Source organism: Streptomyces sp. NPDC055189, from assembly GCF_053606765.1.
Map to the genome: position 1 here is coordinate 1 of NZ_JBSGSG010000054.1, position 54,877 is coordinate 54,877.

Annotated in this window: 50 protein-coding genes and 1 tRNA gene (1 of these 51 cut by a window edge); 21 read left to right on the forward strand and 30 right to left on the reverse strand. The window is 70.9% G+C overall.

Going from position 1 to position 54,877, the window contains the following annotated elements:
- Nucleotides 1-131: 131 nt before the first annotated feature.
- The 4 genes from mshC to ACWFR3_RS30175 all read right to left on the reverse strand — a co-directional run bounded on the left by mshC (nucleotide 132) and on the right by ACWFR3_RS30175 (nucleotide 3,767).
- Nucleotides 132-1,361, reverse strand: a complete 1,230-nt coding sequence (gene mshC, locus ACWFR3_RS30160) for a cysteine--1-D-myo-inosityl 2-amino-2-deoxy-alpha-D-glucopyranoside ligase (protein ID WP_453737813.1) — start codon at nucleotides 1,359-1,361, stop codon at nucleotides 132-134.
- A 217-nt stretch (nucleotides 1,362-1,578) separates the two neighbouring features.
- Nucleotides 1,579-2,445, reverse strand: coding sequence for an SCO1664 family protein (locus ACWFR3_RS30165; protein ID WP_453737814.1), 867 nt, complete (start codon nucleotides 2,443-2,445; stop codon nucleotides 1,579-1,581).
- Complete coding sequence (locus tag ACWFR3_RS30170; protein WP_453737815.1) at nucleotides 2,409-2,999, reverse strand: DUF3090 domain-containing protein; 591 nt, start codon at nucleotides 2,997-2,999, stop codon at nucleotides 2,409-2,411. Before ACWFR3_RS30170 ends, ACWFR3_RS30165 begins: the two co-directional genes overlap by 37 nt.
- A gap of 81 nt (nucleotides 3,000-3,080) precedes the next feature.
- Nucleotides 3,081-3,767 carry a histidine phosphatase family protein gene (locus tag ACWFR3_RS30175; protein WP_453737816.1) on the reverse strand — a complete coding sequence of 229 codons (687 nt, stop codon included), beginning with the start codon at nucleotides 3,765-3,767 and terminating at the stop codon, nucleotides 3,081-3,083.
- A gap of 62 nt (nucleotides 3,768-3,829) precedes the next feature.
- On the opposite strand from ACWFR3_RS30175, the gene corA reads away from it, so the two are divergent.
- Nucleotides 3,830-4,828 carry a magnesium/cobalt transporter CorA gene (gene corA / locus ACWFR3_RS30180; RefSeq protein WP_453737817.1) on the forward strand — a complete coding sequence of 333 codons (999 nt, stop codon included), beginning with the start codon at nucleotides 3,830-3,832 and terminating at the stop codon, nucleotides 4,826-4,828.
- A 20-nt stretch (nucleotides 4,829-4,848) separates the two neighbouring features.
- Here the strand turns inward: corA and ACWFR3_RS30185 are convergent, their stop codons facing one another.
- Both ACWFR3_RS30185 and ACWFR3_RS30190 read right to left on the reverse strand, forming a co-directional pair.
- Nucleotides 4,849-5,637 carry a ferritin-like domain-containing protein gene (locus ACWFR3_RS30185; protein WP_453737818.1) on the reverse strand — a complete coding sequence of 263 codons (789 nt, stop codon included), beginning with the start codon at nucleotides 5,635-5,637 and terminating at the stop codon, nucleotides 4,849-4,851.
- A gap of 234 nt (nucleotides 5,638-5,871) precedes the next feature.
- Nucleotides 5,872-6,921: an LLM class F420-dependent oxidoreductase gene (locus ACWFR3_RS30190; RefSeq protein WP_453737819.1), complete on the reverse strand. Its 1,050-nt coding sequence runs from the start codon at nucleotides 6,919-6,921 to the stop codon at nucleotides 5,872-5,874.
- 175 nt (nucleotides 6,922-7,096) lie between these two features.
- Here ACWFR3_RS30190 and ACWFR3_RS30195 point away from each other — a divergent pair, with 175 nt between their 5' ends.
- On the forward strand, nucleotides 7,097-8,077 hold the full coding sequence (locus tag ACWFR3_RS30195; protein ID WP_453737820.1) for an aldo/keto reductase: 981 nt from the start codon (nucleotides 7,097-7,099) through the stop codon (nucleotides 8,075-8,077).
- Complete coding sequence (locus ACWFR3_RS30200; protein ID WP_453737821.1) at nucleotides 8,074-10,413, forward strand: helix-hairpin-helix domain-containing protein; 2,340 nt, start codon at nucleotides 8,074-8,076, stop codon at nucleotides 10,411-10,413. Before ACWFR3_RS30195 ends, ACWFR3_RS30200 begins: the two co-directional genes overlap by 4 nt.
- Nucleotides 10,414-10,475: 62 nt before the next feature.
- On the opposite strand, the gene ACWFR3_RS30205 is transcribed toward ACWFR3_RS30200, so the two are convergent.
- The gene (locus ACWFR3_RS30205; protein ID WP_453737822.1) at nucleotides 10,476-11,261 is read right to left on the reverse strand and encodes a hypothetical protein; all 786 of its coding nucleotides are present in this window, start codon (nucleotides 11,259-11,261) and stop codon (nucleotides 10,476-10,478) included.
- Nucleotides 11,262-11,308: 47 nt separating this feature from the next.
- On the opposite strand from ACWFR3_RS30205, the gene ACWFR3_RS30210 reads away from it, so the two are divergent.
- Nucleotides 11,309-11,497: a DUF5703 family protein gene (locus ACWFR3_RS30210; protein WP_190082655.1), complete on the forward strand. Its 189-nt coding sequence runs from the start codon at nucleotides 11,309-11,311 to the stop codon at nucleotides 11,495-11,497.
- A gap of 111 nt (nucleotides 11,498-11,608) precedes the next feature.
- Here the strand turns inward: ACWFR3_RS30210 and ACWFR3_RS30215 are convergent, their stop codons facing one another.
- From ACWFR3_RS30215 to ACWFR3_RS30225, 3 genes are all read right to left on the reverse strand, one after another.
- On the reverse strand, nucleotides 11,609-12,391 hold the full coding sequence (locus tag ACWFR3_RS30215) for a chaplin family protein (RefSeq protein WP_453737823.1): 783 nt from the start codon (nucleotides 12,389-12,391) through the stop codon (nucleotides 11,609-11,611).
- Between the two features lie 140 nt (nucleotides 12,392-12,531).
- Nucleotides 12,532-12,765 carry a chaplin ChpH gene (chpH, locus tag ACWFR3_RS30220; protein WP_453737824.1) on the reverse strand — a complete coding sequence of 78 codons (234 nt, stop codon included), beginning with the start codon at nucleotides 12,763-12,765 and terminating at the stop codon, nucleotides 12,532-12,534.
- 141 nt (nucleotides 12,766-12,906) lie between these two features.
- Entirely contained in the window at nucleotides 12,907-14,259 is a 1,353-nt protein-coding gene (locus ACWFR3_RS30225; RefSeq protein WP_453737825.1) for a M20/M25/M40 family metallo-hydrolase, read from the reverse strand.
- Between the two features lie 181 nt (nucleotides 14,260-14,440).
- Between ACWFR3_RS30225 and ACWFR3_RS30230 the strand changes: the two genes are divergently transcribed.
- Nucleotides 14,441-14,525, forward strand: a tRNA-Leu gene (locus ACWFR3_RS30230).
- 75 nt (nucleotides 14,526-14,600) lie between these two features.
- Here ACWFR3_RS30230 and ACWFR3_RS30235 read toward each other — a convergent pair.
- Nucleotides 14,601-15,464 carry a YhjD/YihY/BrkB family envelope integrity protein gene (locus ACWFR3_RS30235; RefSeq protein ID WP_453737826.1) on the reverse strand — a complete coding sequence of 288 codons (864 nt, stop codon included), beginning with the start codon at nucleotides 15,462-15,464 and terminating at the stop codon, nucleotides 14,601-14,603.
- A gap of 258 nt (nucleotides 15,465-15,722) precedes the next feature.
- Between ACWFR3_RS30235 and ACWFR3_RS30240 the strand changes: the two genes are divergently transcribed.
- A complete protein-coding gene (locus ACWFR3_RS30240; protein WP_453737827.1) occupies nucleotides 15,723-16,748 on the forward strand; it encodes a 7-epi-alpha-eudesmol synthase in 1,026 nt (341 codons plus the stop codon).
- A gap of 66 nt (nucleotides 16,749-16,814) precedes the next feature.
- Here the strand turns inward: ACWFR3_RS30240 and ACWFR3_RS30245 are convergent, their stop codons facing one another.
- The 7 genes from ACWFR3_RS30245 to ACWFR3_RS30275 all read right to left on the reverse strand — a co-directional run bounded on the left by ACWFR3_RS30245 (nucleotide 16,815) and on the right by ACWFR3_RS30275 (nucleotide 25,617).
- Nucleotides 16,815-18,074 (reverse strand): cytochrome P450, encoded by a 1,260-nt coding sequence (locus tag ACWFR3_RS30245; RefSeq protein WP_453737828.1) that lies wholly within the window; start codon nucleotides 18,072-18,074, stop codon nucleotides 16,815-16,817.
- Nucleotides 18,071-18,694, reverse strand: coding sequence for a GTP-binding protein (locus tag ACWFR3_RS30250; protein WP_361200982.1), 624 nt, complete (start codon nucleotides 18,692-18,694; stop codon nucleotides 18,071-18,073). Before ACWFR3_RS30250 ends, ACWFR3_RS30245 begins: the two co-directional genes overlap by 4 nt.
- Nucleotides 18,675-19,061, reverse strand: a complete 387-nt coding sequence (locus ACWFR3_RS30255) for a DUF742 domain-containing protein (protein WP_361200980.1) — start codon at nucleotides 19,059-19,061, stop codon at nucleotides 18,675-18,677. Before ACWFR3_RS30255 ends, ACWFR3_RS30250 begins: the two co-directional genes overlap by 20 nt.
- On the reverse strand, nucleotides 19,058-19,468 hold the full coding sequence (locus tag ACWFR3_RS30260) for a roadblock/LC7 domain-containing protein (protein ID WP_361200978.1): 411 nt from the start codon (nucleotides 19,466-19,468) through the stop codon (nucleotides 19,058-19,060). The genes ACWFR3_RS30255 and ACWFR3_RS30260 overlap by 4 nt, the downstream gene beginning before the upstream one ends.
- Nucleotides 19,469-19,472: 4 nt before the next feature.
- Nucleotides 19,473-21,038, reverse strand: coding sequence for an ATP-binding protein (locus tag ACWFR3_RS30265; RefSeq protein ID WP_453737829.1), 1,566 nt, complete (start codon nucleotides 21,036-21,038; stop codon nucleotides 19,473-19,475).
- Between the two features lie 303 nt (nucleotides 21,039-21,341).
- Nucleotides 21,342-22,754 (reverse strand): hypothetical protein, encoded by a 1,413-nt coding sequence (locus ACWFR3_RS30270; protein ID WP_453737830.1) that lies wholly within the window; start codon nucleotides 22,752-22,754, stop codon nucleotides 21,342-21,344.
- Nucleotides 22,741-25,617, reverse strand: coding sequence for a peroxidase family protein (locus ACWFR3_RS30275; RefSeq protein WP_453737831.1), 2,877 nt, complete (start codon nucleotides 25,615-25,617; stop codon nucleotides 22,741-22,743). The genes ACWFR3_RS30270 and ACWFR3_RS30275 overlap by 14 nt, the downstream gene beginning before the upstream one ends.
- A 363-nt stretch (nucleotides 25,618-25,980) precedes the next feature.
- On the opposite strand from ACWFR3_RS30275, the gene ACWFR3_RS30280 reads away from it, so the two are divergent.
- Nucleotides 25,981-27,258, forward strand: coding sequence for a lipase family protein (locus ACWFR3_RS30280; RefSeq protein WP_453737832.1), 1,278 nt, complete (start codon nucleotides 25,981-25,983; stop codon nucleotides 27,256-27,258).
- Nucleotides 27,259-27,273: 15 nt separating this feature from the next.
- On the opposite strand, the gene ACWFR3_RS30285 is transcribed toward ACWFR3_RS30280, so the two are convergent.
- A complete protein-coding gene (locus ACWFR3_RS30285; RefSeq protein ID WP_453737833.1) occupies nucleotides 27,274-27,675 on the reverse strand; it encodes a YchJ family protein in 402 nt (133 codons plus the stop codon).
- A 136-nt stretch (nucleotides 27,676-27,811) separates the two neighbouring features.
- On the reverse strand, nucleotides 27,812-28,513 hold the full coding sequence (locus ACWFR3_RS30290; RefSeq protein WP_453737834.1) for a FadR/GntR family transcriptional regulator: 702 nt from the start codon (nucleotides 28,511-28,513) through the stop codon (nucleotides 27,812-27,814).
- Nucleotides 28,514-28,685: 172 nt separating this feature from the next.
- Between ACWFR3_RS30290 and ACWFR3_RS30295 the strand changes: the two genes are divergently transcribed.
- Together ACWFR3_RS30295 and ACWFR3_RS30300 are read left to right on the forward strand one after the other, a co-directional pair.
- Nucleotides 28,686-29,195, forward strand: coding sequence for a gluconokinase (locus ACWFR3_RS30295; RefSeq protein ID WP_453737835.1), 510 nt, complete (start codon nucleotides 28,686-28,688; stop codon nucleotides 29,193-29,195).
- 65 nt (nucleotides 29,196-29,260) lie between these two features.
- Complete coding sequence (locus tag ACWFR3_RS30300; RefSeq protein WP_453737836.1) at nucleotides 29,261-30,658, forward strand: GntT/GntP/DsdX family permease; 1,398 nt, start codon at nucleotides 29,261-29,263, stop codon at nucleotides 30,656-30,658.
- Here the strand turns inward: ACWFR3_RS30300 and ACWFR3_RS30305 are convergent.
- The 5 genes from ACWFR3_RS30305 to ACWFR3_RS30325 all read right to left on the reverse strand — a co-directional run bounded on the left by ACWFR3_RS30305 (nucleotide 30,655) and on the right by ACWFR3_RS30325 (nucleotide 36,644).
- On the reverse strand, nucleotides 30,655-31,380 hold the full coding sequence (locus ACWFR3_RS30305; RefSeq protein ID WP_453737837.1) for a cytochrome b/b6 domain-containing protein: 726 nt from the start codon (nucleotides 31,378-31,380) through the stop codon (nucleotides 30,655-30,657). The two genes, ACWFR3_RS30300 and ACWFR3_RS30305, sit on opposite strands and share 4 nt — an antisense overlap.
- Nucleotides 31,352-32,017 (reverse strand): molybdopterin-dependent oxidoreductase, encoded by a 666-nt coding sequence (locus ACWFR3_RS30310; protein ID WP_453737867.1) that lies wholly within the window; start codon nucleotides 32,015-32,017, stop codon nucleotides 31,352-31,354. The genes ACWFR3_RS30305 and ACWFR3_RS30310 overlap by 29 nt, the downstream gene beginning before the upstream one ends.
- Nucleotides 32,018-32,173: 156 nt before the next feature.
- On the reverse strand, nucleotides 32,174-33,748 hold the full coding sequence (locus ACWFR3_RS30315) for an APC family permease (RefSeq protein ID WP_453737838.1): 1,575 nt from the start codon (nucleotides 33,746-33,748) through the stop codon (nucleotides 32,174-32,176).
- A 41-nt stretch (nucleotides 33,749-33,789) separates the two neighbouring features.
- Nucleotides 33,790-34,758, reverse strand: coding sequence for a hypothetical protein (locus ACWFR3_RS30320; RefSeq protein WP_453737839.1), 969 nt, complete (start codon nucleotides 34,756-34,758; stop codon nucleotides 33,790-33,792).
- Nucleotides 34,759-34,988: 230 nt separating this feature from the next.
- Nucleotides 34,989-36,644 carry an FAD-binding dehydrogenase gene (locus ACWFR3_RS30325; RefSeq protein ID WP_453737840.1) on the reverse strand — a complete coding sequence of 552 codons (1,656 nt, stop codon included), beginning with the start codon at nucleotides 36,642-36,644 and terminating at the stop codon, nucleotides 34,989-34,991.
- Nucleotides 36,645-36,773: 129 nt separating this feature from the next.
- Between ACWFR3_RS30325 and ACWFR3_RS30330 the strand changes: the two genes are divergently transcribed.
- From ACWFR3_RS30330 to ACWFR3_RS30350, 5 genes are read left to right on the forward strand one after another with little or no spacing between them, the layout of a single operon-like run.
- A complete protein-coding gene (locus ACWFR3_RS30330; protein WP_453737841.1) occupies nucleotides 36,774-37,400 on the forward strand; it encodes a TetR/AcrR family transcriptional regulator in 627 nt (208 codons plus the stop codon).
- Entirely contained in the window at nucleotides 37,397-38,170 is a 774-nt protein-coding gene (locus tag ACWFR3_RS30335; protein ID WP_453737842.1) for a glucose 1-dehydrogenase, read from the forward strand. Before ACWFR3_RS30330 ends, ACWFR3_RS30335 begins: the two co-directional genes overlap by 4 nt.
- Nucleotides 38,171-38,203: 33 nt before the next feature.
- Nucleotides 38,204-38,752, forward strand: coding sequence for an NUDIX hydrolase (locus tag ACWFR3_RS30340; protein ID WP_453737843.1), 549 nt, complete (start codon nucleotides 38,204-38,206; stop codon nucleotides 38,750-38,752).
- 9 nt (nucleotides 38,753-38,761) lie between these two features.
- The gene (locus ACWFR3_RS30345; RefSeq protein ID WP_453737844.1) at nucleotides 38,762-39,154 is read left to right on the forward strand and encodes a YidH family protein; all 393 of its coding nucleotides are present in this window, start codon (nucleotides 38,762-38,764) and stop codon (nucleotides 39,152-39,154) included.
- Nucleotides 39,142-39,483: a DUF202 domain-containing protein gene (locus ACWFR3_RS30350; protein ID WP_453737845.1), complete on the forward strand. Its 342-nt coding sequence runs from the start codon at nucleotides 39,142-39,144 to the stop codon at nucleotides 39,481-39,483. The genes ACWFR3_RS30345 and ACWFR3_RS30350 overlap by 13 nt, the downstream gene beginning before the upstream one ends.
- A gap of 40 nt (nucleotides 39,484-39,523) precedes the next feature.
- Here the strand turns inward: ACWFR3_RS30350 and ACWFR3_RS30355 are convergent, their stop codons facing one another.
- Nucleotides 39,524-40,480 carry an NADP-dependent oxidoreductase gene (locus ACWFR3_RS30355; RefSeq protein ID WP_453737846.1) on the reverse strand — a complete coding sequence of 319 codons (957 nt, stop codon included), beginning with the start codon at nucleotides 40,478-40,480 and terminating at the stop codon, nucleotides 39,524-39,526.
- A gap of 202 nt (nucleotides 40,481-40,682) precedes the next feature.
- On the opposite strand from ACWFR3_RS30355, the gene ACWFR3_RS30360 reads away from it, so the two are divergent.
- The 3 genes from ACWFR3_RS30360 to ACWFR3_RS30370 all read left to right on the forward strand — a co-directional run bounded on the left by ACWFR3_RS30360 (nucleotide 40,683) and on the right by ACWFR3_RS30370 (nucleotide 43,472).
- Nucleotides 40,683-40,979, forward strand: coding sequence for a hypothetical protein (locus ACWFR3_RS30360; protein WP_453737847.1), 297 nt, complete (start codon nucleotides 40,683-40,685; stop codon nucleotides 40,977-40,979).
- 221 nt (nucleotides 40,980-41,200) lie between these two features.
- Nucleotides 41,201-42,232 carry a phosphotransferase family protein gene (locus tag ACWFR3_RS30365; protein WP_453737848.1) on the forward strand — a complete coding sequence of 344 codons (1,032 nt, stop codon included), beginning with the start codon at nucleotides 41,201-41,203 and terminating at the stop codon, nucleotides 42,230-42,232.
- A gap of 7 nt (nucleotides 42,233-42,239) precedes the next feature.
- On the forward strand, nucleotides 42,240-43,472 hold the full coding sequence (locus ACWFR3_RS30370; RefSeq protein WP_453737849.1) for an acyl-CoA dehydrogenase family protein: 1,233 nt from the start codon (nucleotides 42,240-42,242) through the stop codon (nucleotides 43,470-43,472).
- A 79-nt stretch (nucleotides 43,473-43,551) separates the two neighbouring features.
- Here ACWFR3_RS30370 and ACWFR3_RS30375 read toward each other — a convergent pair whose 3' ends face one another.
- The 3 genes from ACWFR3_RS30375 to ACWFR3_RS30385 are packed head-to-tail and all read right to left on the reverse strand — an operon-like array spanning nucleotide 43,552 to nucleotide 46,654.
- Nucleotides 43,552-44,145 carry a TetR/AcrR family transcriptional regulator gene (locus tag ACWFR3_RS30375; RefSeq protein ID WP_365859996.1) on the reverse strand — a complete coding sequence of 198 codons (594 nt, stop codon included), beginning with the start codon at nucleotides 44,143-44,145 and terminating at the stop codon, nucleotides 43,552-43,554.
- Between the two features lie 26 nt (nucleotides 44,146-44,171).
- On the reverse strand, nucleotides 44,172-45,941 hold the full coding sequence (locus ACWFR3_RS30380; protein WP_453737850.1) for a class I adenylate-forming enzyme family protein: 1,770 nt from the start codon (nucleotides 45,939-45,941) through the stop codon (nucleotides 44,172-44,174).
- Nucleotides 45,887-46,654, reverse strand: a complete 768-nt coding sequence (locus tag ACWFR3_RS30385) for an SDR family oxidoreductase (RefSeq protein ID WP_453737868.1) — start codon at nucleotides 46,652-46,654, stop codon at nucleotides 45,887-45,889. The genes ACWFR3_RS30380 and ACWFR3_RS30385 overlap by 55 nt, the downstream gene beginning before the upstream one ends.
- 155 nt (nucleotides 46,655-46,809) lie before the next feature.
- Between ACWFR3_RS30385 and ACWFR3_RS30390 the strand changes: the two genes are divergently transcribed.
- The 4 genes from ACWFR3_RS30390 to ACWFR3_RS30405 all read left to right on the forward strand — a co-directional run bounded on the left by ACWFR3_RS30390 (nucleotide 46,810) and on the right by ACWFR3_RS30405 (nucleotide 52,250).
- Nucleotides 46,810-48,078 carry an exo-beta-N-acetylmuramidase NamZ family protein gene (locus tag ACWFR3_RS30390; RefSeq protein ID WP_453737851.1) on the forward strand — a complete coding sequence of 423 codons (1,269 nt, stop codon included), beginning with the start codon at nucleotides 46,810-46,812 and terminating at the stop codon, nucleotides 48,076-48,078.
- 157 nt (nucleotides 48,079-48,235) lie between these two features.
- Nucleotides 48,236-49,558 carry an erythromycin esterase family protein gene (locus ACWFR3_RS30395; protein ID WP_453737852.1) on the forward strand — a complete coding sequence of 441 codons (1,323 nt, stop codon included), beginning with the start codon at nucleotides 48,236-48,238 and terminating at the stop codon, nucleotides 49,556-49,558.
- Nucleotides 49,559-49,671: 113 nt separating this feature from the next.
- On the forward strand, nucleotides 49,672-50,925 hold the full coding sequence (locus tag ACWFR3_RS30400) for an MFS transporter (RefSeq protein WP_453737869.1): 1,254 nt from the start codon (nucleotides 49,672-49,674) through the stop codon (nucleotides 50,923-50,925).
- A 53-nt stretch (nucleotides 50,926-50,978) separates the two neighbouring features.
- Entirely contained in the window at nucleotides 50,979-52,250 is a 1,272-nt protein-coding gene (locus tag ACWFR3_RS30405; RefSeq protein ID WP_453737853.1) for a serine-threonine protein kinase, read from the forward strand.
- Between the two features lie 31 nt (nucleotides 52,251-52,281).
- On the opposite strand, the gene ACWFR3_RS30410 is transcribed toward ACWFR3_RS30405, so the two are convergent.
- Nucleotides 52,282-54,877: the 3' portion of a penicillin acylase family protein gene (locus ACWFR3_RS30410; RefSeq protein WP_453737854.1), read on the reverse strand. 218 nt of this gene lie beyond the right edge of the window; 2,596 of the gene's 2,814 nt are visible here — the last part of the coding sequence; its start codon lies beyond the right edge, outside the window; its stop codon occupies nucleotides 52,282-52,284.

The window sequence follows — 54,877 nt, forward strand, 5'->3', positions numbered from 1 at the left end:
CCACCCGCCCGACACCAGCGGCCCGCCCCCGCGCCCGCCAGCCCCACCCCGGCGCCGCTCCCTGCCTGGCTGCCGCCTGTCGCCCGTCGGCGACCGGCCTGCGCGCAGCCGTGACTTCGGTGGTCCGGTGGCTACAGGGCCACGCCCAGCAGCGCGTCCACGGCACGCGATACGACGCCGGGGGCGCCCTCGTCCGTGCCTCCCTCGGCGTCCTGGCGGGCGGCCCAGCGGTCCACGGCGGCGAGCGCGGCCGGGGAGTCCAGGTCGTTCGCGAGGGCTTCGCGGATCTCCTCGACCAGTTCCCCGGCGTCGGGTCCGTCGGGACGCGAGACGGCGGCACGCCACCGGGCGAGCCGCTCCTCGGCCTCGGTCAGGACGGAGTCGGTCCACTCCCAGTCGGCGCGGTAGTGGTTCGCCAGGAGCGCGAGACGGATGGCGGCCGGGTCGGTCCCGTCCCGCCGCAGCTTCGACACGAAGACGAGGTTGCCCTTGGACTTGGACATCTTCGCGCCGTCCAGGCCGACCATGCCCGCGTGGACGTACGCCTTGGCGAACGGGTGCTCACCGGTGAGGGCCTGCGCGTGCGAGGCGCCCATCTCGTGGTGCGGGAACGCGAGGTCGGATCCGCCGCCCTGCACGTCGAAGCCCATCCCCAGGTGATCGAGGGCGATGGCCACACACTCGATGTGCCAGCCGGGGCGGCCACGGCCGAGCGAGGCGCCGTCCCAGCTCGGCTCGCCCTCGCGGGCGGCCATCCAGAGCATCGGGTCGAGCGGGTCCTTCTTGCCCGGGCGCTCCGGGTCACCACCGCGCTCGGCGGAGAGCAGCTTCATCGCGGCGGCGTCGAGACCGGAGACCTCACCGAAGTGGGGGTCGGACTCGACGGAGAAGTAGACGTCACCCTCCAGGTCATAGGCGGCGCCCATGTCCCGGAGGCGTTCGACGAGCGGCACGATGCCGGGTATCGCCTCGACGGCTCCGATGTAGTGCTGCGGCGGAAGCAGCCGCAGGGCGGTCATGTCCTCGCGGAACAGGGCGGTCTCACCCTCGGCGAGCTCGACCCAGTCCTTTCCGTCGCGGATGGCACGTTCAAGGAGCGGGTCGTCCACGTCGGTCACGTTCTGGACGTAATGAACCTGCCGCTTGGTGTCGAGCCACACGCGTTGCACGAGGTCGAACGCGTTGTAAGTCGCCGCGTGACCCATGTGGGTCGCGTCGTACGGAGTGATGCCGCAGACGTAGATACGGGCGACGGGACCGGGGTCAAGGGTGACGAGACCACCGGTCGCGGTGTCGTGGATCCGGAGGTCGCGGCCCTTGCCAGGCAGGGCGGGGACCTCAGAAGCGGGCCAGGCATGCATGCCATGAGCCTAACCGGACGGAGCGTCCGCATACGAGCGGGGGATCAAGGTTTATCCGGGCGTGGGCGCCTTGGACCTGCGATTACCCCGCCGCTGCGCGGCAAATTTCTCCCACCCACCCACCCGATTGCCCCGCATCGACCCGCGATGACCACGGGCCCCGCCCCCGTTGTGGGCAGGCGTTCCGCAAGGCTGAACGGCCCGGCCGGGCCACCGCCTACACCGGCGGCCACGGAATGGCGGGCCACTCCCCGCCCGGCACGGGATGCTTCCCGGACGCCAGCAAGGCTGCCACCCGCTCGCGGACGGCATCCACCTCGGCGCCGGTGATCAGGTCCCCCAGCCGCAGGCCGAGGGGCGCGTCCGCCGCGAGCCCGTCCCGCAGGGACTCGAGGACCCCCACCGCCTCGGCGGTCAGCGGCTCCCCCGCCCACCCCCACAGCAGCGTCCGCAGCTTGTCCTCGGCGTTGAACGTGACCCCGTGGTCGATCCCGTAGAGCCGACCGGCATCGGTCAGCAGATGCCCGCCCTTGCGGTCCGCGTTGTTGATCACCGCATCGAGCACGGCGAGCCGCCGCAACCGCTCGTCGTCCGCGTGCACGAGAAGCGCCGTCCGCCCCTCCCCCACGTCGGCGAAGCCGATCGCCTTCCAGCCCTCACCGGGCTCCGCGCCCTCGACCAGGGCCAGCAGCTCCCCGCCGTCCTCGGAGGACTCGGGGTCCGTGTCGGAGCCCTCGATCCACAGCTGGCACATGCCCTCGCCGTGCGGCCCGTCCCGCAGCACGGTCGGCGGGACGAGGCCCCACCCCGTCGCCTCGGAAACCTCGTACGCGGCCACCTCGCGCTGCGCGAGCGTCCCGTCGGGGAAGTCCCACAGGGGGCGCTCACCGGCGACCGGCTTGTAGACACAGGCGGCTTCCCGGCCCTCGTACGAGACGGAGCAGTAGAGCACCGCGTTCGAGGCCTCGCGGATCCGTCCGCGCACGGTCAGCTCCCCCAGGGTGAGCAGCTCCACGACACCGGCGGCCGCGTCCGCGCCGACGGAGCTCACGCGCCCCGCCGGTATCCGTTCTGCCGCGGGCATACGTGTCCTTCCGGGTCGAGCGGGAGGCTGCACAGCGGGCACGGCGGCCGCCCCGCGTTCACGACGTCGAGGGCGCGCTTGGTGAACGCGCGCGCCTGCGCCCCGGTGAGCCGGACGCGCAGCATCGGCGGCCCGTTCTCCTCGTCCTGCAGAAGCCTTTCCTCTGCTTCGGCGAGATCCTCGTCGGACTCGGCGTCCAACTCCACCAGGGCCTGTGCCTCGACGATCATGCGCTCTTCGTCGCCGTCCCAGGCGAGCGCCATCGTGCCCACCCGGAACTCCTCCTCGACGGGCGAGTCGAGGGGCGCGCTGTCAGTGACCTCGGCGGAGGCGACGGCGGGCACGGGGGCATTGCCGCCACTGCGGCGCACGACCTCGTCGAGCAGCTCTTCCATGCGTTCGGCGAGCGCGGCCACCTGGGTCTTCTCCAGGGCGACACTGGTCACCCGGACTCCGGCGGAGGCCTGGAGGAAGAAGGTACGCCGGCCGGGGAGCCCGACCGTTCCGGCCACGAAGCGTTCCGGCGGGTCGTAGAGGAACACCTGACGCGACACGTCCTGTCTCCATTGGGATCGACTGCGATTGATCACTTGCGCTTGTTCGACGCGACGACTGCACCCTACTGCGGGTGACGATCACGGTGCTCCCGCATCGCCACCCACCGCCGCGTCGCTGCCGGACGGCTCCGCGCGGGGAGCGAGCGACCCGAAGTCGCCGGTGTCCCCCAGGCGTACGAGGAAGGGCCGCAGGCGCGTGAAGCGGATGGCGGTGACGGAGCAGGGCTCCACGGAGATGCGCTGGAAGAGGTCCAGGTGCAGTCCGATGGCGTCCGCGACAAGAGACTTGATGATGTCGCCGTGCGAGCACATCAGGTACACGGCGTCGGGGCCGTGGTCGCGCTCCACGCGCGCGTTCCACTCGCGTACCGCCTCGGCCGCCCGCGTCTGCATGGCCCGCATGGACTCGCCGCCCGGGAAGGCGGCGGCCGACGGGTGCTGCTGCACGACCTCCATCAGCGGCTCGTCGGACAGCTCGGCCAGCTTGCGGCCCGACCAGTCGCCGTAGTGGCACTCCCCGATGCGGTCGTCGCTGTGCAGCCGCAGCCCGGGGCGCGCGGCGAGCAGCGGCGCGAGGGTCTCCTGGCAGCGCTGGAGCGGGCTGGAGACGACTTCGGCGAGCGGCAGGTCCGCGAGGCGTCCGGGCAGCGCCGCGGCCTGTGCGGCGCCGCGCTCGTCCAGGGCCACGCCGGGGGTCCACCCGGCGAGCAGACCCGCGGTGTTGGCGGTGGATCGTCCGTGCCGGACGAGGATCAGCGTGGGCATGCGGGCCAGCCTAAGCCGCCTTCCGGGTGTGCCCCGAGCGGAGGTCGGGAAGAATGCCGTGCGTGATCGTGGACTGCGCGATGTACCGGAACGGGCGCCGGACCGAGTGCGAGGAGGACTTCTCGGACACCGTCGACGAGGCGCGCAAGGCGGGGGACGCCTTCGTCTGGGTGGGCCTGCACGAACCGACCGAGGACGAGTTCGCCGAGGTCAGCAGGGAATTCGGGCTGCATCCGCTGGCGGTGGAGGACGCCCTGAAGGCGCACCAGCGGCCCAAGCTCGAAGTGTTCGACGGCTCCCTTTTCGTGGTCCTGAAACCGGTCGTGTACGAGCCGGACAGCGATGCCGTCTCCTCCGGCGAGGTCATGGTCTTCATCGGCGACGCCTTCGTGGTGACGGTCAGGCACGGCGAGGGCTCGCCTCTCGGTGTCGTACGCCACCGTCTGGAGGCGGAGCCGGACATTCTGCGGCACGGTCCGACGTCCGTCCTGTACGCGGTCGCCGACGCCACGGTCGACCACTACCTCGACGTCGCGGGTGAGCTGCAGACCGACCTGGAGGAGCTGGAGGCGGAGGTCTTCTCTCCTGACAACGGGGGCAGCCGCAACACGGCGTCCCGGATCTACCGGTTCAAGCGCCAGATCGTCGAGTTCCGCCGGGCCACGGGACCGTTGGCGATGCCCATGATGCGCCTCTCCGGGACGGGTCCTTTCGCGCCCGACGTGCCCTTCGTCAAGGACACGGCAAAGCCGTTCTTCCGGGACGTCAGCGACCATCTGACGCGGGTGAACGACTGGGTGGACAGCCTCGACCGCCTGGTGTCCGACATCCTCTCCGCGCATCTGGCGCAGATGAGCGTGCGGCAGAACGACGACATGCGGAAGATCTCGGCGTGGGCCGCCATGGCCGCGGTCCCCACGATGATCGCGGGTGTGTACGGCATGAACTTCGACCACATGCCCGAGCTGCACTGGGCGTGGTCCTACCCGGCCGTGATCCTGCTGATGGCGGCGCTCGAAATCCTTCTCTACCGGCTGTTCAAGCGCCGGGGCTGGCTCTAGCGGGCGGGCCGCCCGCGCGGTCAGGCGAACCCGGGTGCCGGGGTGGCGGGCCCGCCGAGTGCGTCGCGCCGCTCGGGCATCTTCAGGGACACCATCCGACGCCAGCCTCCGAGGCGTTCGTACGCGGAGATGGCGCGGACCCCCGAGGCCAGTGCCGCGGTCTTGGGCTTGGGCCAGTCCAGGATGCGTCCCATGTGGTCCATCACGGCGAGGCTCACGTCCCGGTACACGCGCGTCTCGGCGCGGGCGCACTCGTGCAGGGTGTCGAGGATCATCCGGCCGTGTCCCGCGGCGGCGAGGCGGAGCAACTCCTCGTGGCAGTAGGCCAGGTGGTTGTCCTCGTCGTGGCAGATCATCCTTATGGCCTTGCCGACCTCGGGGTGGTCGCCGAAGTACGTGACCAGCATGTCCATCTGGTCGGCGGCACGCTGTTCGGTGACGCGGCTGTGCGAGAGGTAGACGACGACGTCCCGCTCGGTCAGCGGCTCTTCACGGCGCAGCTTCTCGTGCGCGAGGCCGATGCCCTGCCGCTCCAGAAGCATCGTGTAGTCCGTCTCGGGCGGGACCGGTGCGGGCTCCAGGCCACGCTTCTTGAGAAGGGCGTTGAAGATGCGTCCGTGCTTGTCCTCGTCGGCGCCGTGCCGGGCGACCTTGGGGCCGAGAGCGCGCTGGCTGTCCGGGAGAAGCGCGGCGATTCGCCCGTTCTCCCATCCGCCCTGCGACTCCCCGCTGGCCGCGATGGAACAGAAGAGCCGGAACGATTCGTCGTTGTCGAGGATCTCCTCGAAGACACTCCTGGCCGAAAGCATCACTGGCACCTCCATGCCCTCCGCGAGAACTCCGGGCGAACTCCGCAAAGAACAAGTCAAAGGCGCGCACGCGGGTGTGGCAACAGGTGTCAGGTACAGCTCCGCCAAACGAAGGACAGCTGCCCCCGGACGGGGCCGTAACCGAGGGGCCGCACGAAGCGTTGTGCTCCGTGACGGCCGTGGCGGGGAAGACCCCCGAGCCCCCACCACGGCCGCAGAACTTTCCCCCTCCGGTTACGCCAGTCCGGCGCGCTCCAGCGCCTGCGTACCCGCGCGCAGGGCCATGATCCGCTCCTCCAGCGTGAAGCCGGCCGGCGCCAGTGTGAGCGTGGTGACCCCGGCGGCCGCGTAGGCCTGCATCCGTTCGGCGATACGGTCCACGGAGCCGAGCAGCGTGGTCGAGTCGATCAGCTCGCGCGGCACGGCGGCCGCCGCACCCTCCTTGTCGCCGGACAGGTACTTGTCCTGGATCTCGGCCGCTTCCTTCTCGTAACCCATGCGCTGGGCGAGCTGGTTGTAGAAGTTCTGCTTGCGGCTGCCCATGCCGCCCACGTAGAGGGCGGTGTACGGGCGGAACATGTCAGCGAGGGCGCTGACGTCGTCACCGACCGCGAGCGGCACCGTCGGGACGACGTCGAAGCCCTCCATCGTCTTGCCCGCCTTCTCGCGCCCCGCGCGCAGGTGGCGGATGGCGGTGTCCTCCAGGTGCTCGGCCGAGGGGAAGATCAGCAGGGCTCCGTCGGCGATCTCGCCGGTCTGCTCGAGGTTCTTGGGGCCGATCGCGGCGACGTACAGCGGGATGTGCTCGCGCTGCGGGTGGACGGTGAGCTTGATGGGCTTGCCGGGTCCGTCCGGCAGCGGGAGCGTCCAGTGCTCGCCCTCGTAGCTCAGGCGCTCGCGCGTCATCGCCTTGCGGACGATCTCGACGTACTCGCGGGTGCGGGCAAGGGGCTTGTCGAACTTGACGCCGTACCAGCCCTCGGAGACCTGCGGTCCGGAGACACCGAGGCCCAGGCGGAAGCGGCCGCCGGAGAGCGAGTCGAGCGTGGCGGCGGTCATGGCGGTCATCGCGGGCTGGCGGGCCGGGATCTGGAAGATCGCGGATCCGATGTCGATGCGTTCGGTCTGCGCGGCCACCCAGGACAGCACCGTCGCGGCGTCCGAGCCGTACGCCTCCGCGGCCCAGCAGACCGCGTAGCCGAGCTTGTCGGCCTCCTTGGCGACGGCGAGGTTGTCCGCGTCCATCCCCGCGCCCCAGTAGCCGAGGTTGATCCCGAGCTGCATGGCCGAATCCCCTTACTGAGCAGTAACGTACCTGTGCCGGGGACTGTAGCGCGTGGGTGCGCGGCCCGTCAGCGGCGGGCGTGCGGGTGGCCGGGGGGTTCCCGTGTTCTCCACAGTCACGGGTTTGTCCACAGCCCCTCACGTCACTGGAGCACGGCCAGTAATCTCAGCGCCCATGGAGCAGAGGCATCTCGGCCGTACCGGCCTTCGCGTGTCCCGGATCGGACTCGGCACCCTGACCTGGGGGCACACCCAGGAGAGCGACGCCGCCGATCTGTTGAAGGTGTTCTGGGAAGCCGGTGGCAGCCTCGTCGACACGGCCGATGTGTACGGCGACGGGGAGGCGGAGTATCTGCTCGGCCGTCTCATAGAACGGCTCGTGCCGCGCCGCGATCTGGTCATCGCGACCAAGGCGGGCAGCGTGCCCGATCCCGACCGCCGCTTCGACGGCTCCCGGGGTCACCTCCTCTCCGCACTCGACGCGTCCCTGGCCCGCCTGGGCACGGATTACGTGGACCTGTGGCAGCTGCACGCCTTCGATCCCTGCACGCCCCTGGACGAGACGCTCCAGGCCCTGGACATCGCCGTCAGCAGCGGCCGGGCGCGCTATGCGGGCATCTCGAACTTCTCCGGCTGGCAGCTCGCCAAGGCGGCGACGTGGCAGCTCGCGGCGCCGGGCGCGCGAACGCGCCTGGCCAGTACGCAGATGGAGTACTCCCTGCTGCAACGCGGCGTCGAGCGGGAGCTGCTGCCCGCGGCGATGGACCTGGGCGTGGGCCTGCTGCCCTCCTCGCCGCTCGGCCGCGGCGTGCTCACCGGGAAGTACCGCACCTCGACCCCGGCCGACTCGCGCGGCGGCTCGGAGCACTTCGCGCCGTTCGTCGCGCCCTACCTCGACGATGCCGCGAGCCGCATCGTCGACGCGGTCACCACGGCCGCGGACGGCCTGGCGGCCACACCCCTCCAGGTCGCCCTCGCCTGGGTGCGCGACCGTCCCGGAGTCATCGCGCCGATCGTCGGCGCGCGCAACGCGCAGCAGCTCACGGCCGCATTGTCAGTGGAGACCCTTAGTCTTCCTGACGAGATCTGCCAGGCGCTCGACGATGTGTCGGCGCCCGTGCACCGCTACCCCGATCAGGACTGGAGCACGCTGTGAGTACGGAGCCGGAAACCGCTGCCGCGCAGGAAGCGGAGGCCGCTGCCGCACAGGAGACCGGGGCGGGGGCGCCGGAGGCGGAGGGCGCGGCCGACACCGACGCCACCGGCTCCGACGGGGCGACGGCCGAGGCGGAGAGCTCCGTCGGCCCTGACGCCGCCGAGAACGAGGGTCTCTCGGAGACCTCTGACCCGGAGCAAGCGGAGACCGCCGCCGCGGAGGAGTCCGGAGCCACGGCCACGCCTGACGGCTCCGACGGTCCCGACGCCGCCGGCGAAAACGCCGCAGCCGAGAGCGGAGCCGCCGAAAGCAAGGAGCTCTCGGAGACCGAGGCCGAGATCGCCGCCCAGCGGGAGCTGCGGGAGCGGATCGCCGAGCGCAGGGCCGCCAAGCAGGGGCCGGTCGACGCCGGCACCAAGCTCAGCGGCAAGGCCGCCGATCTGCTGGCCGCCGTGCGCGCGGTGGAGAGCGGCGAGAAGCCGGTCGCCAGCGCCTTCAGCGAGCCCGGACCCGCGCCGCGCAAGGCCGCGCCCGAGCCCGTGCGCCGACCCCAGCCCGTCGCCCCGGCCGCTTCGGGCCCCGGCGACGAAGCCGTGGACGCGGTCCGTGCCGTGCTCGCCGAAGGCGGTGCGCCTGCCGCCCTCGCCGAGCGGACGGCGGCGGCGCTCGGCGAGGGCGCCGACGCCCTGCTGCGGGACGACCCCTGGCAGTTGCTGCGGGTCGGCGGTGTGCGCACGGAACAGGCCGACGGCTTCGCGCGGGCGCTGCTCGGCGCGGAGTGCGGGCCCGACGACGAGCGCAGGGGGCGTGCGATCACCGCCTGGCTCCTCGAGCAGGCAGCCGTCGCGGGGCACACGGCTCTGGACGCGGCGGCGCTCACCGCGGCGCTCGGACAGCGCTCCGTGCCCGACCCGGACGCGGCGGTGCAGAGCGCCATCGCGGAGGGCGACATCCTGGTCTTCCAGGACGCCATCGAGACACCGGGGGCCCCGGCTCCCGTACAGGAAGAGGGCGACGGCGACGGCGAGGAGGCCGAACAGCCGGTCCGCGTCCTGGTCGGCCTAGAGCAGTACGCACTGGCCGAGGAGAGCCTCGCCGACGGCCTCGCCCGGGTGATCAACTCTCTTCCCAAGGAAGACGGATCGGGCCCGCAGGCCGCCGACTGGGAGTCCGCCGCGGCCGAGGCGTCCGGCTCCACCGCCGAGCTGATCCGCGCGGCGGCGGGCCACGGACTCGTCCTGCACACCGGCGGCGATGCGGCACGCGCCGAGCCCGCCGCGCTGGTGGCGGCGGCGGCGCGCCTCGGCCTGCGCGTGTGGGCGGCCACGCACAGCTCCGCGGGGCGCGGGCGCGTCGCCGGGCTCACCGGCTCGGACGAGGCGGGCGCCGCGACCGTGGCGGGGCTGCTCTCCGGCGCCGAGGGTCCCGGCCGCGACAGGGACGGAGCCCTCGCCCTCGACCTCCTGGTGGTCCTGGACGCGCCGCAGCTGGACGTGGAGAGCGCCGCGATGCTGGTGGAGTCCCTGCCGGACGGCGCCCGTCTGGTGCTCAGCGGCGATCCGGGCGTGCTGTGGTCGGCGGGTCCGGGGCGGGTCTTCGCCGATCTCCTCGCGGCACGCTGCTGCCCGCAGGTCGTCTCGCGCGTCCCGGACCCCGGCCCCATCGGGGAGCTGGTCTCCGGAATCGGCATCGGCGAGCTGAACCAGGTCGAGGCGCCGGGCAAGGAAGTCGTGATCGTCCCCGTGCGCGACGCGGGCGAGGCGGTCCACCGCACGGTGCAGCTCGTGGCGGACTCGGTGCCCCGCGCGATCGGGGTGCCCCCGCAGGACACCCAGGTGATCACTCCCGGACACGGCGGCGCCGCGGGCACCCGCGCGTTGAACACCGCCCTCAAGGAGCGGCTGAACCCCGGCCCCGGCCGGTTCGGCGGCTTCGACCCCGGCGACCGCGTCGCCCACGTCCCCGCACCCGGGCGCACGACCCTGGGCAAGGTCCTGCGGGCCGACGCGGAGGGGCTGCACCTGGAGTGTGACGGCGCCCCCGTCGTCGTACCGAAGGAGCGGGTGGAGCAGACGGTGCGGCACGCCTGGGCGCTCACCGCGCACCAGGCCGTGGGCCTGAGCTGGCCCGCAGCGGTCGTGGTGCTGCCGGGCGACGCGACCGCGGCCCTGAGCAGGCCCTGGGTCTACACCGCGTTCAGCCGCGGCGAACGGCATCTGTCGGTGGTCCAGGGCGCGGAGCAGGCGCTGCCGCGCGCGGTGGCCGAGGTCCCCCCGAAGGCCCGTACGACGCGCCTGCAGACCCTCCTGCGCCCCCAGGTCCCCACCACGTCCTGACCCGGACCGACGTCCCGCGTCTCCGGGCGCCCGCCACATGAGCCGGGCGCCCGGAGGAAGCGTCAGCGATCCGCGTCCAGGGGGCTTCTGTCGTCGTCGACGTCGACCGCGTCCGCCTCGTCAACGTCGTCGATGTCGTCGACCTCGTCGAGTTCCTCGAGGACCGCCACGGCGTCGGGATCGACGCGGACGCGGCCGTCGGCGCCGACACCGTCGTCATCGTCCGGTTCGTCGTCGAAGACCGCGCTGACGTCGAAGCGGCACACGACCCGGTGCGGGTCCGCCGCGTCGAAGGGGGCGTCGAGCCACTCCCCCGGTTCCGCGGGTTCGTCCGCCGCGGTCACCCAGAGCGTGGAGTCGCCCTCCTCCAGGCCGAACTCCTTGTGCCGGGAGGCGATTTCGTCCGGTTCGAACTCCCCGAAGAGGACTCCGAGCGCGGCATGCACGCTGCTGCCCGCCGCCTCGGCCGCCGGAATGTCGCCCGCCGTGTCCGCGTCGAGGTCCGCGACCCGCTGGGCCTGCGCGAGGAGCCGCTGCGGCTCCGCCACGGCGTAGTCCCTGCGGATCAGCACGCTCAGCGCGTTCGCCTCCTCCGGGCCCTGGTACGGCGGCAGCACGTCGCTGTCCGAGCCGGGGATCTCGAAGGGGGTGACCTCGTCGTAGCGGTCGTAGAGGAGCTCGTCGTACTCCTCGGCCGCGGCGGCCAGCTCGTTGAACGCCTCATAGACGGCCGGGTCGTCCTCCCCCGACCTGCGTTCGACCGCGGCAAGGTGACGGTCGAGCGCGGTCTTGACCGCCTCGGCGGCGGCGCGTACCTCGGCAGCGGTTGGCTGCGCAGCATCAGACATAGTGCAGACGCTATCCGTAGCGGGCCCGTACTTGCACAATAGATGCGATGCCGGAATACGAATTTGTCGACGTGTATGTGCCGCGCGGGGTTACCCGCAAGGAAGCGACGCGCCTGCTGACGGACCATGCCGAGTACGGACACTGGGAGTTGGACCGTCTGAGCCTGCACGCGGACGGCAGTCGCAGGGTGCGGCTGAAGCGGCGGATCATCCGCCAGCTGCGGGCCACCTGGTGACGTGAGGCAGCGAGTGGGCAGCGAGCCGGACAGCAAGAACGGAGGGCGCCCCGGCCAAGCGGGGCACCCTCCGTTCCGGATACCGGATCAAGCGGCGTCGTGCGCCCTTGATCAGGCGGCCGACCGCGTCCTGCGGTACAGCACCGTTCCCGCGAGCAGCATGCCCGCGCCCACCGGCAGCACGACGCCCATCGGCAGGTCGCTGCCCGTCTGAGCGAGCGTCTCCGAGCCCTTCGGCTGCGCGATGGTCTGCGCCCCCGGCTGGTTCGGCGTTCCCGGCTGCTCCGGCGATCCGGGCGGCATCGCCCGGTCGTCCGAAGGCTTCTCACCCGGCGTTCCGGGCTTCCCCGGCTCCCCCGGCTGCTCGGGGTGCCCGGGCTGCTCCGGGCCGCCCGGCGGCTGCTCCGGCTTCGTGGGCGGGTTCTCGCCGCCCGGCGGCGGCGCGTCACCCGAGTCGTTGACGCAGTCGTCACCGGCGGTCGCGTTGCCGAGACCGACGATGGTGACGCTGTTGCCGCAGACGTTCACCGGCACGTCGACCGGCAGCTGAACGTCGTTGCCCGAGCCGACGCCGGGCGAGTCGCTGCTGTGGCCGTGCGCGGAGGATCCGCCCGAGGGCTTGTTATTGCCGCTGCCCCCGCCGTTGCCGTCGGAGGTATTGGCGCAATTGTTGCCCATCGCGGGGTTGAGCACCCCGACGACGTTGACGCTGTTGCCGCAGACGTTCACCGGCACGTGCACCGGGAGCTGCACCGAATTGCCGGCGAGCACACCCGGAGAATCCGATGCACCCCCGCCGGCACCCGAGTCGGCTTGTGCGTATCCACCACTGATGGCGAGTACGCCCGTAGCGGCCGCCACCGTGATCAGGCCTTTTCGAGTGACCTGTCGCATAGGTTTTCCCTGCCTTGTGACCTTCAGGAATGCGCACGCTTCTTGAGAGGCGCACGCGGAATGCCCGAAGGTCCCGGAATGCATGGGGCGCACTCCGGGACCTACGAACTCAGACCCTCGTGGGGTGAGGCACAACAGCGTCAGGCGTTGACGCAGGTGTTGCCGAAGGTGGGGTTGAGCAGCCCGATCACGGAGACCGTGTTGCCACAGGCGTTCACCGGCACGTGCACCGGCACCTGAACGACGTTGCCAGAGAGCACACCGGGTGAGTTCACGGCGGCACCCTGGGCACCGGCGTCGGCAGCAGCGATACCCGCACACGCGAGCACGAGACCACCAGTGGCAGCCGCAGCAGCGACGACCTTCTTGATCATTGTTCCTCCTCGTTGGCAATGCGATCCCAGCCGCGGACCGCACCACCTGTAACGAGGAGGAGGGAATGGGGCTACGAGCCTATGGTCCCTTTCACTCTTTTCAGTCAAGTACGTACGTGCTGACGATTATTGGAGTTTCATTCAGGACGCGTCGATGAACCGGTCGAGCACGCGCACGCCGAACTTGAGACCGTCCACCGGGACCCGCTCGTCCACACCGTGGAACATCCCCGCGAAGTCCAGCTCCGGCGGCAGCTTCAGCGGCGCGAAGCCGAAGCCGCGGATGCCGAGATCGTCGAAGGACTTGGCGTCGGTGCCCGCGGAGAGCATGTACGGCACGGCCTTGGCGATCGGGTCCTCGGCCTGCAGCGCCGTCTGCATGGCGTCGACGAGCGCGCCGTCGAAGGACGTCTCCAGGGCCTTGTCCGCGTGCACGTCCGTGCGCTTCACGTTCGGGCCGAGGAGCCGGTCCAGGTCGGCCAGGAACTCCTGCTCGTACCCCGGCAGGAAGCGGCCGTCGACGTGCGCGGTCGCCTGCCCCGGGATGACGTTGACCTTGTAGCCGGCGCCCAGCTGGGTGGGGTTGGCGGTGTTCTGCAGCGAGGCGCCGATGAGCTTGGCGATGCCGCCGAGCTTGGCCAGCGTCTCGTCCATGTTCTCGGGGTCGAGCTCGGTGCCGAGGGCGTCGCCGAGCTCGTCCAGGAAGTGGCGCAGCGTCTTGGTCACCCGTACCGGGAACTTGTGCCGTCCCAACCGGCCCACGGCCTCGGACAGTTCGGTGATGGCGTTGTCCTTGTGGATCATCGACCCGTGGCCCGCGGTGCCGTCCACGGTCAGCTTCATCCAGTGCATGCCCTTCTGGGCCGTCTCGATGAGGTAGAGCCGCAGGTCCTCGTTGACCTGGAAGGAGAAGCCGCCGACCTCGCTGATGGCCTCCGTGACGCCCTCGAAGAGCTCCGGGTGGTTGTCGACGAGGTAGCGCGCGCCGTACGTGCCGCCGGCCTCCTCGTCGGCCATGAAGGACAGCACGATGTCGCGCGGGGGCTTGCGCCCGGTGCGCATGCGCTCGCGCACGACCGCGAGGGTCATCGCGTCCATGTCCTTCATGTCGACGGCGCCGCGGCCCCACACACAGCCGTCCGCGATCTCCCCGGAGAAGGGGTGGTGCGTCCAGTCCTGGGCGTTGGCCGGTACGACGTCGGTGTGGCCGTGGATGAGCAGCGCGGGCCGGGAGCGGTCCTCGCCCTCGATGCGGGCGACCGTGGAGGCCCGGCCGGGGTGCGATTCGAAGATCTGCGGTTCGAGCCCCACCTCGGCGAGCTTCTCCGCGACGTACTCGGCGGCCTTGCGCTCGCCCGGGCCCGAGTGATCGCCGTAGTTGCTGGTGTCGATGCGGATCAGATCGCGGCAGAGATCGACGACCTCGTCCTCACCGGTGACGGGCCGCGACCGGTCCGCCTCGCCCGCCCTGTCGGCCCTGCTCGACTCGCTCACGATGGTTCCTCCCGCTATCGCTGCTGGTGGTCCCCTTCATCCTCCCGCGCCCACCCCTCGACACCCAAGGCCGGGCACCCGTCGACATACGCCGTTCACGCACCTGACCTGTGTGAACGGAGGCCCCCGAATGTTTGCTATGGTTTTCCACGTCGCCGCGGGAAACCGCGACAGACCACCGGTCCGGGTGGCGGAATGGCAGACGCGCTAGCTTGAGGTGCTAGTGCCCTTTATCGGGCGTGGGGGTTCAAGTCCCCCCTCGGACACAGAAGATTGATCAGCGATGCGCCGGTCGGGAGAGATCCCGGCCGGCGCTTTGCGTCGGGCCCCCGGTAGAGCTCTCAGCCCGGTCCGGCCGCAGGCAGTCTGCGCTGCAGCCGCCGTTCGTGGACGAGGCGGCCCACCAGTGCTCCGCCGTAGACGACGAAGCCCACCCCCACCAGCCAGGACTGCAGGATCAGTACGGTGCCGAACGGGCCGTACGTCACCGCGTTCGATGCGATCAGCGGGGAGAAGACGAACTGCGAGAAGACCCGCAGCCCGAGCATCCCCAGGGCGGTCGCGGCGGCGCCGGGGGCCAGGGCCCGCCAGCGGATGCGGCCGCAGAGGAGCCAGCGCTGCGACCACCAGAAGAAGAGGAAGACGCCGATGGTGTCGCCCACGGTGACCAGGCCCGTCCCGGCGGCGGATGACTCCTCCGGCGCGGGGGTGGTGACGAAGAGGAGCAGGAAGAAGACCAGTACCGCCAGCCAGACCACGTGCCGCCACATCGTGTGCCAGCGCGCCGGAGGCAGGTCCCACACGCGTTCGTAGCCGGTCTGCACGGCGGAGCCGAAGGTCACGCCGAACGCCGCGAGCGCGGCCAGGCCCAGTGCCGTGGTCTGCCGCAGCGCCTGCCCCGGCGCTCCGAAGAGCTGCTCGATCTCCTCCTCCGGCACCTCGGACACCCCAAGCCCCTGCACCAGCCAGCGGGCGAAGCCCTCTCCCCTGGCCAGATCGGCCGCGGCGACGACCACGAGCAGGGGCACGAGCGTGAGGAAGCTGAGCGCGGCGAAGCCCATCGCGCGGTGCATCAGTTCGATCTCGCGGCCGCGGTTCCAGGCGAGGCCCGCGACCGAGGCCAGGACGCGGCGGTGGAGGCGCGGAATCCGGCGTCCGTGCCGCGCGGGGTCACCGTGGTCCGGCGTACCGGGTGCTGGGGGCATGTCGGTTCGCCTACCCGCAATCGACGCGGAGGCAGACCCGCTTACCGCCGAACGGGCACCGACCGGATGCGGAGCGTCCACTTCCCGAAAGCGCAACCCCCGCCGCACAGAACACTGTTGGGAAGCGGAATGATCTCTATCACAGCGTAGATCATTTACGGCTGGGGCAGCCTGCTAGCGCAGTTGAGCGATCAACCGAACACACGCTCGCACGCTGGGTGCACGGGGGGCCACGTGCGTCTTTCTAGGAGAACGTGCATGCCGCAGGACGTCCGGTTCGACCTCCCCTTCACCACTCCCGTCAGCGAGCATCTCGACTACGCCCGCGAGCAGCATCTGCGCTGGGTGAAGGACATGGGTCTGGTCCGAAGTCAGGCCGGGTTCGACGAGTACGAGAGTTGGGATCTGCCGCAGGCCGCGATACGTACGTATCCGCACGCGTCGGCCGACGACATGGTCGTCCTGATGAACTGGTTCTCCCTGGCCTTCCTCTTCGACGACCAGTTCGACAGCGGGCGGCCCGACCGCGCCGACCGCATCGCGGAGGTCGCCCGTGAGCTCATCGCGACGCCGCTGCGTCCCGCCGGGAGCGAGCCCCGCGTCGTCTGCCCCATCACGGTGGCCTGGGCGCAGGTGTGGGCGCAGCTGGCCGACGGTATGTCGCTCGCCTGGCGGTCGCGGTTCGCGGCGTCCTGGGGGCGGTTCCTGGTCGCGCACTCCGAGGAGGTCGACCTGGCCGCACGCGGCACGGCCCTGGGCCTCGACGCGTACACCGAGTTCCGGCGCCGTACCGTCGGCATCCATCACAGCATCGACGCCGGTGAGCGCAGCCGGCGCTTCGAGGTGCCCGCGCAGGCTCAGGCGCATCCGGTGATGATCGGGCTGCGGGACGCCGCGGCGGACACCATCGGGTTCATGAACGACATCCACTCCTTCGAGCGCGAGAAGCGCCGCGGGGACGGCCACAACCTCATCACCGTCCTGCGCCACGAGCGCGGTTGCTCCTGGGAGGAGGCCGCCGCCGAGGCGATCAGGATGACCACGGAGCGGCTGCGGGACTACCTGGAGTACGAGGAGCAGGTGCCCGCGATGTGCGACGAGCTCGGCCTCTCGGAGAGTGAGCGCGATCTGGTGCGGATGGGCGTGGAGGCCGCGCGGCACTGGATCAACGGGAACTACGAGTGGGCCCTGGTCACCGGCCGGTACGCGGCGGTCAAGGACAGCCCGGCGGCCGCGGCCGAGGAGCAGGGGCGCGGGTCGCTCGACGATCTGCTGACCGTCTGAGGCGGGCCCACCGTCTGAAGCGGGCCTTCCGTGGGCCGGAGCGCGCGATGCGCTCCGGCCCACGGGTCAGGCGGCGGCGCTCTGCGCCGTGAACTCCACCGGCAGCCGGTCCAGGCGCGCCTCCCACGTGGACGCGGTGGACGTCAGCTCGTCGGGCGCGACCGCCAGGCGCAGCCCGGAGAGCCGGTGCAGCAGGACGCTGACGGACGTCTCGATGATGCCCTGGCCGATCCCCTGTCCGGGGCATTCGTGCGCGCCCCCGCTGAACGCGAGGTGGGCCTGGTTGCCGTGCAGGTCGGAGGAGGCGTCCGGCCTGATCTCCGGGTCCAGGTTGCCCGCGGCCAGACCGGGGACGATCAGGTCGCCCTCCTTGATCTGCCGGCCGCCGAGCTCCAGGTCGGCCGTGGCGAACCGGCCGGGCAGGACGGCCAGCGGCGGCGTGTTCCACATGACCTCCCCCACCACGGCGGAGATGTTGAGCTGCCCGCTCACCAGGCCCGCCATGTGCGAGGGGTGCGTGAGCACGGACTGCAGGACCCTGGCGAGCAGGTTGCTGGTGGTGGTGTGGGCCGTGATCAGGACCAGGCGCAGGTGGCTCAGGACCTCGTCGTCGTCCAGGCCCGCCCCGTGGCCAAGGAGCCCGGTCGTGAAGTCGGCGCCCGGCTCGGCGTGCTTGCGCTCGGAGAGAGCCTGCAGGATCTGCATGATGCGGTCGTTGTGCGCCACGGCTTCCGCGCCGCCCTTGAGGACCTGCGCACAGGACACCGCGAGCCGGCGCCCCTCCCGCTCGGGCATGCCGAAGAGACGGGTCAGGACCAGCATCGGGAGGTACTCGGCGTACTGCGCGACGAGGTCCGCGCTGCCCTCTTCGGCGAACGCGTCGATCTGCTTGTTGGCGAAGTGCGTGACGTGCCGCTTGACGCCGCGGTCCGCCAGGGCCTGCAGGCCGTCCGTGACCGCGCCGCGCAGCCGCCGGTGCGGCTCGCCGTCCTGGGAGACGCAGTCGGGGCGCCAGCCGAGCATCGGGATCAGGGGGGAGGCGTCCTCGACGCGGCCCTCCTTCCAGTCCCGCCAGATCCGCGAGTCACGGGCGAACTGGCGCGGGTTCTCCAGGACCCGCCGGTTCTCGCGGTAGCCGAGGACCAGCCAGGCGGGTACGTCCCCTTCGAGGAGTACGGGGGCCACCGTGCCGTGCTGCTTGCGCAGCCGGTCGTAGATGCCCTGCTGCTCCTCGGCCACGTCCTCCCCGTACAGCCGTGCGGCCCCGGCCGGTCCGCCGTGCCGGACGGGGCAGCCTCCGGAGGCCTGCGGGGCGTCAGTGGTCATCGGGCGGCCTCCAGGGCGGCGGTCGAGCGTTCCTTCAGGTGGCGGATCAGGGCGATGAGCACATCGCGGCTCGACTCCCGGTCCCTGGCGTCGCAGGCGACGACCGGGGTGTGCTCGGGGATGTCCAGGGCGTCGCGTATCTCCTCGACGGGGTGGTTCTGCGAGTCCGGGAAGACGTTGAGGGCGATGACGAAGGGCACGCCCTGGCGCTCCATCTCCTCGATCGCCCGGAAGCTGGACGCCAGGCGCCGGGTGTCCACCAGGACCACGGCTCCCAGGGCGCCCTTGAACAGGCCGTTCCACAGGAACCAGAAGCGCTCCTGGCCCGGTGTGCCGAACAGGTAGAGCACGAGCTGTTCGTTGAGGCCGATCCGCCCGAAGTCGAGGCTGACGGTGGTCTCGTTCTTGTCGGCGACCCCGATGAGGTGGTCGACGTCGATGCTCGCCTGGGTGAGGGTCTCCTCGGTGGTGAGCGGCTTGATGTCACTCACGGAGCGGACCATGGTGGTCTTGCCGGTGCCGAAGCCCCCGGCGATCATCACCTTGACCGAGCGGCTCTCGGCGGGCAGGGAGCCCGCTGACGTCGGCTGGTCCGGACGGTCAAAGCCTTTGTAGTCCACTGAGTACCTCCTCAAGGAGCGCGAGGTCCGCCCCATGGCCGGGTGTGGAAGCCGGGATGGGATCGCGGGCGTCCACCTGGCCTGCTTCGAGCAGGTCGGCAAGGAGCACCGCGATGATGTTGAACGGCAGTCCGAGATGGGCGCCGAGTTCGGCGACCGACAGCGGATCGCGGCACCGGCGCACGATTTCCTCGTGCTCGTGCTGCATGCCGGGAGCGGGGGCCGAGCGGGAGACGATGAGGGTCGCCACGTCGAGGCCGGCGGCCGGCCCGCCGGGACCACTGCGACCGCCGGTGAGCACGTAGTAGCGCTCAAGACCGGACGGGTCCGTGGGCCGTGGGGGGCCGGACCGGTGGGGGCCGCTCATCCAGGCTGCTCCTCCTGCCGCGCAGTGGTGCCCAGGAGCTCACCCATCCTGCGGGACAGATCTCTCATCTGGTGTCCGAGCAGCCCCTGGTCGAGCCCTTCCCTTGCGAGGACCCCGAGGTACGTCTCCACGCCGGCCCGCACCACGAACAGGTGCCCGCCGTCGACCTCGATCATCGCCAGGCGCAGCTGTCCGCCGTACTTGGGGAACTGGGCCGCGACGGGCTGGGCGAGCGCCTGCAGGCCCGCGACCACCGCGGCGAAGCGGTCCACGTCGTCCGGGTCGTCGGCTCCGTAGGAGGTGATGGCCTTGCCGTCGCTCGACGCGACGAGGGCGAAGCGGATCTCCTTGATGCTCTCGGTCAGATCGCGGAGCGCCCAGCTCACGTCGGTTTCGTGTTGCGTCATGTGGCTAGTCGCTCTCTTCGGTGCGGGGCTCGTCGGTCTCTCGTCCGGCGGTGGCGAAGGCCGCCATGCCGGTGAAGGACGCGTCCGGCGGCACGACGGGCGCCGCGTGCGTGCCCGTGGTGGCTTCCGGCTCGGTGTCGGCCCCCTTCGGGGACTCGGTGCGCTTGCTCCTGCGCCGGGGCAGGCCGCCGGGCGTGACGTCGTCGGCGGCGGGCGGGGCGGCGGCTGCCGGGGCGGCGGGCGGCTCCGTACGAGGGGCCGCTTCCACCGCGGGGGTCTCCGTCCGTGCCGCTTGGACCGGTGCCGTCACGGGGGCGGCCGGCAGCTGGCTGAAGTATTTGTGCGGTACGACGACGACCACGGAGGTGCCGAGCCAGGGCGAGTCGGCGAAGGTGACCCTGATGCCGTACTTACGGGCGAGGGTGCCGACCACGCGCAGGCCCAGGTGTGCGTCCTCCGAGAGCCCGCCGAGGCCGGGACCCGCGGCGACGCCTTCGAGGGACTGCAGCGCCTGCTGCTTCTTCTCCTCGGTCAGGCCCTTGCCCGCGTCCTGGATCTCGATGCCGACGCCGTTGGGCACCTCCTTGCCGGACACGACGACCGGCTCGGTGGGCGGCGAGTAGCGTGCCGCGTTGTCCAGGAGGTGGGCGAAGATCAGCGTGAGGTGGTCCACCAGACCGCCGTCGACGCCGAGTTCGGGCAGCTGGCGCAGCTGGATCCGGTCGAAGTCCTTGATGCGGCCGATGCCGCCGCGCACGACGCTGAGCAGGCGCTGCGGCTCCTGCCACTGGCGTCCCGGCCGGTCCGTGCCGCCGAGCACGCCGATGCTCGCGGCCAGACAGTCGGCGGGGCCGATCGCCTGGTCGAGCTCCATCAGGCCCCTGGCGACGGCCGGGGTCCTGCCGTGCTCGCCCTGCATCTCGTGCAGCCGGCCGCGGATCTTCCCGGTGAGCACGTGGATGCGGCTGCCGATGCTGATCACGGCGTGCTCGGCCGACGTGCTGCGGTTGAACTCCTCCTCGACGGCGATCAGGGCGCTGCGCAGAACCCTGCGCAGTTCGAGCCTGAACTCCGGTGTGATCTCGGTCTCCTCGTCGAGGGCGAGGGGCAGCACGTCCTCGATCGCCTCGCCGCCGCGCAGGCCCTCGAAGGCCTCGGGCAGGAACTCGTCCGCCAGGCGGGCCACCAGGGCCTGCTGCCGGTCGAGGCGCCACTGCCAGGCCTTGGCCTCGTCGATCTGGTGGGCCTCGAAGGCGGCGCGTTCGTCCTCGAACCGCCGTTCCAGGGCGGCGACGTGCTGCTGCCACTGCTGGGAGTGGTTCAGCTGTGCGGTGCGCGCCTCGTCGGCCGTGCGGCGCAGTTCCTGCCGTGCGCGCAGCAGGAGGCGGATACACGCGGCCGCTGCCGCGGTCGCCGCGAGGCCGGCGACCGCCGTGGGTATTCGGGCCGGGTCGGAGCCGACGGCCAGGGTGGCGACGCTGCCTGCGCCAAGGCCGATCGGCAGCAGCCACCAGCTGTACCAGGCCGCGGGCGCCCGGGCTGCCGCCGACGGCGGAGTGGCAAGTTCCATCTGCATCCTCAAACCAACGCGATCGAAGAGTGGACAACCCAACCAAGGGGCCGCACCCATCGCATCTCGGTACCGCCTTGGACGGCGGCACCCCCCTCGATCACCTGCGTGATCCCCCGTACGACAGCGCGACAGCGCCGTGGTGCGCGACAGACTGAAATCGCGTCAACTCGCGGCGCTGCAGCGGAGCTTATCTGGTGTGGAGGGTTGTTGATCAACCCGGCGGGTCACGGGGCGGGCACTGTAGATGATCTTCAGCCAGGAGCGCGGAAGGTGGCCGGAACCAGTGGTTCCCCTAGTCGTCTAGTCGTCCCACAAATCCGCGTGCCTGCGATGCGCAGGCGTCAGACCCCGGGCGAAGAACCGGTCGTAGTACTCGTTCTCCACGTGGTGGGCCTGGAGCCAGATCCCGGGGACGTGGATCGCGTCCGTGTGCGCGGGGAAGCGGCGGTGCGTCCGCAGGATGTAGCTGCAGATGTCGCGGGCGCACTCGACCACCCGCTCCTCGTACTCGCTCGCCTCGGCCAGGTAGCGCCGGCCGTAGTCCTCGCGGTAGATGCGGCTGAAGACGTCCTTGTCGCCGTAGACGCCGCCGGGGCCGAACTTCTCACGGATCACCGCGTCCACCGCGTCCGACATCGACGCGAACGCGGGGGGACATGTCGCCGAGATCAGCGGCTCGCCGTCCGGCGCCCGCAGGCCCACCGGGTGCGAGCGCACGTTTGCGTACTTGGGCAGCGGGATGTGCCAGCGCCACACGTCGGCCGGGCGCCAGCGCGGGGTGACGAAGGTGAAGCCGAGCATCCTGCCGTAGACACGGGAGAACTTCGGGTCGCCCAGGGCGATCTGCGGGTTGATGGACGCGTGGATCCAGGCGCCCAGGCCCATCGCCTCGGCCACCAGCATCAGGTTCTGGAGCAGCAGGTCCGCCTCGATCTGCGTGCGCAGCGGGCCGAGCGACCCCAGGGGCAGCTTCAGTTTCCCGTTCAGGAAACCGTTCCTGACCCACTTCTTCACTCCCGCCGGACGGTAGAAGTTCCGGTCGTCCACCAGCGTGGGCCGCGCCCCGTCCGGCTGCGTGAGCAGGTACATCAGGGCGTTGATGTACTGGTGCGACAGGTCCACCACCGGGAAGAGGACCGTCGTGCCCGGCAGGTTGGACAGGAAGCGGTTGGAGTCCAGGTAGGCCGGGAAGTCCCGCAGCCCCTGCGCCACGTCCAGTCGGTGGTCGAGGACCTTGACCTTGGCCTCCCGCGCGCGGGCGGTCAGGGTCGGACCGTCGAAGGGTTCCTCCGGCGCCGGGGCCAGCTTGCGCAGGTAGTACGTGCCGGTGTCGTTGATCAGGAAGAAGTGCGTGCCCTGCGCGTTGTCGGGGCTGCCCGCCGTGCGTCCCGCCATGGTCAGGTTCGGCTTCGCCATGATCGGTTTGCCGTTGCGCGGATCGTCGAAGGGGCGGTCCGGCATCGTGAGCCCGGTACAGCCGGTGAGGGCGATCAGGACCGCCTCCTCGACCTCCGTCAGCGGCTGCGGTTCCTCCTTGGAGACGTAACTCATCGATCCGGCGGGGACGGTGGCGCCGCGGCTCACCCGGTGGGTGCGGCGGCGCCAGACCGTCTCCAGGAGCGGTCGTACGAAGAGGTCGGCGAGGCCGGGGTGGTGACCGTCCGCCCGATGGTCGGGCGGACGGTGGTCGGGCCCGTCCTCACCCGGTGGCATCGCTGCCGCCGCCCCTCATGGGCTGCACCTGGCGCCACGGCGCGAACGCGCTCGCGCCGCGCGGCAGCAGGCCCGCGAGGTCCGGGGCGTGCCGCTGGATGACGGACTTCATGCCGCCGCGCTCCACCCAGTCGATGCCCAGCGGGGTGTAGATCTCGGGGCGGTAGTCGACGGTCAGGAAGCGGTCGCTCTGCAGGCGCCGCGTGGCCATCAGGATGAAGATGCGGAACGCCGTGTCGCTGAACCCGAAGCCGGTCGGCGGGTTCTCGGCGAACAGGCCGACCACGGTGTCGATCTCGTCGACCGAGTCGTAGACGTCCTTGAGGCGCGCGACGGTCTCGGGGTCCTGGCTCAGGTCCTCGAAGCGGCTGATGCGCGGCTTGTGCAGGCCCGCGCGGAAGTCGTTGTAGCGCGGCACGCCCCGCCTTCGGGTGCGCACGAGGTCGACGACCGACAGGTCGATGATCTCGCCGTCGCGCTCGAAGCGCTGCAGCGCGCGCGGGAAGTTGTTCAGGGTGATCGCGCCGGGGTGGGCGATGCCGAACGAGTAGAGGGTGTCGGCGAGGCCCGTCTTGCGGATGGCGGCCTCGGCCGCGCCGCCCTGGATGTCCAGGAAGCCGAGCGTCTCCAGGGGCTGCCCGAAGTGGTGCTCGCGCATCACGTAGTCGTCGGGGATCAGCGGGTGCATCCGGTAGACGGTGACGAAGTCCTCGGTGAGGGAGTACGGCACCGCGTGATGGTCCGGCATCGTCTTGGAGATGCCGGTCAGCGAGTGGGCCTCGAGGAGCCACAGGCCGAGCTTGTTCAGCCAGTTGTCCGGCGGCCCCTCCCAGTTGGTGTGCAGGCCGAGGTCGATGGCCTCGGTGGCGAGGATCGCCGGGGTCCACTCCACCGTGTGGATCTTGGCGATGAGGGCGGAGACGACCAGACGTGCCGTGTGGTAAATGCTGTCCTCGCTCATCGCGGGGTACTCGTGCCGCAGCGCCGCGCAGACCGCGTTGTGCTCGCGGGCGAAGAGGGTGTGCATCGCGCTGAGGCCGAGCCACCAGCTCTCGTTGAAGCCGGTGAGCGGGATGCCGTTCTGGCCGGTGGGCAGGTGGCCGTCCTCCAGGCGCAGGTCGGCGCTGCCGCCGGCCTCGCGAAGGAACCTCGCGGTCCGCTCGTCGGCCCCGTACACCTCCGAGCCGTCCCACCAGTGGGACGCGGAGTTGGCGAAGAGGATCGGGGGCTGGTTGCCGGGGACCTCGATGCCCTCGTTCTCGGCGAAGCGCATCACGTTCTCGGACGGCCCGCCCGGGGTGTTGGTCCATGTACTGCCGGACGGCAGCGGGACCTCGACGGCCTTGCCGCCGACCGGGTAGCGGCGGTGGTTGACCCAGTCGTGGACCTGGAACTGGATCCAGGCCGCGGCCAGGATGTTGAGGGAGGTCGCGGGAACGAAGGTCTCGCGCGTCAGGAGCGTGCGGCTGACGGTGACCGGGTTCGGGGTGTCGAAGAGGTCGGGGCGGTAGTCCGGCTTCAAGTTGCGTCCGAAGGCCGCGCCCACGGCTCCCATGGAGGGCGCGGAGAGGTCGTTGTACGACCCGTCGTACGACCTGGACGTGCGCAGCCGCTCGTCGACCGGCGCGGGCACGGGCACGGCCTTCGGCGGTGCTTCGGGGACGTCGGTGTCGATGAGGTTGAGGCGCCGCAGCACCTTGCGCAGGAAGACCAGGTTCAGCAGGCTCGCCTCCAACGGCAGCCTGTACCACGGCACATAGCGGTTGAGCGCGCCGAAGAAGCGTCCGACCGGGATGCCGAGGACGGTGTTGCGCAGCGGCTCCCCGGTGGTGAAGCGCAGGCATTTGCGGTGGGCGGCGCTCGCTTCGTACGCGGCCTTGCGGGCGCGGTTGAGATTGCCGAGGGGGCGGAACTCCCCCGTCGTGTACCAGGGGTTGAAGGCGAGTTCCTCGACCCGCCCGGCCGCCGCCATGGCCTCGACGGTCGCCAGGTCCTGGCGCGGCACGGTGAGGCGTCCGACGGGCACCGCGGGCGTGATGTTGTCCTTCCACTCCACGGAGCCGTCCTCGACGGGCGTGCGCTGCTCGTCCACGTACCGCTGGACGCACAGGTCGAAGGCGACGTCCGAGGTGACGAGGCGGTGCGCGAGTTCGCGGTGCAGGAAGCCGGGGTCGCGGCGTTCGGGCTTCGGCTCGGGGGCGCTGCCCACGACGGGGCGCAGGAGATAACGGACCGGGCCCGCCTCGCCCCAGAGGATGGCGCCGCGGCTCCAGTACGTCTCCCTGGCGAGGCTGTTGACCGTGTGCCGGGTGGCGGCCTGGATGTTGCGCCGCATCCGGGTCGCGGTGGAGAGGCCGACGGCGAGCGGGAGCTTCACGAACAGGCCGAAGGCCTTCTGCAGGGGGCTGGTGGCGCCCGCCATGGCCTTGGCGAAGGCGACGAACTCACGGGCGTCGCGGGCGTGCGACACCGGGAAGTTGGTGGCAAGGAGATCGTGGCTCTCCTCGTCCGACACCCTCACGCGCACGGCGACGCCGCGCAGATCGGCCGCGGCGTCGGGCTGCCGGGTGCCGCTGGCGTTGGAGAGCCGCACGGTGGCGGGGTACTCGGCGCCCGGCTGGGCGAAGCCGCCGCGCAGGGCCTCGGGCAGATCGTCGTTGAAGGCGAGGCGGGCGTTCTCCACGCCGAGCGCGGGTTTCGCGTGCTGGGTGCGCGCGAGAGAACCGGCGCTGCCCGCGCGCCGGTTCTTCGCCTGGACCTTCATGATTTCGCGGGCCAGGCGCTCGAAGAGACGGTGTTCCGCCTCGGGGCTGCCGCCCACGTAGCGCTCGTAGGTCTGCTCGTACTCTCCGGTGTCGGCCATCAGGCTCTTCCTTCGCACGCAGGCGTACGGGACGGGACAGGCCCTAGGACGCTAGTGGCGGCGCGGGACGGCCGCAGCGCGGGTTCTCGCCTATGTGCAGGGTGCGGTTCACGCGTCGAACAGGCGGGCGGGCCAGGGCATTTGCGCCTGTCGGGCGTGCCGGGGCGGCCGTGCGGCGCGGCGGGAGTGATCGTCCGTGAGTCCCTGTGAGGGCCTCCTCCCCCAGCAACCCCGGGAGCCGAGCGCGCCGATGGCCGGTCCGTTACGGGCGGACTCGGGCCCGGCACAGCTGAGTTGACTGCGCATCGGGCCGGTGGTGTGCTCGCAACTCCGTTGCCGCCACCGCCCGTTTCGGGGGAAACCATGCGGGACCAGCACGCCAAGGCACCGACGTTCACCGATCTTCGCCCGTACAAGGACGTCACCGGAACCGGCCCCGCGGTGGGCTTCCCCGTCTATCCGGACCTGGTGGAGCGGCTGCTCGGCGCCACGGCCCAGCCCGATCCGGACGGCGTGGTCCCGCACGCCCTGGCGACCTGCGCGGCGTACGCCTATGCCGGTACGCCCGAGAGCGCCGACCCGCAGACCCTCGCCATGATCATGGCTCGGCTCGGCCTCGAGGAGAACCGCTGCCGGGTCTTCGAGCAGCGGGTGAGCGCGCTCTACATCGCGTCGGCGGCGTACCTCCTTCAGGACAAGGACCGGCGGGTGGTGATCCTCTGCTACCGCGGCACCCAGCCCGAGGACATCATCAGCATCCTCACCGACGCCGACGTACGGCCCGAGACGCTCCGTGTCGATCTCGGCGGCGAGCGGTACGACGTCCACGCGGGCTTCTACCGCAACATGCGGGCATCGCGGTACCTGGTCATGCAGGCCCTGGAGCGGGCGCTGCGCGGCGAGTCGGTCAACCCCGACGAGCAGGGCACGGTGGGCGAGGGGATGGAGGCGCTGTACATCACCGGGCACAGCCTCGGCGGTGCGATGGCGGCGCTGATGGGCGTGGTGCTGACCCACGAGCCGCGCTACGCCGCCGTCGCGCAACGCCTGAAGGGCGTCTACACCTTCGGCCAGCCCATGCTCGGCGGACCGGAGTTCGCCCGCGCCTGCCAACAGGCCTGCGACGCGCGGGGCGTGCACGTGCTGCGCGACCGGCTCATCCGCTACATCTACGACCGTGACGTCGTTCCTTCGCTGCCGCCGCGCCCCGTGGGGCCGTACGCGCCCTTCGGCCGGGAGTTCCACTACCGACGGGACCGGGGCGTCGTGGACGGCGCCCTCACGCTCGTGGCCGACGCGATGATCGAGGCACTGTCGCTGCCGGGCGATCTGCTCGGCGGGCGGCTGCGTGCCACGGCGGGGCGGCGGGCGAAGGGGGTGGGGCGGGCCCTGGCCGAGCTGATGCGGGGGCCCGGCCGGAAGCCGGGCTGGGTCGAGGTCCGCGATCCGGCGCCGCGCTACCCGCAGATGGACAGCCTGGCGGGGCTCGCGGTGGTGGCGCCGCTGGCGTTCTTCGCCGCCAGGCTCGCGCTGACCAGGGGCGTCCCGTTCGCGTACTCCTTCGAGGACCACGGTCCGGGGCACTACGTGAACGCGCTGGCTCCGCCGGGGGTCATGAGCGAGTACGGGGACATCCGCTGAGGCGGGCCGGGCGAGCTAGTCGATGAAGGCGCCGTCGACGTACACCCAGGCCCCGTCGAGCCGCTCGAAGCGGCTGCGCTCGTGCAGGGACTCCTTGCGGCCCCCGTCGGTGTAGCGGGCCCGGAACTCGACCGTGCCGGTGGTGTGGAACGCGGTGCCGTCGGCGGTGTCCAGGATCTCCAGGCCGACCCAGCGCAGATTCGGGTCGAACTCCACGCGCGGCGGCCGGGTGCGGGGGTGCCAGGTGCGCAGGAGATAGGCCTCGTCCTTGACGGCGAAGGCGCAGTAGCGGGAGCGCATCAGCTCCTCGGGCACGGCGGCCACGGCGTCACCCCGGTGCAACCGCCCACAGCACTTCTCGTACGGCTGGGGGTGGCCGCAGGGGCAGGACTGGGTACGGGGGACGCGTCGAGACATGGTGACCATTGTCCCCGACGGCGGGGAGCGCCCCGGCAGGGGCGCGGGGCTCTGGCATGTGCGGCTCCGCCGCGTGGGCGCGACAAGCCACGACGGACCCGCGGACAAACCCGAAACCCCCGGAAGGGGAGATCCGCTACGGGGCAAGAATGTCCAGCTCGTGCAGCGCTCCCACGGCAATTTCCCGGGTCAGTTCCTCGGCCCGCTCCGCGTCCCCCTCGCGCACCGCCTCCGCGAGGCGGACGTGCAGGGTGACCGCCGCCGGGTCCGGATCCTCGAACATGACCTGGTGATGGGTGCGGCCCGCGAGGACCTCCGCGACGACGTCTCCGAGGCGGGCGAACATCTCGTTGCCCGACGCGTTCAGGACGATGCGGTGGAAGTTGATGTCGTGGAAGAGGTAGCCCTCCAGCTGCTGGCCCCGCGAGGTGGCGACCATGCCGAGGGCGCACTCGGTGAGGGCCGCGCACTGCTCGGGAGTGGCGTGCCGGGCGGCGAGACCCGCGGCGGCGGGTTCGATCGCCGAGCGCAGGACCGTGAGGGAGCGCAGCTGGCGCGGCCGGTCGGCGCCGGCCAGACGCCACCGGATGACCTGCGGGTCGTAGACGTTCCACTCCGCCGTGGGCAGTACGGTCACACCGACCCGGCGCCGGGACTCGACGAGGTGCATCGACTCCAGGACGCGCACCGCTTCCCGTACGACCGAGCGTGAGACCTCGAACCGCTGGGCCAGCTCGTCGGTACGCAGCACGCTGCCCGGCGGGTACTCGCCTGCGGTGATGGCGGGCCCGAGGCTTTCCAGTACGCGAGCGTGCAGCCCACGGGCCTGTGCGGTCATGACGTCAGGGTATGCGGCGCCCCCCGGGAACAAAAAGTCAGACTTTTGTGTCACAGCCTCTTGAATTTGTCAGACCTAATAGGTTTCAGTGACGTGAACGAGCCACGGGTCTCCCCCGTCCCGTGGCTCGTTCTCGGACCGATGTCGAAGAAGACAGCGAGGCAGCACAGCGATGAGCACCCCCCACGTCGTCGTAGTGATGGGCGTGGCAGGAACCGGCAAGACAACGATCGGTCCCCTGCTCGCGGCACAGCTCGGCGTTCCCTACGCCGAGGGCGACGACTTCCACCCCCCGGCGAACATCGCCAAGATGTCGGCCGGGACCCCGCTGACCGACGACGACCGCTGGCCGTGGCTCGATGCCATCGGCGCCTGGGCCCACGGCAGGGCCGGGCTCGGCGGTGTGGTCAGCAGCTCGGCGCTGAAGCGCAGCTATCGCGACCGGCTGCGGTCCGAGGCTCCCGGTCTCGTCTTCGTCCACCTCACCGGCGACCGGGCCCTCATCGAGGACCGGATGTCGCACCGGGAGGGCCACTTCATGCCGACGGCCCTGCTCGACTCACAGTTCGCCACGCTGCAGCCGCTCGGCGCGGACGAGGCGGGCGTCGCGGTCGACGTCACCGGCAGTCCGGAAGAGATCAGCGAGCGTGCCTTCGAGGCACTGGGCTCGCTCGACCAGTAGTCCCCGTTTCCCCCGCACCCCCTCCCCTGACGCACCCCCTCCCCTGACGTACAAGGAAAAGCACCGTGACCAGTCTCAGCGTTGAGATGCTGGCAGCGGACGCCGTCGAGCCGATCACCTCCGCTGGCCATGCCCAGCTGGGTATCGCCGTCCTCGCGGGCATCGCCGTCATCGTCCTGCTCATCACGAAGTTCAAGCTGCACGCGTTCTTGGCCCTGACCATCGGGTCGCTCGCCCTGGGCGCCTTCGCGGGTGCCCCGCTCGACAAGACGATCACCAGCTTCACCGCGGGTCTCGGCTCGACGGTCGCGGGCGTGGGTGTGCTGATCGCCCTCGGCGCGATCCTCGGCAAGCTGCTCGCCGACTCCGGCGGCGCGGACCAGATCGTCGACACGATCCTGGCCAAGGCGGGCGGGCGTGCGATGCCGTGGGCAATGGTCCTGATCGCCTCGGTGATCGGGCTTCCGCTCTTCTTCGAGGTCGGCATCGTGCTGCTGATCCCGGTCGTCCTGATGGTCGCCAAGCGCGGCAACTACTCGCTGATGCGGATCGGCATCCCGGCCCTGGCCGGTCTGTCCGTGATGCACGGCCTGATCCCGCCGCACCCCGGTCCGCTGGTCGCGATCGACGCGGTGGGCGCGAACCTGGGCATCACCCTCGCCCTCGGCGTGCTCGTCGCCATTCCTACGGTGATCATCGCGGGCCCCGTCTTCTCGAAGTACGCGGCGCGGTGGGTGGATGTCCCGGCCCCCGAGAAGATGATGCCGCAGCGTCCTTCCGAGGACCTTCAGAAGCGTCCCGGATTCGGCGTGACGGTCGCGACCGTGCTGCTTCCCGTCGTGATGATGCTGGCCAAGGCCCTGGTCGACATCATCGTCGACAACCCCGACCACACGGTCCAGCGCGTCTTCGACGTCGTCGGTTCGCCGCTGATCGCGCTGCTCGCCGCGGTGATCGTGGGCATGTTCACCCTCGGCCGTGCGGCCGGCTTCACCAAGGGCCAGCTTTCGACCACCGTCGAGAAGTCGCTCGCGCCGATCGCCGGTGTGCTGATGATCGTGGGTGCGGGTGGCGGGTTCAAGCAGACCCTCATCGACTCGGGCGTCGGCAAGATGGTCCTGGAGATCTCCAAGGACTGGTCGATTCCGGCGCTGCTGCTCGCGTGGCTGATCGCCGTCGTGATCCGGCTCGCCACCGGGTCCGCGACGGTGGCGACCATCTCGGCCGCCGGGCTCGTGGCTCCGCTGGCCGCGGACATGTCCGACTCGCACACCGCGCTGCTCGTGCTGGCGATCGGGGCCGGGTCGCTCTTCTTCTCGCATGTGAACGATGCGGGGTTCTGGCTCGTGAAGGAGTACTTCGGTCTTGATGTGGGGCAGACGATCAAGACCTGGTCGGTCATGGAGACGATCATCTCTGTGGTTGCGGGTGGGCTGGTGCTGTTGCTTTCCCTTGTGATTTAGCCGGGGTCGGGCGGGGTTGTTTCCCCAACCCCGCCCCTTCCCGAAAACCCGCTGGCGCGGGGGCCTTGGTGGACGCCATCACCGGCTTCGCCGAGTTCGTCCTCAAACGCCGGACAGGCTGAAACCCACAGCGGATGCTCCCGCTCCGCCCAATCCGGGTCCACCGACCCGGTCCGCATCCCCCGCCTCGCCTCCGGGTCCGCCCACGCCATCCCCACGTGGCCCGCGATCACCACGCCCAGGGTGAGGGCCAGCCAGTCGTGGACGAACGTGCTTCCCGTGCGCCAGGACAGGGGGGCCAGGTGCGTGAACCACATCAGCAGGCCCGTGCCCAGCATCACCAGGACCGCTCCGGCCAGCCAGCCCGCGTACAGCTTCTGGCCCGCGTTGAACTTGCCCGCCCGCCGGGTGCGACGCCGCAGCCAGGCCTTGTCGTACGGGCCGAAGCGGTTCAGGAGACGCAGGTCGCCGCGGAAGGCGCGGGACGCCAGGCCCGCCAGGAACGGGGCCGGGAGCAGCAGGCCCGACCATTCGTGGACGGTCACCACGAGCGCGCGGCGCCCCACGAGCTCGGCCAGCTGAGGTACGTACAGGCATGCCGCGGTCGCGACGCACACGCCCATCAGGATCGCCGTCATGCGGTGCACCCAGCGCTCGGCGGGGCTGAACCTGCGCACCCGTGCCGCGGCCGCCTCAAGCCGTGGGCTTGTCGTCCCTGCCATTCGAATCACCCACCCACGCGTCGACGTCGTAGCCCCGCTTCTCCCAGTAACCCGGCTCCACCTCGTCGGTGAGAGTGATCCCGGAGAGCCACTTCGCCGACTTGTAGAAGTACATGGGGGCGACATAGAGGCGGACCGGGCCGCCGTGGCTGTGGCCCAGGTCCTTGTCCTGCATGCGCAGGGCCACGAGAACGTCCTTCCGCCGGGCCTGCTTCAGCGTCAGGCTCTCGCTGTACGTCCCGTCGAAGCAGGTGAAGCGGACGGCGCGGGCGGTCGGGCGTACGCCTGCCGTGTCCAGGAGGCGGGAGAGGCGTACGCCCTCGAAGGGGGTGCCCGGCACCCGCCAGCCCGTCACGCACTGGACGTCACGCACCATGCGGGTCTGCGGCAGGGCGCGCAGCTCGGCGAGGGAGTACGTCGCGGGGCGGTCCACCAGGCCGTCGATCTTCAGGCGGTACGTCGACGCGCTCTTGTGCGGGACGGAGGCGGCCACGGAGTAGTAGCGGAAGCCGCCGCCGTTGGGAAGCAGGTCCGTCAGGCCCGTGGGGTCCTTGTCGGACGCGGCGCCCAGGAAGGATTCCAGGCCGCGCTGGAGCGGCGGCGCGGCGGCCACACCCGCGACGCCGAGGCCGAGCATGCCAAGGACCAGGCGGCGGCCGACCGGCGTACCGCCGCCCTGGTCCTCTTCGGGCCGTTGCTGAGGGGAACTTGTCACCCTTCGATTCGAGCACCCGCGGCGCCGGGGGTACAGGGGCCGCGGGTGTCCGTCAGCGTTTCGTCATACCTGGTTCCGTCATACCTGGCCGGACGGCTCCTCGGCCGCCTTCTCCAGCTGGAACGCCTCGTTGCCCAGGCCGATCCGGGCGTGCGCCTCCGGCCTGGTCGAGCGCAGGAACGCGCCGTAGCCCACGCCGATCACCGCGGCGAGCAGGATGATGCCGGGAAGCACCCAGCTGAGCGCCGAGCCGGGGCCCGCGCCGACCAGGACGTCGAAGTCCTTGACGGTGTAGCCCGCGATGACGAACAGGCCGACCGCGGCGAGCGCGGATGCGGTGATGCGCCAGACCTGCGCACGCGCCGCGCCCCGGCGCACGAAGAAGACGATGACCGCGACGGACGCCGTGGCCATCAGGAGGATGACGCCCAGGGCGCCGACGTTGCCGCCCCAGGTGAACAGGTGCAGGACCGGCGCGGTCGGGTCGCCGAACGCGCCGTCGTCGGTCACCGCGAAGGCGATCACGATGACGACGGAGACGATCGTCTGGAGCAGGGAGCCGGTGCCGGGTGCGCCGGTCGCGGTGTTCGTCTTTCCGAACGCGGCGGGCAGCAGACCCTCGCGGCCCATGGCGAAGGCGTACCGCGCGACGACGTTGTGGAAGGAGAGGATCGCCGCGAACATGCCGGTCACGAACAGGACATGGAGTACGTCGGTGAAGGTGCCGCCGAGCCGGGACTCGGTGAGCCCGAAGAGCAGGCCCGCGCTCTGTTCCTCCGCGGCGGAGACGATGCCGGAGGGGCCGGCCGCGACCGTGAGCGCCCAGGAGCTGATCGCGAAGAAGATCGCGACGAAACCGACGGCGAAGAACATCACGCGGGCGACGACGACCTGCGGGCGGCTGGTCTCCTCCGCGTACACGGGGGCCTGCTCGAAGCCGGTGAAGGCGGCGATGCAGAAGCAGAGCGAGGTGGCGACGCCCGCACCGGTGAGGGTCTCCGGGTTGAACGCGTGCAGGGACAGGCCTTCCTTGGCCGGGTCCGCGATGGCCGCGATGTCGAAGATGACGACGAGCGCCACCTCGATGAGCAGCAGCACGCCGAGCACGCGCGCGTTCAGGTCGATCTTCAGCCAGGCGAGTACGGCGACCACGGCGACAGTGACGAGTGCCGGTATCCACCAGGCGACTTCGACGTCGAAGTACGTGTCGATCAGCCCGGAGACCTCGAAGCCGAGGAGGCCGTAGAGGCCCGCCTGCAGCACGCTGTAGGCGACGAGCGCCACGAGCGAGGCCCCCGCGCCCGCGGTTCCGCCCAGGCCCCTCGATATGTACGCGTAGAAGGCGCCAGCGTTGTGGACGTGGCGGCTCATCTCGGCGTAACCGAAGCTGAACAGGCCGAGGACCACACCGAGGACGAGGAAGAGCAGCGGCTGCCCGACGACACCCATCACGCCATATGTGGTGGGCATGACACCCGCGACGACCATGAGCGGCCCGGTCGCCGCGAGCACGGACAGGAGCAGGCCCGCCGTGCCCAGGCGGCCGGCGCGCAGTGCCGTCTCCTGGCCCTTGTAGGTACTGATCCCGCTGCCTTCGGCGGCCTTGCTCGCAGATCTCGTGTCGCTCGTGCTGCTCGAACTGCCCGTCGCCATGGCGCGGTTGTCCTTTCGGGTGGGCCGGTTGGTGCGGTGGGTCAGGCGGAGCCGAGCGCGGCGCTGCGCGCGGCGGTGAACGCCTGGTAAGGGTCCCGGTCCGGGTACGACCAGGGGGCAGGGGTCGCGTGGCGGCCGATGCGGTGGAAGAGCGCGGCCGACTCGGCCGCCCTGCCCTCGCAGAACTTGGCGTGGGCGAGGAAGTTGAGGTCGACGCGGCAGCGCGGGTAGGTCGTGTGCCCGGGGCGGCCGGGCATCTCCCACTCCAGCCACCAGTCGAAGGCGGCCTTCATGACCTGGCGGGCGCGGCGTCCCGTCCAGTGCCCGGAGGCCACGGGGTCGGCGGGCTCGCTTCCGGCGGCGGCGAGGACGCGGTAGCGCTCGGCGTGGGCGACGACGGGCAGGACCGCCAACGGCGAATCGGCGGGCGCCTGTTCGGCGGCCCAGGCGGCGAAGTCGTACACCTCGTGCAGGGGGTCCTGGCCCGCTGCGGGGCGCCGCTCGGCGAGTCTGGCCACCATCAGGTGGTGGGCGTGGTGGTGCTCGGGGTGCCGGTGGCGGACCTCGTCGAAGAGCCGGACCACGTCTTCCTCGTGACCCAGGGAACGCTCCAGGGTCAGCAGCGCGAGCCACGGCGTGGGGTCGGCGGGCAGCAGCGGGGCCACCGCACGGCAGGCGTCCCGCGCCTTCTCCGAGCGCCCCTTGCCGCGCAGCGCGCGGTGCACGGAGGCATAGGCGAGCAGCAGGGCGGCGTCGGTGCTCTCCGGCTCGGCGAGCTGCCAGTCACGGACCCAGGCGGCGGTGGTCTGTTCCTGCGCGAGTACGTCGAAGCGGTGGCCCCTGCGGTCCCAGTCGTCGCCGGTCGCGGCGAGCAGCGTGCGGACCTCGGTCCAGCGGCCCTGGGTCAGCGCGGCGCGCGCGCCGGCGAGTTCGGCGTCGTCGAGCGCGGGGTCGAAGGCGTGGGCCGCCCGCTTGCGGGATCGGCCCAGGGGGGGTGGGGGTGGTGACACCGCGGGACTTCCTCCCCGGCGCGGCTCGCGTACGGATGATCACGCACAGCAAACCGGTAGGTCGCCCTCCAGTCAAGGTCAGCCCACCGTCAGGCCCTTCACCAACTCGTTTCAAAATCTGCTGACTTCACCCCCGACCTGCGGTGTTACCCGCCAGGACACGATTCGGACAAGCGGCGACGATCACTGTGCGACACGACGATTACTGAGCGATGCGACGAACGCACCCGTCAGCTCACCGACTTGGCGGCCGCGCGGCCCGCCGTGCGGCCCGAGAAGAGGCAGCCGCCGAGGAAGGTGCCTTCGAGCGAGCGGTAGCCGTGCACTCCCCCGCCGCCGAATCCGGCCGCCTCCCCCGCCGCGTACACACCGGGAAGCGGCTCGCCGCCCTCGGTCAGGACGCGCGATGACAGGTCGGTCTCCAGGCCGCCGAGAGTCTTGCGGGTGAGGATGTTGAGCCGCACCGCGACGAGCGGGCCCGCCTTGGGGTCGAGGATGCGGTGCGGGGCCGCGGCCCTGATGAGGCGGTCGCCGAGGAACTTGCGGGCGCCGTGGATCGCCGTGACCTGGAGATCCTTGGTGAAGGGGTTGGCGATCTCGCGGTCCCGCGCGGTGATCGTGCGGCGCAGGGCGGCCTCGTCGATGAGGGGCTCCTTGGTGAGCGCGTTCATGCCGCGCACCAGGGAGGAGAGGTCCTTCTCCACGACGAAGTCGGCGCCGTTGTCCATGAACGCCTTCACCGGGGCGGCCACGTCGGCACGCGCCCGGTCGATGACGCCGCGCACGGACTTACCCGTGAGGTCGGGGTTCTGTTCGGAGCCGCTGAGCGTGAACTCCTTGCCGATGATGCGCTGGTTGAGCACGAACCAGGTGTATTCGTACCCGGACTTCATGATGTGTTCGAGCGTGCCGAGGGTGTCGAAGCCGGGGAAGAGCGGCACCGGAAGACGGTCGCCGCGCGCGTCCAGCCAGAGGGACGAGGGGCCCGGCAGGATGCGGATGCCATGGTTGTCCCAGATGGGGTTCCAGTTCTGGATGCCCTCGGTGTAGTGCCACATGCGGTCGCGGTTGATGAGGTGCGCGCCCGCGTCCTCGGTGATGCCGAGCATCCGCCCGTCGACGTGCGCGGGCACGCCGGAGACCATCCGCTGCGGCGGGGTGCCGAGCCGCTCGGGCCAGTTGGCGCGTACGAGGTCGTGGTTGCCGCCGATGCCGCCGGAAGTGACGATCACCGCCTGGGCCCGGAACTCGAAGGCCCCGGTGGCCTCGCGGCTGCTGGCCGTGCCGCGCTCGGCGTCGGAGGGTTCGAGGATCTCGCCGGTGACGGTGTCGACGCTGCCCGCGCTGCGGCTCAGGCCGGAGACCCGGTGGCGGAACTTCAGCTGGACGAGGCCGCGCGCGACGCCTTCGCGGACCCGGCGCTCGAAGGGGGCGACGAGACCGGGTCCTGTGCCCCAGGTGATGTGGAAGCGCGGCACGGAGTTGCCGTGGCCCTGCGCGTCGTAGCCGCCGCGCTCGGCCCAGCCGACCACGGGGAAGAACCGCACGCCCTGCCCGTGCAGCCAGGCGCGCTTCTCGCCCGCCGCGAAGTCGACGTACGCCTCGGCCCATTTGCGCGGCCAGTGGTCCTCGGGCCGGTCGAAGGCCGCCGTGCCCAGCCAGTCCTGCATGGCCAGGGAGTGCGAGTCCTTGATGCGCAGCCTGCGCTGTTCCGGGGAGTCGACGAAGAAGAGCCCGCCGAAGGACCAGTGCGCCTGGCCGCCGAGCGACTGCTCGGGCTCCTGGTCGAGGAGGATGACCCGGCGGCCCGCGTCGACGAGTTCCGCGGTGGCCGCGAGGCCCGCGAGACCCGCGCCGATCACGATGACGTCTGCGTCGTAGGCCATCCGGGGGTTCCTCCTAAGCAGGGGCTTACTGGTGAGTTCAGATCCTGAGTAACCGCGGGGACGGCGTCAACCGTCTGACCCCTGGAACAGCACCTCGCTTTTAATAATGGCCAGCATTACTATGGCGCCATGGCCAGGACCTCAGGACCCGAGACCCGCGAGAAGCTGATCCGCGCGGGCGAGGAAGCGTTCGCCGCGCAGGGCGTGCACGGCGCGCAGCTGCGGGACATCGTCCGGCTCGCGGGGCAGAGCAACCCCTCCGCCGTGCAGTACCACTTCGGCAGCCGGGCCGCCCTGGTGGACGCCGTCATGGCCGAGCGCCAGACCCGTACGGAGAAGGTGCTCACCGCCGAGCTGGAGCGGGCGCCGGACGGACTGCGGGGGCTGCTCACCGCCCTGGTGGCGGCGGAGGCCTCCGAGCTGCGCACCGAGCGGGGGCGTCGCTGCCTGCGCATCTCCGCCCAGCTCAGCCACGAGAGCGGCGTCCGCACCCGCACACCGCATCCCACCATCGACGGCACCGTCTACTGGGAGCTGATCGGCCGCGCGGAGGACTTCCTCACCGCGCTCCCGGAACCGGTCCGGCTCGAACGCCTCGACCTGGCCCTCACCCTGGTCGGCGCCGCCATGGCCGACCGCGCCGGTCAGTACCTGGCCGGCACCACCCCCCTGACCGGCGAGGAGCTCTTCCTCGCCGACCTCGTAGAGACCACCACGGCCCTGCTGCGGGCCCCGGCACCACGGAGAGAACCATGAGCGACGCGCACGACCTCACCGGCAGGACCGTCATCATCACCGGCGCGGCGCGCGGCCTGGGCGCCGAGGCCGCGCGGCAGGCGGTGGCCGCCGGTGCGAACGTCGTCCTGACCGACGTCCTGGACAAGGAGGGCGAGGTCACCGCGGCCGAGCTCGGCGAGCGCGCCCGCTTCGCGCACCACGACGTGACGTCGGAGGCGGACTGGCAGCGTGTCGTGGAGCTCGCCGTCACCGAGTTCGGCGGGGTCCACGGCCTGGTCAACAACGCCGGTATCTCCACCGGCCAGTTCCTGGAGTCGGAGTCCGTCGAGCACTTCCGCAAGGTCCTCGACATCAACCTCACAGGTGTCTTCATCGGCATGAAGAGCGTCATCCCGGCGATGAAGGAGGCCGGGGGCGGCTCCATCGTCAACATCTCCTCGGCGGCCGGGCTCATGGGCCTCGCTCTCACCGCCGGATACGGCGCCTCCAAGTGGGGCGTCCGCGGCCTGACCAAGACCGGCGCGGTGGAGCTCGGCACCGCCCGCATCCGCGTCAACTCCGTCCACCCGGGCATGACGTACACCCCGATGACCGCGCAGGTGGGCATCGAGAAGGGCGAGGGCAAGTACCCCAACACCCCGATGGGCCGGGTCGGCGAGCCGCACGAGATCGCGGGCGCCATGATCTTCCTGCTCTCGGACGCCGCGTCGTACGTGACGGGCGCAGAGCTCGCCGTGGACGGCGGCTGGACCGCGGGGCCCACGGTGAAGTACGTCATGGGGCAGTGAGCACGTCACGGGCGGTGGGGTTGGATGGCGGGCATGACGACGAACAGCCGGCCCGCGCCCGACCCCGGTCCCGACCCCAGTGAAGAGATCCTGTCCATCGTCGACGAGAACGACGAGGTCGTCGGCGAAGCCCCGCGCGGTGAGGCGTACGCGCGCGGGCTCCGCCACCGCTGCGTGTTCATCCAGGCGCGGGACGCGCAGGGCCGCGTCTTCGTGCACCGGCGCACCCCGACCAAGCTGGTCTTCCCCTCCATGTACGACATGTTCGTCGGCGGGGTCGTCGGAGCCGGCGAGTCCTACGACGATGCCGCCCTGCGCGAGGCCGAGGAGGAGCTCGGGGTCGACGGACTCCCGCGCCCCACGCCGCTGTTCAAGTTCCTCTACGACGACGGCGCGGGGCACACCTGGTGGTCGTACCTCTACGAAGTGCGCTGCGACCTGCCCGTGAACCCGCAGGTCGAGGAGGTCGCCTGGCACGCCTTCATCAGTGACGAGGAGCTGGAGCGGCGGCTCGGCGAGTGGGCGTGGGTGCCGGACGGGCTCGCCGCGTACGAACGGCTGCGGGAATATCGCGCCAGCTAGGGTCGGCTGGTGAGCAACTTCGTACAGAGCCTTCGGCTGTGGTTCGCGCCCGCGCGGATCCGCGACGAGGGCGACACCCCCGACTACCGCTTCTCGCTCGCCAACGAGCGCACCTTCCTCGCCTGGCTGCGCACGGCCCTCGCCCTCATCGGCGGCGGTTTCGCGGTGGACCAGTTCCTGCCCGACCTGCGCTGGGGGTGGCGCATCGGACTCGCCCTCGCCCTGCTCGCCGCGGGCGTCCTCAGCTCCCTGCGCGCGGTCAATCACTGGGTGCGCTGCGAGCGGGCCATGCGGCGCGGCGCGGATCTGCCCGTCTCGCGCTTCCCGACCGTCCTGAGCCTGGCCGTCGCCGTCGTGGCGCTCGCGATGGTCGTCGTCGTGCTCTTCGGGTGGGAGGGGTGACGGACCGGGGCGAGGCGCCGGTCCCGGAGCGTGATCCGGGGCTGCAGCCGGAGCGCACGCGGCTCGCGTGGCGGCGTACGACCCTGTCCTGCACCGTCGCGGCGGTCCTCGCGGCGCGGGCCGCGCTCCAGGAGGGCACTACCGCGGTGGCCGTCGTCGCCTGCGCCCTCTGCCTGCTCCTGTGGCTCGGTTTCCTGGGCGTGGCGCATCGCAGGATGACCGAGCTCGCGGCCACCAACAGGCCGTTGCGGCTGCCGGCGCGGGCCGCGGCGACGGCCGCGCTGTGCACGATGGCGCTCGCGGCGTGCGCGACGGTCATGGTGTTCTGAGCGCGCTGCGTGTTCTGAGCGCGCTGCGGGACGAGCGGCCTCAGTCCGTGGCGGGCCCGTCATCGGCCGCCCAGTCCACCGTGACGACGATCTTGCCCCGCGTACGGCCCTCCGCGTTCAGGCGATAGGCGTCCGCCGCCCGCTCCAGCGGGAACGTCTTCGAGACGTGGACCGTGACGACGTCCTGCTCCGCGAGCTGCGCCAGGCGATGGAGGTCGTCGGCGTCCGGGCGCACGAAGCAGTAGTGGCCGCCGAGGCCGATCACCGCTCCGTCCGCGATCGACGCGAGACGGCCGCCGGGCGCGAGCAGTTCGGCGGACGCCCTGAGGGTGTCGCCGCCGACCGTGTCGAACGCGGCGTCCACGCCCTCCGGGGCGAGGGACCGCACCCGTTCGACGAGACCGTCGCCGTAGGTGACCGGTTCCGCGCCGAGTTCGCGCAGGAAGTCGTGGTTGCGCTCGCTGGCTGTGCCGATGACGCGGGCGCCCGCGTGCCGGGCCAGTTGGACGGCCATCGAGCCGACGCCGCCCGCGGCCGCGTGCACGAGGACGACGTCGCCCTCCGTCACCGCGAGCGTCTTGGTGATCACCTGGAAGGCGGTGAGCCCGGCGAGCGGCAGCCCCGACGCCTCCTCGAAGGTGAGGTTGCGCGGCTTGCGCGCGAGGGTGCGCACCGGGGCCGCGACGTACTCGGCGAAGGTGCCGCGCGAGAGGAAGTCCTCGCGTACGTAGCCGATGACCTCGTCCCCCACCGCAAACTCCGGCACGGCGGCGCCCGGCTGCACCACGACGCCCGCGACGTCCCAGCCGGGGATCACCGGGTAGACGGGGTCGAGGATGCCGTCGAGGTGACCGGCCATGCACTTCCAGTCGACGGGATTGACCGACGCGGCCCGGACTTTCACCAGGACCGAGTCGGGGCCGACCTTGGGGTCGCGCACATCGCCGTATTCGAGGACTTCGGGTCCTCCGTAGCGGAGGTAGCTGATCGCCTTCATGAGGTCGGCTTCATGGGGAGCGCCTTCGTGGAACGGCCCGTGCGGGCCGAGTGCGGTGGTGCGGTGGTCGAAAGCTGAAACATCAACAAGGCTTCCATATCCCCATCAAACGGGCATCGAGTACTAGCCTGAGAGGGTCACGCCCCTCCCGCAGCCCGCGGGCCACTCCCCTCCCGCAGCCCTCACAGAAGGTGCACGCGCCATGACCACGCTCCACCACGAACACCCCGTACACGAGCACGTCCACGGCCCGGCCTGCGGCCACGCCGAGGTGCCGCACGGCGACCACGTCGACTACGCGCACGACGGTCACATGCACCGCCTGCACTCCGGCCACTGGGACGAGTGCGAGCCCGCCGAGCACGCCGTCCACGAGGCGCACGACCACAAGCACGGCGAGGGCTGCGGGCACAGCTCGGTGCTGCACGGGGACCACGTCGACTACGTCCACGACGGCCACCGGCACGCGGCGCACGACGGCCACTGGGACGATCACTGAGGCTCCCCGCCGCCTTCCCCCGCACGGGCGCCGACTGGCAGTCTGTGGCGGGGGATCGCCATGTCCGGGGGTCTGGTCCGGGGGTCTGGCACCACCGCGACCCTGATCACGTTCCCACTGCGCTCTGGACTACATACCGACTGGTCGGCATCATGAACGTCAGCGCGACGCAGCGCGGCATTCGACGACGACCGTCCGACACCGTCCGACCAGGAGCGAAGATGAGCTCAGACCATCCACCAGGCCTCGACCTCGACCAGTTGCGCGGCCATCTGGACCGCGAGCGGCCGGGCCTCGTGGGCGGGCCGCTCACCGCCCGCCTCATCGAGGGCGGCCGGTCGAACCTCACGTACGCCGTGACGGACGGCACCACACGCTGGGTCGTACGGCGGCCACCGCTGGGGCACGTGCTGGCGACCGCGCACGACATGAAGCGCGAGCACCGGGTGATCAGCGCGCTGCACGGCACCGCCGTGCCGGTGCCGACGCCGCTGCTGCTCTGCGAGGACGACGCCGTGATCGGTGCGCCGTTCTACGTCATGGAATTCGTGGACGGCACCCCGTACCGCACCGCCGAGGAGCTCGCCCCGCTCGGCGCCGAGCGGACCCGTGCCGCGGTGCTCGGCCTCGTCGACACCCTCGTCGACCTGCACTCCGTGGACCCGGCTGAGGTCGGCCTCGGCGACTTCGGGCGGCCCGACGGCTTCCTGGACCGGCAGCTGCGCCGCTGGGGCAAGCAGCTGGACGCCTCGCGCAACCGCGACCTGGCGGGGATCGACGAGTTGCACGCCGCTCTGGGTCGGCAGCTGCCCGCGTCGCCCGCGGCCACCGTCGTGCACGGCGACTACCGGCTCGACAACGTCCTGATCGGCGACGACGACCGGATCAAGGCGATCCTCGACTGGGAGATGTCCACCCTCGGCGATCCCCTCACCGACCTGGGCCTGCTCGTCATGTACAGCACCAGGCTGCGGCTGCCGGACTCCCCCATCAGCACCACGGCGGGCGCGGCCGGGCATCCGGACGCCGCCGAGCTGATCGAGCGGTACGCCGCGCGCTCGGGGCGCGACGTCTCCGCGGTCTCCTGGTACACGGCGTTCGCGTGGTTCAAGCTCGCCGTGATCCTGGAGGGCATCCACTACCGGTACACGCTCGGCCAGACGGTCGGCGCGGGCTTCGACCGCATCGGGGAGCTGGTCCCCGTCTTCATCGAGCACGGCCTCACCACCCTCCAAGGACGACAGGAAGGCTGAGACAGCCATGGACTTCGCATTCGACGCCCGCACCGAAGAGCTGCGCGACAGGCTCCTCACCTTCATGGACGAGCACGTCTACCCGGCCGAGCAGGTCGCCGAGGAGCAGCGTGCCCGGCTCGCCTCGCCGTGGGACACCCCGGCCATCGTGGGTGAGCTGAAGACCGAGGCCCGCAAGCAGGGCCTGTGGAATCTTTTCTTTGTAGACCAGCACAGCCTTCCCGACGCCGAGCACGGCGCCGGGCTCACCAATCTCCAGTACGCCCCGCTCGCCGAGATCACGGGCCGCTCCCCGCACCTGGCGCCCACCGCGCTGAACTGCGCGGCCCCCGACACCGGCAACATGGAGGTCCTCGCCCAGTTCGGCAACAACGAGCAGAAGAAGCGCTGGCTGGAGCCGCTGCTCGCCGGTGAGATCCGCTCGGCGTTCGCGATGACCGAGCCCGAGGTGGCCTCGTCCGACGCCACGAACATCACCACGCTCATCGAGCGTGAAGGCGACGAGTACGTCATCACCGGGCGCAAGTGGTACATCTCCGGGGCGATGAACCCGGACTGCCAGATCTTCATTCTCATGGGCAAGACGGACCCCGAGGGCGCCGACCCGCGCCGCCAGCAGTCCATGGTGCTCGTGCCGCGCGACACCCCGGGCGTCGAAGTACGGCGTGCGATGCAGGTGTACGGCTACGAGGACCACTCCCACGGCGGGCACGCGGAGGTCGTCTTCGACCACGCCAGGGTCCCCGTGAGCAACCTGATCGGCGAGGAGGGCGGCGGCTTCGCCATCGCCCAGGCCCGCCTGGGTCCGGGCCGCATCCACCACTGCATGCGCCTCATCGGCATGGCCGAGCGGGCCATCGAGCTGATGTGCCGGCGTGCGGTGGCGCGTACGGCCTTCGGCAAGCCGCTGGCCCAGCAGGGCGTCGTTCAGGAGTGGATCGCCGACGCCCGGGTCGCGGTGGAACAGCTGCGGCTGCTCGTCCTGAAGACCGCGTGGCTGATGGACACCGTGGGCAACAAGGGTGCGCACACGGAGATCCAGTCCATCAAGATCGCTACCCCGCGCACGGTTGTCGACATCCTCGACCAGGCGGTCCAGTTGCACGGCGCGGGGGGTGTCAGTCAGGACTTCCCGCTCGCCGAGCTGTGGGCGGCTGCGAGGACTCTGCGTCTGGCTGATGGGCCCGATGAGGTGCACCAGCGTTCGCTGGCCCGGCGGGAGCTCAAGAAGTACCTGTAGGGCCCTGCGGGGGCTGTGTGTCGCTGCGGGTTCGTTGTGGTTGCTCGCGCAGTTCCCCGCGCCCCTTACGGGGCGCTCATTACGGCCGCAACGCCCTCAGCAGCAGGTCCGCCAAGTGGTCCGCGACCTGTTGCTGGGTGAGCGGGCCGTTCGGGCGGTACCAGGTGGACAGGTGGTGGACGGAGCCGAAGTGGTAGTCCACCACCAGGTCCGCGGGCGTCGCCTTCGAGAAGACGCCGGCTTCCTGGCCCTCCTCGATCAGGGCGCGGAACCGTTCGTGATAGCGCCGGCGCTCGGACCGCACCTGCTTGTTCTTCTCCGGGCTCAGGTGGTGCATGGAGCGGAAGAAGATCGAGGCGTCGTCGAGGTTGTCGATCGTCGTGACGACGACGTCCGCCGCGGCATCCCGCACCCGCTGCTCGATGGGCGCGTCGGCGTTCGCGAAGGCGTCGAGGCGCTCCTGCTGTACGCGCAGGACTCGCGCGTACACCTCGTGCAGGAGATCGTCCTTGGAGCCGAAGTAGTGGTAGAGCGCACCCTTGGTGACGCCTGCCGACTCCACGATCTCCTGCACCGATGTGCGGTCGTAGCCGCGGTCGGCGAAGAGCCGCGTGGCGGCGGCGAGCAGCCGCTGGGGGACGGGCGTGCCGTCACCGTCCGTCGTCCTGGCCACTGCCGCCACCTGCCTTTCGGGTTTGGCTAGCTCTCGTCCTGCCGAGAGCCCGCGTTGTCGTGGGAACGCAGTTCCCGCCGGAGGATCTTCCCACTTGTGGTCTTCGGGAGTTCCGGCAGGATCTCGACCGCGCGCGGGTATTTGTAGGCGGCGAGCCGCTCCTTGCAGTACGCGGCCAGCTCGTCCGGTGCCGCGTCCGCGCCGGGGCGCAGGCTGACGAAGGCCTTGACCGTCTCGCCGCGGTAGCTGTCGGGGACGCCGATCACCGCCGCCTCACGGACGGCCGCGTGACTGTAGAGGACGTCCTCCACCTCGCGCGGCCAGACCTTGAAACCGGACGCGTTGATCATGTCCTTCTTGCGGTCGACCACATAGAGCCAGCCCTGCTCGTCCATGAAGCCGATGTCGCCGGTGCGCAGCTCGCCGCCGGGGAACGCCTCGTCCGTGGCGTCGGGGCGCTTCCAGTAGCCGGGCACGACCTGCGGGCCGCGCACGGTGATCTCGCCCTGCTCCCCGAAGGGGACGTCCGCTCCCTGGTCGTCGACGATCCTGACGACCGTCTCCGGGCCTGGCACGCCGACGGCCAGCGTGCCGGACACCGGGTCGACCGGCGCTTCGAGGCCCGGTGGCACGGAGGCGCAGGGCGCGGTGCACTCGGTGAGGCCGTAGCCGTTGTGGATGTAGGGGCCGAATCCCGCACGGAACTTCTCGACCAGGGCGGGCGGCAGCGGCGCGCCGCCCGAGGAGATCATCACGAAGGAGTCGAAGTGCTCCCGCGTCACGGAGGGGTGGGCGGCCAGGGCCATGAAGGCCGTGGAGGGGCCCACGGTGTACGCGGGGCGGTGCTCGGCGAAGGCGTCCAGGACGACCCCGGCCTCGAAGCGGTACGCCAGCGCGAGGATGCCCGCGTTGGTCAGACAGGCCGCGACCTGCGCGACCATGCCGGTGATGTGGAAGAGCGGCGCCATCGCGAAGTAGCAGGCGCCTTCCGGGATGCCGGAGCCGGTGCGCTGCCGCTCGGCGTTGTAGGTGATGTTGCCGTGGGTGTTCATGGCGCCCTTGGGGGTGCCGCTCGTACCGGACGTATAGCTGATCAGCGCGACGTCGGAGGGTTCGAGGACCCGGTCGCCGGGGGCCGGGAGCCCCTGCCGGGCCACTGTCACCAGGTCGTCGGCGTCGGCGGCCTGCGGGAGGCGCTCGAAGTCGAGGACGCGGGTGTCGTTCCTGGTCTGCAGGTCGAGCTGACACGCGGTGAGCACGACGCGTACGGGAGAGGCCGCGGCCGTCTCGCGCAGATACGTCTCCCAGGCGCGGTCGGAGCAGATCAGCGCGGTCACGTCGGCGTCCGCGAGGACGTGCCGCACCTCCGCCGACTTGTACATCGGGTTCACCGGCACGACCGTGGCGCCCGCCTTCCACGCGCCGAGCAGCGCGATCACGAAGTGCGGGGTGTTCTGCAGGAGGATCGCGACCCGCTCGCCCCGGGCGAGGCCGCGGGCGGCCAGGTGTCCGGCGACGGAGTCGGAGAGGGCGTCCACCTCGCGGTAGCTCAGGCGCCCGTCGAAGTAGGCCAGGGCCGTGTGCTCGGGGGCCCTCAGGACGGAGGCGCGGAAGGCGTGCACGACGGACGCGGCGGGTTCGACCGGGCCGCGCTGGGCTTCGTTGAGGCGGCCGAGCCAGGGTTTGGCGGCGTATATGGACGCGGTCGGGGTCGCTTCGGACGTGGTCGGGGTCGCCTCGCTCACCGCTCCGTCGCCTCCCACTTCTGCTGGATGTGGTTCATGCCGGTGAGCCATTTGTCCGGTTCGGCGGCGCGGATGCGGTAGTACTCGGCGACCTCGGGGTGCGGCAGGATCAGGAAGCGGTTCTCCGCCATCCCGGCGAAGAGCGCGTCCGCGACGGCGTCCGGCTCGATCGCGGTGGGCGTGAGCACGAGGTCGCCCGCGGTGCCGGTGGCGGCGAGCATGTCGGTGCGCACGCCCTGGGGGCAGATCGCGTGGACGTCGATCCCACGGTGGCGGTAGGTGAGCGAGAGCCACTCGGCGAAGGCGTACGCGCCGTGCTTGGTGACGCTGTAGGGCGCGGCGCCGATCATGGTGAGCAGTCCGGCCGCCGAGACGGTGGAGACGAAGCGGCCGCTGCCGCGCTCCAGCCACTCCGGGAGCAGCTCGTGGGCCGCGCGGACGTGGGCCATGACGTTGACGTCCCAGGCGGTGGCCCAGACGTCCTCCGGCGCGGACTCCGAGCCGCCCGAGCCGAGGCCCGCGTTGGCGCAGTACACGTCGACGGTGCCGCTCAGGGCCTCTCTCGCCGCCGGCACGATCGTGGACGCGTCGCCCGGTACGGCGACGGCACCGATCTCGTCGGCCACCGCCCCGGCCTTGGCGGCGTCCAGGTCGTTGACCACGACGCGCGCCCCGGCGGCGGCGAACCGGCGGGCCAGCGCGGCCCCGATCCCGCCTCCGGCACCGGTGACGACAACTCCCTTGTCCTGCAGGGTCTCCACGATCAGTCTCCTTCGACTGCGGCTCCGCTGTGATCGCAGACTAACCAGTCGGTATGTACGGATGGAAGGGGGTCGGGCAGCCGGGTTCGTTCCCCGTCGCGGGTCCGCGCGCTAGCGTGCGTGGCCATGACAGCCACCGCGCTCACGGAGGTCTCTGCATGAACTTGTCCCGAGGCAGCCTGTCCAGACGGGGCCTGCTGGCCGCCACCACCGCCACGGCCCTCACATCGGCGGCCCCCGCGTCGGCCGCGGGAGGCGGAGGCGGCTCGGGCGGCGGGCGGCGGTTGCGCACCGGCTTCGAGCGCCTGGCCGCCGACGGCTACGCGCTCCTGGACGGGGAGCGGGTCGGCATCGTCACCAACCCGACCGGCGTCACCAGGGACGTGCGCCACATCGTCGACGTCATGCACGCCGACGAGCGCGTGGACCTGGTGGCGGTCTTCGGCCCGGAGCACGGCTTCCGGGGGACGGCGCAGGCGGGCGGCTCCGAGGGGCGGTACGACGACCCGGCGACCGGCCTGCCCGTCTACGACACTTACCAGAAGAGCGGCAAGGCGCTGGCCGACATCTTCACGGCCTCCGGGGTCGACACGATCGTCTTCGACATCCAGGACGCGGGTGCGCGCTTCTACACGTACATCTGGACGCTCTTCGACTGCATGGAGTCGGCCGAGCTCGCGGGCAAGCGGTTCGTGGTCCTGGACCGGCCGAATCCGGTGACGGGGCGCGGCGCGTACGGGCCCGTCCTGCACAAGGAGTTCGCCACCTTCGTCGGCCGGCAGCCGATAGCGCAGGCGCACGGGATGACCGTGACGGAGCTCGCGCTGCTGTTCAACGGGGAGTTCCTGGAGCGTCCCGTCGCGCTGGAGACCGTACGGATGACGGGCTGGAAGCGCGCGGACTTCTACGACGCCTCCGAGCTGCCGTGGGTGCCGCCGAGCCCGAACATGCCGACGCCCGAGACCGCCCTGGTCTACAGCGGCACCTGTCTCTTCGAGGGCACGAACCTCTCCGAGGGGCGCGGCACGACCCGCCCCTTCGAGCTGCTCGGCGCCGAGGGCATCGACCGGAAGTGGGCGGCCGCCGCCAATGACGCCGGGCTGCGCGGGGTGCACTTCAGGGAGGCCTACTTCGCGCCGACGTTCTCCAAGTTCCAGGGCAAGACGATCGGCGGCGTCCAGCTCCATGTGCACGACCGGGAGGCGTACGACCCGGTGCGCACCGGCATCGCGCTCCTGGTGACCGCCAAGAAGACGTGGAGCGGGTTCGCCTGGCGTTCCGACAACTGGATCGACAAGCTGACGGGCACGACGCGGGTCCGCACCATGATCGACGCGGGCGCGGGCACGGGCGAGGTGGTGGCCGCCTGGCAGGACGATCTCGCACGCTTCAGAGCCGTGCGGAAGCGGTATCTGCACTACCGATAGCACCCGGAGGGGCGCGGGGAACTGCGCGACCAGCCACGGCGCACCCGCAGGTAGGGGATACCCCACCGGGACAGGGGGTGCCTGCCGGATGGCAGCCACCCCCTGCGGCCCACCACAGTGAACCTCAGCTCCGTACACCGAGTTGAGGAGATCCCCCATGGCACGGACAGCACGGCGCGCAGCCCCCCTGGCACTGGCCGGCGCGCTCGGCCTCGGGGTGCTGGTGGCTCCCGAGGCGGCCCGGGCCGCACCCGCGGACCCGGTCCCGGCGATCGAGCGCGCCGCCCACCCCCTGCGTTCCACCGACCCCGGCGGCTCCGTCAAGGACCTGCGGCCCATGGGCCGGATGGTCGGTGACGCAAAAGTGGTGGGCCTGGGCGAGGCCACACACGGTTCGCACGAGTTCTTCACGATGAAGGACCGGGTTTTCCGCTATCTCGTGGAGGAGAAGGGGTTCACCACCTTCGCGCAGGAGGTCAGCTGGACCACGGGGTTGCGGTTCGACGCATACGTGCAGGGCGGCAAGGGGGACGTACGCGAGCTCGTGCACAAGGAGCTCGCGAAGACTCCCTGGGACACCGAGGAGTACGTCGAGCTCCTGACGTGGATGCGCGCGTACAACGACAAGCATCCGGACCGCCGGGTGCGCTTCATGGGCGACGACCTCAACTACCCGGAGCTGGGGCACGAGCTGTTCGACGGGGTCGAGGACTACGTCCGCGCGCACAAGCCCGCCCTTCTCCCCCGCATCACCGAGCTCTACGCGCCGATCCGCCGTCTCGCGGACGGGGACACGTACATGGCAAGGCCCCTTGAGGAGCGGCGGAAGCTGGCCGGGCAGGCGCGGGAGGCGCTCAAGCTCCTGAAGGGGCTCCAACCCGCCTCGTCCGACGGCGAGTTCACCTATGTCCTCCACCACGCCCGGTCCGTCTCGCAGACCGCCACGATCTACGCCTTCCCCTTCGACACCCCCGAGGGCATCAAGGACGGCATGCTCTACCGCGACCGCCTGATGGCACAGAACACCGCCTGGTGGCAGCGGCGAACGGGCGACAAGGTGCTCCTGTCGGCCCACAACGCGCATGTCGGCTACGAGAGTTACGACCCTCGCTACCCGAAGATGCAGGGCGCCTTCCTGCGGGACGAGCTCGACGAGCGGTACGTCAGCGTCGGGTTCACCTTCGCCCGCGGGTCGTTCATGGCGCAGAGCGCGGAGTCCGAGGTGTGGAAGCCCCGCTCGGTGGGGGCGGCCACGCGCGGCATGAACGAGTACACGCTCGACAAGGTGCGCCACGACGACTATTTCCTGGACATGAGGACCGCTCCCGCCGCCGCCCGCAAGTGGCTCGGCAAGGGCCGGCTGACCCAGAGCATCGGCACCGCGTACCCGGACGGTCCCCACAAGATCCGGCTCGCGCCCACGCACGACATCCTCGTCCATCTGCACGACGTCACGGCAGCCCGCCGCCAGTCTCAGTGACCGAGACCAACCGTCCCAACTATTGACTGCCCCATACATCCAACGCTTGAGTGCCGCTCGTGCACAGCGAAATCTCACCCGAGAAGACCCAGCCGGACGCCAGCCCCGAGAGCATGCGCCGGGTGGCCGTCGCGTCCTTCATCGGGACGGCCATCGAGTTCTACGACTTCTACATCTACGGCACGGCGGCGGCCCTCGTACTGAACGAGGCGTTCTTCCCGACCCTGGACCCGGTCAACGCCACCCTCGCCTCCTTCTCCACCTACGCGGTGGCGTTCGCGGCGCGGCCCATCGGCTCCGTGGTCTTCGGGCACTTCGGCGACCGGGTCGGGCGCAAGTCGGTGCTCGTGGCCTCGCTGCTGCTCATGGGCCTCTCGACGGCCCTCGTCGGACTCCTGCCCGGCTATGGAACGCTCGGCATCTGGGCGCCGGTCCTGCTGATCCTGCTGCGCTTCCTCCAGGGCATCGGGCTCGGCGGCGAGTGGGGCGGGGCCGCGCTGCTCGCGGTGGAGCACGCGCCGAAGAAGAAGCGCGGACTGTATGCCGCCTTCCCCCAACTCGGCCCGTCCGTCGGGTTCTTCGCGGCGACCGGCGTCTTCTGGCTGCTCTCCGCCGTGCTCTCCGACGACGCGTTCCGCTCCTGGGGCTGGCGCGTGCCGTTCCTGCTCTCCTTCCTGCTTGTGGGCGTCGGACTCTTCGTACGGCTTCGCATCAGCGAGACGCCGGTCTTCGCGAAGGTCATGGACGCGCAGGAGGCCAGCAAGGTCCCCACGCTCGACGTGCTGCGGCGCTATCCGCGCGAACTGCTGCTCGGCGCGGGCGGGATGATCGTGGCCTACGGCCTCTTCTACACGGCGACGACGTACTGCCTGGCCTACTCCACCGGCACCCTGGGCGTCTCCCGCAACACCATGCTGGGCCTCTCGCTGATCGCCTGTCTCTTCCTCGCGGCCGGTACCTGGCTCGCCGCGACCCGCTCCGACGGCGCCGGCCGCCGCAAGCTGGTCCTCGCGGGCGCCGCGCTCGCGGTGGTGTGGGGCCTGGTGCTCTTCCCCCTCCTGGACACCGAGCAGCCGGTGCTCATGGCCCTGGCCCTCGGCGGCGCGCTGTTCTGCATGGGTGTGGTGTACGGGCCGATGGGCGCGTATCTGCCGGAGCTGTTCGGCACGAACGTGCGCTACTCGGGCGCCTCGCTCGCCTACAACCTGGGCGGCGTGCTCGGCGGCGCGGTCTCCCCGCTGGTGGCGACGCGGCTGCAGTCCGCGTTCGGCTCCTCGTCGGTGGGCTGGTACGTGAGCGCCATGGCGGTCGTGTCCCTGGTGTGTGTTCTCGCGCTGCCGGAAACGCGCGAGCGGGAACTGGCGTAGCTTCCCCTGCGGGACATCTGGTCAGTACACCGGTAGCGCAGGACGATGACCGCGTGGAGCCCTACTGGGAACTGACCTTCGACGCCGACGGGGACGTCAACACCACGCAGCGTGACCGCCTCCTCGCCGAGGCGGGCCGCGAGCGCATCACCGATCTCCTCGTCCTGGCGCACGGCTGGAACAACGACCAAGACATGGCAACCGACCTCTACCGGCGGTTCTTCACGCCGTGCCAGGGACTCGCGGGACCGCGCGTACGCCTGGGCTATGTGGGCGTGCTCTGGCCCGCCATCCGTTTCCCCGACGAACGAATACCGGACTTCGAACCCTCCGTGACGGCCACCGGACCCGGCCCGCTACCGGGCGCGGGCCCCCTGCTCGACGAGCCGACCATGCGCCTGCTCGCAGGAACGTTTCCCGACGGCGGGGCCGAACTGCAGCGGATCGGCGCGCTCCTGGCCGACCGGTCCGAGGTGCCCTCGCGCCTTTACGAGTACGGGCGCCTCGTCCGCAACCTGGTCGCCGTGCACCAGAACAGCGCGGCCCACCGCTTCGCCGACGACATCTGGACGGGCCTGCCCGCCATGCTGACCGACGACGCGGTCGAGGTCTGCCAGGTGTTCGCCGCCATGATGGAGGAGACCGGGCAGCAGGAGCTCTTCGGCAGCCTGCGCAAGCGCCTGTGGAACGGGGCGCACGAACTCCTGCGCCAGGCCAGCTACTACGCCATGAAACGCCGGGCGGGATCGGTCGGCCAGCTGGGCCTGGGCCCGGCGATCGGGCTGCTCGCCCGCGAGGCGCCGGACGTGCGGGTGCATCTCATCGGGCACAGCTTCGGCGCGCGGCTCGTGTCGTACGCGCTGCGCGGGATGCCCGCTTCGGTGCGCACCGTGAAGTCCACGACGCTGCTCCAGGGGGCTTTCTCGCACTACGCGTTCTCCAAGCGGCTGCCGCACGCGCCCTTGCGCAGCGGCGCCCTCAACGGGATGCAGCGGCGGATCGACGGCCCGCTGGTGTCCTGCCACTCCCGCCACGACGACGCCCTGGGCAAGATCTACCCTCTGGCGTCGAAGCTCGCCGGGGACTCCTCGACCTTCCTCGGCCTCTGGGAACGCTGGGGCGCCATCGGGTACGACGGCTTTAGGGCGGTGGACGGCGCCAAGCGCATCAAGCTGGGCCGGGCCATCCCCGCCAAGGGGTGTGTGAGCGTGGACGCGTCGTCGGTGGTGCGGCGCGGCGGTCCGCCCGCCGGCGCGCACAGCGACATCTGCCACGAGGAACTGGCGCGTGTCGTGTTCGCCGCCGGGCGGATCGCCCGTTCGTAACTCCGCTTCTCCTAGGGGTGCTTCGGGTCTCCTAGCGGTGCTTCGGGAACTCGACGACCTGCTGGTACGTGGGCCGGTTCTGCCACTGGATCGGCCCGTGCGTGATGCCGCCGAGCGCCCGGTGGATGACCGAGTCCGCGCACCACTGGTCGCCCGCCGAGCAGCTCGCGTCCCCGGGGTAGACCTCGTTCGCGGGCTTGGCCGCGGCCTGGGTGAGGGTGGTCAGGAGCGCGTCACGGCAGGCGTCCAGCTTCCCCTCGCCGCAGTACTTCTCGCCGAGCCCGCCCTTCACCGGCTCTCCGAGCACGGCCCGCAGATCCTTGTCGGCGAAGCCCCACCAGCCGTACTGGAAGGCCGATCCGGCGTGCGCCCCGGTCGGGCCGTGCCCGGCGGAGGGTGACTCGTCGGTGCCGAGCTGCGCCGTCAGGGAGTCGTAGAGATCCTTGCCCATGCCCGGCTTGAACTCGGCCTCGATCAGCAGGGGCCACCAGGCGTCCATGATCCGTACGGCGTCGGGGTGGGCGTACTTCTTGGAGCCCGCCGCCGTCTGGTTGCGCTGCGACCCGGCCTGCTGCCACGCCTCCAGCTGCTGTACGGCCTTGGCCTGCTGCGGATCGGTGACGGGCTTGCTCCGCACCACCTTCAGGAGCTCGGGAAGCACCTGCTCGCCGCGCAGATCGGTGACCGCCGCCTCCGACATGGCCTGCGTCAGCTTGGCCCGCGTGACGCCGCCCTGCTCGGTGAGCTTCTTCACCCGTCCGTCGAGCAGGTCACCGCGGTGCACGGCGCTGATGCCGAAGCCCGCCGTGCTGAAGTCCTTGGCCTGCTTGTTGTTCCAGGAAATGTAGTAGTCCTGGTTGACGGACTGCGGGTGCTCGGCCGGCGGGGTCTGCTTCGAGGTGTTGTTCTCGGGGTCGAAGTCCTGCCATTCGTAGGCCTGTTGGGCCTTGACGGGCAGGGCGGGGTCGATGTCCTTGGCGCGCTCGGGGTTGGCGCCGCTGTTGTAGTACGCGGTGTCGCGCGAGTCGGCGTAGAACCAGTTGAAGGCGTAGCTGATGTTCTCGGCGGCCTTCTTGAACGTCGACGCGTCCTTGACGTACGACGGGTCGTTCAGCATCTGGAAGCCGATGATCGAGTCGGCCTCGTGGCGGTAGGTGGAGCGCAGCGAGACGTACGCGACGGGTTTGCCGTCGACGCTCGCGCGGTGCGTCACGACGCCGTACTTCGTGCGGAACACCTGCATACGGTAGGAGCCCGCGGCCGTGGAGTCGGCGAGCGTCGGCTTCCAGGCGTTCTTGCGCTCCAGCTTCTCCATGGGGGTGCAGGTGCCGTGGTGGAGGTAGTGGGCGGACTGCTTGGTGGGGGCGCCGCCGCCCGGTTCGCACAGCTCGACCGCGTACGTGTCGGTGATGTCCTGCCCGGCGGACGTGGCCGACCAGGCATAGTCCTGGCCGCGCCCCAGCTGGACGTACATGCCTACGCCCGCGAAGGAGACGCCGCGCGCGCTGATGCCGGGGCCCTGAAGCTCCTGCTGCATGAGGAGCTGGGGGGCGAAGTATCCGGTCTGCGGGCCGAAGACGGCGACGGGGTTGCCGCTCGCGGTGTGCTTGCCGGAGACGACGAGGGCGTTCGACATGCCCTTCTTCTGGCCGTCCCGCTTGAACAGGTCCGAGGGCAGGACTCCCTTGTCGTACATGCCCTGGAGCGGCTTGAGTTCCTTGGGGGCCTTCACCGGGTCCTTGGCGGCGGTCTTGGCGCCGCCCTCGCGGTCGAAGACGAGTTGCTCGCGCTCGACCGAGCCGGGGTCGGGCATCGCGGTGCCGCGCGCGTTCTCGGGCTTGCCCGCGTACGGGAAGCTGGTGCCGTCGTGGATCGTCTGGACGGCCTCGGGGTCGTTGCGGGCGCGGAAGGACTCCCAGACCTGCGTGCCCTTCTCGACGCCGTACTTCTCCTGCGACTTGAGCAGGGAGAGCGCCGCGTCGACCTCGCCGCCGCCGCCGTTGCCGAAGAGTCCGCCGACGACGGACGCGAGCGCGATCATGTCGGTGACCTTGAAGGGCTGGATCTCGCCGATGTTGGTGATCGCGTCGATCTTGCCCGTGAGGACGTACTCACCGGGGAAGTAGCGGCCGTTCTTCGACTTCGTGCGGTAGGCGTTGAGCCCGTCGATATAGGCCTGCGCGTCCTCCATGGCCTGTTTGCCGCGCTCGCCCTGCGTCGACTTGATGTACTCGACCTGCTTCTCCAGGTCCTGCTCCGTGTACGGGGCCTGTGGCCAGAACTGCTGCTCCAGACCCTGGTTGGCCAGGGCGCCGCCGGCGAACGAGGTCAGTTCGCCGCGGCCGATGTGCCGGAACAGATCGATGAGCCAGAGCCGGTCCTGCCCGGCCGCGAAGCCGGCGCCGAACTCGGTTCCGTATCGCGTGCTGCCCTTGATGTGCGGGATGCCGTACTTCTTGTCCCGGGTGATCGTCACGTCGTCGCGGGGTTTGGTGACGGAGGCGGCCTGGCCGTCGCGGACGCCGAAGGACGCGTCGTTGAAGAACTCCGTCAGCTTGTCGTCGGTGAGCGACGGATAGCCGGCGGAGAGCTTGTCGTACGGGCCCAACTGGTCGTCCGCATGGGCG

What these genes read in the sequence shown, in the direction of transcription:
- mshC (WP_453737813.1), bottom strand. Translation starts at nt 1,361, where the DNA reads ATGCATGCCTGGCCCGCTTCTGAGGTCCCCGCCCTGCCTGGCAAGGGC.
- ACWFR3_RS30165 (WP_453737814.1), bottom strand. Translation starts at nt 2,445, where the DNA reads ATGCCCGCGGCAGAACGGATACCGGCGGGGCGCGTGAGCTCCGTCGGC.
- ACWFR3_RS30175 (WP_453737816.1), bottom strand. Translation starts at nt 3,767, where the DNA reads ATGCCCACGCTGATCCTCGTCCGGCACGGACGATCCACCGCCAACACC.
- ACWFR3_RS30185 (WP_453737818.1), bottom strand. Translation starts at nt 5,637, where the DNA reads ATGCTTTCGGCCAGGAGTGTCTTCGAGGAGATCCTCGACAACGACGAA.
- ACWFR3_RS30190 (WP_453737819.1), bottom strand. Translation starts at nt 6,921, where the DNA reads ATGCAGCTCGGGATCAACCTCGGCTACTGGGGCGCGGGGATGGACGCG.
- ACWFR3_RS30195 (WP_453737820.1), top strand. Translation starts at nt 7,097, where the DNA reads ATGGAGCAGAGGCATCTCGGCCGTACCGGCCTTCGCGTGTCCCGGATC.
- ACWFR3_RS30205 (WP_453737822.1), bottom strand. Translation starts at nt 11,261, where the DNA reads ATGTCTGATGCTGCGCAGCCAACCGCTGCCGAGGTACGCGCCGCCGCC.
- ACWFR3_RS30210 (WP_190082655.1), top strand. Translation starts at nt 11,309, where the DNA reads ATGCCGGAATACGAATTTGTCGACGTGTATGTGCCGCGCGGGGTTACC.
- ACWFR3_RS30215 (WP_453737823.1), bottom strand. Translation starts at nt 12,391, where the DNA reads ATGCGACAGGTCACTCGAAAAGGCCTGATCACGGTGGCGGCCGCTACG.
- chpH (WP_453737824.1), bottom strand. Translation starts at nt 12,765, where the DNA reads ATGATCAAGAAGGTCGTCGCTGCTGCGGCTGCCACTGGTGGTCTCGTG.
- ACWFR3_RS30235 (WP_453737826.1), bottom strand. Translation starts at nt 15,464, where the DNA reads ATGCCCCCAGCACCCGGTACGCCGGACCACGGTGACCCCGCGCGGCAC.
- ACWFR3_RS30240 (WP_453737827.1), top strand. Translation starts at nt 15,723, where the DNA reads ATGCCGCAGGACGTCCGGTTCGACCTCCCCTTCACCACTCCCGTCAGC.
- ACWFR3_RS30245 (WP_453737828.1), bottom strand. Translation starts at nt 18,074, where the DNA reads ATGACCACTGACGCCCCGCAGGCCTCCGGAGGCTGCCCCGTCCGGCAC.
- ACWFR3_RS30255 (WP_361200980.1), bottom strand. Translation starts at nt 19,061, where the DNA reads ATGAGCGGCCCCCACCGGTCCGGCCCCCCACGGCCCACGGACCCGTCC.
- ACWFR3_RS30260 (WP_361200978.1), bottom strand. Translation starts at nt 19,468, where the DNA reads ATGACGCAACACGAAACCGACGTGAGCTGGGCGCTCCGCGATCTGACC.
- ACWFR3_RS30265 (WP_453737829.1), bottom strand. Translation starts at nt 21,038, where the DNA reads ATGGAACTTGCCACTCCGCCGTCGGCGGCAGCCCGGGCGCCCGCGGCC.
- ACWFR3_RS30270 (WP_453737830.1), bottom strand. Translation starts at nt 22,754, where the DNA reads ATGCCACCGGGTGAGGACGGGCCCGACCACCGTCCGCCCGACCATCGG.
- ACWFR3_RS30275 (WP_453737831.1), bottom strand. Translation starts at nt 25,617, where the DNA reads ATGGCCGACACCGGAGAGTACGAGCAGACCTACGAGCGCTACGTGGGC.
- ACWFR3_RS30280 (WP_453737832.1), top strand. Translation starts at nt 25,981, where the DNA reads ATGCGGGACCAGCACGCCAAGGCACCGACGTTCACCGATCTTCGCCCG.
- ACWFR3_RS30285 (WP_453737833.1), bottom strand. Translation starts at nt 27,675, where the DNA reads ATGTCTCGACGCGTCCCCCGTACCCAGTCCTGCCCCTGCGGCCACCCC.
- ACWFR3_RS30290 (WP_453737834.1), bottom strand. Translation starts at nt 28,513, where the DNA reads ATGACCGCACAGGCCCGTGGGCTGCACGCTCGCGTACTGGAAAGCCTC.
- ACWFR3_RS30295 (WP_453737835.1), top strand. Translation starts at nt 28,686, where the DNA reads ATGAGCACCCCCCACGTCGTCGTAGTGATGGGCGTGGCAGGAACCGGC.
- ACWFR3_RS30305 (WP_453737837.1), bottom strand. Translation starts at nt 31,380, where the DNA reads ATGGCAGGGACGACAAGCCCACGGCTTGAGGCGGCCGCGGCACGGGTG.
- ACWFR3_RS30310 (WP_453737867.1), bottom strand. Translation starts at nt 32,017, where the DNA reads ATGCTCGGCCTCGGCGTCGCGGGTGTGGCCGCCGCGCCGCCGCTCCAG.
- ACWFR3_RS30315 (WP_453737838.1), bottom strand. Translation starts at nt 33,748, where the DNA reads ATGGCGACGGGCAGTTCGAGCAGCACGAGCGACACGAGATCTGCGAGC.
- ACWFR3_RS30325 (WP_453737840.1), bottom strand. Translation starts at nt 36,644, where the DNA reads ATGGCCTACGACGCAGACGTCATCGTGATCGGCGCGGGTCTCGCGGGC.
- ACWFR3_RS30330 (WP_453737841.1), top strand. Translation starts at nt 36,774, where the DNA reads ATGGCCAGGACCTCAGGACCCGAGACCCGCGAGAAGCTGATCCGCGCG.
- ACWFR3_RS30335 (WP_453737842.1), top strand. Translation starts at nt 37,397, where the DNA reads ATGAGCGACGCGCACGACCTCACCGGCAGGACCGTCATCATCACCGGC.
- ACWFR3_RS30340 (WP_453737843.1), top strand. Translation starts at nt 38,204, where the DNA reads ATGACGACGAACAGCCGGCCCGCGCCCGACCCCGGTCCCGACCCCAGT.
- ACWFR3_RS30355 (WP_453737846.1), bottom strand. Translation starts at nt 40,480, where the DNA reads ATGAAGGCGATCAGCTACCTCCGCTACGGAGGACCCGAAGTCCTCGAA.
- ACWFR3_RS30360 (WP_453737847.1), top strand. Translation starts at nt 40,683, where the DNA reads ATGACCACGCTCCACCACGAACACCCCGTACACGAGCACGTCCACGGC.
- ACWFR3_RS30365 (WP_453737848.1), top strand. Translation starts at nt 41,201, where the DNA reads ATGAGCTCAGACCATCCACCAGGCCTCGACCTCGACCAGTTGCGCGGC.
- ACWFR3_RS30370 (WP_453737849.1), top strand. Translation starts at nt 42,240, where the DNA reads ATGGACTTCGCATTCGACGCCCGCACCGAAGAGCTGCGCGACAGGCTC.
- ACWFR3_RS30380 (WP_453737850.1), bottom strand. Translation starts at nt 45,941, where the DNA reads ATGGCTCACCGGCATGAACCACATCCAGCAGAAGTGGGAGGCGACGGA.
- ACWFR3_RS30390 (WP_453737851.1), top strand. Translation starts at nt 46,810, where the DNA reads ATGAACTTGTCCCGAGGCAGCCTGTCCAGACGGGGCCTGCTGGCCGCC.
- ACWFR3_RS30395 (WP_453737852.1), top strand. Translation starts at nt 48,236, where the DNA reads ATGGCACGGACAGCACGGCGCGCAGCCCCCCTGGCACTGGCCGGCGCG.
- ACWFR3_RS30400 (WP_453737869.1), top strand. Translation starts at nt 49,672, where the DNA reads ATGCGCCGGGTGGCCGTCGCGTCCTTCATCGGGACGGCCATCGAGTTC.